General features: G+C 74.0%; 41 protein-coding genes (1 of these 41 only partly in view). 31 read left to right on the forward strand and 10 right to left on the reverse strand.

The window, feature by feature from the left end; all coding sequences use genetic code 11:
- Both WIS52_RS20965 and WIS52_RS20970 read left to right on the forward strand, forming a co-directional pair.
- Positions 1 to 1194 carry the 3' portion of an amidase gene (locus tag WIS52_RS20965; protein WP_349300015.1) on the forward strand. It extends 237 nt beyond the left edge of the window, so 1194 of the gene's 1431 nt are visible here — the last part of the coding sequence; its start codon lies beyond the left edge, outside the window; its stop codon occupies positions 1192 to 1194.
- A 16-nt stretch (positions 1195 to 1210) separates the two neighbouring features.
- Positions 1211 to 1960, forward strand: coding sequence for a FadR/GntR family transcriptional regulator (locus WIS52_RS20970; RefSeq protein WP_349300016.1), 750 nt, complete (start codon positions 1211 to 1213; stop codon positions 1958 to 1960).
- On the opposite strand, the gene WIS52_RS20975 is transcribed toward WIS52_RS20970, so the two are convergent.
- A complete protein-coding gene (locus WIS52_RS20975) occupies positions 1897 to 3483 on the reverse strand; it encodes a PucR family transcriptional regulator (RefSeq protein WP_349300017.1) in 1587 nt (528 codons plus the stop codon). The two genes, WIS52_RS20970 and WIS52_RS20975, sit on opposite strands and share 64 nt — an antisense overlap.
- Positions 3484 to 3572: 89 nt before the next feature.
- Between WIS52_RS20975 and WIS52_RS20980 the strand changes: the two genes are divergently transcribed.
- The 8 genes from WIS52_RS20980 (at position 3573) to WIS52_RS21015 (ending at position 12416) form a co-directional block, all read left to right on the forward strand.
- Positions 3573 to 5093, forward strand: coding sequence for a CoA-acylating methylmalonate-semialdehyde dehydrogenase (locus WIS52_RS20980; RefSeq protein WP_349300018.1), 1521 nt, complete (start codon positions 3573 to 3575; stop codon positions 5091 to 5093).
- A gap of 64 nt (positions 5094 to 5157) precedes the next feature.
- Entirely contained in the window at positions 5158 to 6519 is a 1362-nt protein-coding gene (locus tag WIS52_RS20985) for an aspartate aminotransferase family protein (RefSeq protein WP_349300271.1), read from the forward strand.
- Between the two features lie 163 nt (positions 6520 to 6682).
- A complete protein-coding gene (gene dhaK, locus WIS52_RS20990; protein ID WP_349300019.1) occupies positions 6683 to 7687 on the forward strand; it encodes a dihydroxyacetone kinase subunit DhaK in 1005 nt (334 codons plus the stop codon).
- Positions 7684 to 8340, forward strand: a complete 657-nt coding sequence (dhaL, locus tag WIS52_RS20995) for a dihydroxyacetone kinase subunit DhaL (RefSeq protein ID WP_349300020.1) — start codon at positions 7684 to 7686, stop codon at positions 8338 to 8340. The genes dhaK and dhaL overlap by 4 nt, the downstream gene beginning before the upstream one ends.
- Complete coding sequence (gene ptsP, locus WIS52_RS21000; protein WP_349300021.1) at positions 8337 to 10844, forward strand: phosphoenolpyruvate--protein phosphotransferase; 2508 nt, start codon at positions 8337 to 8339, stop codon at positions 10842 to 10844. Before dhaL ends, ptsP begins: the two co-directional genes overlap by 4 nt.
- 105 nt (positions 10845 to 10949) lie before the next feature.
- Positions 10950 to 11246 (forward strand): transcriptional regulator, encoded by a 297-nt coding sequence (locus WIS52_RS21005; RefSeq protein ID WP_349300022.1) that lies wholly within the window; start codon positions 10950 to 10952, stop codon positions 11244 to 11246.
- Complete coding sequence (locus WIS52_RS21010; protein ID WP_349300023.1) at positions 11243 to 11677, forward strand: type II toxin-antitoxin system VapC family toxin; 435 nt, start codon at positions 11243 to 11245, stop codon at positions 11675 to 11677. Before WIS52_RS21005 ends, WIS52_RS21010 begins: the two co-directional genes overlap by 4 nt.
- 97 nt (positions 11678 to 11774) lie before the next feature.
- Positions 11775 to 12416 (forward strand): stage II sporulation protein M, encoded by a 642-nt coding sequence (locus WIS52_RS21015; protein WP_349300024.1) that lies wholly within the window; start codon positions 11775 to 11777, stop codon positions 12414 to 12416.
- Here WIS52_RS21015 and WIS52_RS21020 read toward each other — a convergent pair.
- Positions 12386 to 13234 (reverse strand): SDR family NAD(P)-dependent oxidoreductase, encoded by an 849-nt coding sequence (locus WIS52_RS21020; protein ID WP_349300025.1) that lies wholly within the window; start codon positions 13232 to 13234, stop codon positions 12386 to 12388. The genes WIS52_RS21015 and WIS52_RS21020 overlap by 31 nt on opposite strands.
- Before the next feature lie 95 nt (positions 13235 to 13329).
- On the opposite strand from WIS52_RS21020, the gene WIS52_RS21025 reads away from it, so the two are divergent.
- From WIS52_RS21025 to WIS52_RS21060, 8 genes are all read left to right on the forward strand, one after another.
- The gene (locus WIS52_RS21025) at positions 13330 to 13770 is read left to right on the forward strand and encodes a MarR family winged helix-turn-helix transcriptional regulator (protein ID WP_349300026.1); all 441 of its coding nucleotides are present in this window, start codon (positions 13330 to 13332) and stop codon (positions 13768 to 13770) included.
- Positions 13771 to 14026: 256 nt separating this feature from the next.
- Positions 14027 to 15268, forward strand: a complete 1242-nt coding sequence (urtA, locus tag WIS52_RS21030; protein ID WP_349300027.1) for an urea ABC transporter substrate-binding protein — start codon at positions 14027 to 14029, stop codon at positions 15266 to 15268.
- 3 nt (positions 15269 to 15271) lie between these two features.
- Positions 15272 to 16156, forward strand: coding sequence for an urea ABC transporter permease subunit UrtB (urtB, locus tag WIS52_RS21035; RefSeq protein WP_349300028.1), 885 nt, complete (start codon positions 15272 to 15274; stop codon positions 16154 to 16156).
- Between the two features lie 32 nt (positions 16157 to 16188).
- Entirely contained in the window at positions 16189 to 17253 is a 1065-nt protein-coding gene (urtC, locus tag WIS52_RS21040) for an urea ABC transporter permease subunit UrtC (protein WP_349300029.1), read from the forward strand.
- Entirely contained in the window at positions 17250 to 18029 is a 780-nt protein-coding gene (gene urtD, locus WIS52_RS21045) for an urea ABC transporter ATP-binding protein UrtD (RefSeq protein WP_349300030.1), read from the forward strand. Before urtC ends, urtD begins: the two co-directional genes overlap by 4 nt.
- A complete protein-coding gene (urtE, locus tag WIS52_RS21050; protein WP_349300031.1) occupies positions 18026 to 18730 on the forward strand; it encodes an urea ABC transporter ATP-binding subunit UrtE in 705 nt (234 codons plus the stop codon). Before urtD ends, urtE begins: the two co-directional genes overlap by 4 nt.
- 103 nt (positions 18731 to 18833) lie before the next feature.
- The gene (locus tag WIS52_RS21055) at positions 18834 to 19775 is read left to right on the forward strand and encodes an ABC transporter substrate-binding protein (RefSeq protein WP_349300032.1); all 942 of its coding nucleotides are present in this window, start codon (positions 18834 to 18836) and stop codon (positions 19773 to 19775) included.
- A gap of 170 nt (positions 19776 to 19945) precedes the next feature.
- Positions 19946 to 21370, forward strand: coding sequence for a lysine N(6)-hydroxylase/L-ornithine N(5)-oxygenase family protein (locus tag WIS52_RS21060; RefSeq protein ID WP_349300033.1), 1425 nt, complete (start codon positions 19946 to 19948; stop codon positions 21368 to 21370).
- Positions 21371 to 21452: 82 nt separating this feature from the next.
- Here WIS52_RS21060 and WIS52_RS21065 read toward each other — a convergent pair whose 3' ends face one another.
- Together WIS52_RS21065 and WIS52_RS21070 are read right to left on the reverse strand one after the other, a co-directional pair.
- Entirely contained in the window at positions 21453 to 23243 is a 1791-nt protein-coding gene (locus WIS52_RS21065) for an ABC transporter ATP-binding protein (RefSeq protein WP_349300034.1), read from the reverse strand.
- Positions 23240 to 25036, reverse strand: a complete 1797-nt coding sequence (locus tag WIS52_RS21070) for an ABC transporter ATP-binding protein (protein WP_349300035.1) — start codon at positions 25034 to 25036, stop codon at positions 23240 to 23242. The genes WIS52_RS21065 and WIS52_RS21070 overlap by 4 nt, the downstream gene beginning before the upstream one ends.
- A 264-nt stretch (positions 25037 to 25300) precedes the next feature.
- Here WIS52_RS21070 and WIS52_RS21075 point away from each other — a divergent pair, with 264 nt between their 5' ends.
- The 5 genes from WIS52_RS21075 to WIS52_RS21095 are packed head-to-tail and all read left to right on the forward strand — an operon-like array spanning position 25301 to position 40974.
- On the forward strand, positions 25301 to 25564 hold the full coding sequence (locus tag WIS52_RS21075) for an MbtH family protein (RefSeq protein ID WP_349300036.1): 264 nt from the start codon (positions 25301 to 25303) through the stop codon (positions 25562 to 25564).
- A 24-nt stretch (positions 25565 to 25588) separates the two neighbouring features.
- Positions 25589 to 26002: an aspartate 1-decarboxylase gene (gene panD / locus WIS52_RS21080; RefSeq protein WP_349300037.1), complete on the forward strand. Its 414-nt coding sequence runs from the start codon at positions 25589 to 25591 to the stop codon at positions 26000 to 26002.
- Complete coding sequence (locus WIS52_RS21085; RefSeq protein WP_349300038.1) at positions 25999 to 27642, forward strand: (2,3-dihydroxybenzoyl)adenylate synthase; 1644 nt, start codon at positions 25999 to 26001, stop codon at positions 27640 to 27642. Before panD ends, WIS52_RS21085 begins: the two co-directional genes overlap by 4 nt.
- 1 nt (position 27643) lies before the next feature.
- Positions 27644 to 39874 (forward strand): amino acid adenylation domain-containing protein, encoded by a 12231-nt coding sequence (locus WIS52_RS21090; protein WP_349300039.1) that lies wholly within the window; start codon positions 27644 to 27646, stop codon positions 39872 to 39874.
- Positions 39871 to 40974, forward strand: coding sequence for a TIM barrel protein (locus WIS52_RS21095; protein ID WP_349300040.1), 1104 nt, complete (start codon positions 39871 to 39873; stop codon positions 40972 to 40974). Before WIS52_RS21090 ends, WIS52_RS21095 begins: the two co-directional genes overlap by 4 nt.
- A gap of 27 nt (positions 40975 to 41001) precedes the next feature.
- Here WIS52_RS21095 and WIS52_RS21100 read toward each other — a convergent pair whose 3' ends face one another.
- From WIS52_RS21100 to WIS52_RS21120, 5 genes are read right to left on the reverse strand one after another with little or no spacing between them, the layout of a single operon-like run.
- Entirely contained in the window at positions 41002 to 41826 is an 825-nt protein-coding gene (locus WIS52_RS21100) for a siderophore-interacting protein (RefSeq protein ID WP_349300041.1), read from the reverse strand.
- Between the two features lie 36 nt (positions 41827 to 41862).
- The gene (locus WIS52_RS21105) at positions 41863 to 42744 is read right to left on the reverse strand and encodes an ABC transporter ATP-binding protein (protein WP_349300042.1); all 882 of its coding nucleotides are present in this window, start codon (positions 42742 to 42744) and stop codon (positions 41863 to 41865) included.
- A 20-nt stretch (positions 42745 to 42764) separates the two neighbouring features.
- Positions 42765 to 43844: a FecCD family ABC transporter permease gene (locus WIS52_RS21110; protein WP_349300043.1), complete on the reverse strand. Its 1080-nt coding sequence runs from the start codon at positions 43842 to 43844 to the stop codon at positions 42765 to 42767.
- Entirely contained in the window at positions 43841 to 44896 is a 1056-nt protein-coding gene (locus WIS52_RS21115) for a FecCD family ABC transporter permease (RefSeq protein WP_349300044.1), read from the reverse strand. The genes WIS52_RS21110 and WIS52_RS21115 overlap by 4 nt, the downstream gene beginning before the upstream one ends.
- 43 nt (positions 44897 to 44939) lie before the next feature.
- Positions 44940 to 45989 (reverse strand): ABC transporter substrate-binding protein, encoded by a 1050-nt coding sequence (locus tag WIS52_RS21120; RefSeq protein WP_349300045.1) that lies wholly within the window; start codon positions 45987 to 45989, stop codon positions 44940 to 44942.
- Positions 45990 to 46165: 176 nt separating this feature from the next.
- On the opposite strand from WIS52_RS21120, the gene WIS52_RS21125 reads away from it, so the two are divergent.
- The 8 genes from WIS52_RS21125 to WIS52_RS21160 all read left to right on the forward strand — a co-directional run bounded on the left by WIS52_RS21125 (position 46166) and on the right by WIS52_RS21160 (position 54796).
- Entirely contained in the window at positions 46166 to 46933 is a 768-nt protein-coding gene (locus WIS52_RS21125; protein WP_349300046.1) for an AraC family transcriptional regulator, read from the forward strand.
- 102 nt (positions 46934 to 47035) lie between these two features.
- A complete protein-coding gene (locus tag WIS52_RS21130) occupies positions 47036 to 47449 on the forward strand; it encodes a hypothetical protein (protein ID WP_349300047.1) in 414 nt (137 codons plus the stop codon).
- Positions 47446 to 48588, forward strand: a complete 1143-nt coding sequence (locus WIS52_RS21135) for a sensor histidine kinase (protein WP_349300048.1) — start codon at positions 47446 to 47448, stop codon at positions 48586 to 48588. The genes WIS52_RS21130 and WIS52_RS21135 overlap by 4 nt, the downstream gene beginning before the upstream one ends.
- Positions 48585 to 49205 carry a response regulator transcription factor gene (locus WIS52_RS21140; protein WP_349300049.1) on the forward strand — a complete coding sequence of 207 codons (621 nt, stop codon included), beginning with the start codon at positions 48585 to 48587 and terminating at the stop codon, positions 49203 to 49205. Before WIS52_RS21135 ends, WIS52_RS21140 begins: the two co-directional genes overlap by 4 nt.
- 326 nt (positions 49206 to 49531) lie before the next feature.
- On the forward strand, positions 49532 to 50038 hold the full coding sequence (locus WIS52_RS21145) for a DUF4365 domain-containing protein (protein WP_349300050.1): 507 nt from the start codon (positions 49532 to 49534) through the stop codon (positions 50036 to 50038).
- Positions 50035 to 51084: a hypothetical protein gene (locus WIS52_RS21150; RefSeq protein WP_349300051.1), complete on the forward strand. Its 1050-nt coding sequence runs from the start codon at positions 50035 to 50037 to the stop codon at positions 51082 to 51084. The genes WIS52_RS21145 and WIS52_RS21150 overlap by 4 nt, the downstream gene beginning before the upstream one ends.
- Positions 51081 to 51701: a hypothetical protein gene (locus WIS52_RS21155; RefSeq protein ID WP_349300052.1), complete on the forward strand. Its 621-nt coding sequence runs from the start codon at positions 51081 to 51083 to the stop codon at positions 51699 to 51701. The genes WIS52_RS21150 and WIS52_RS21155 overlap by 4 nt, the downstream gene beginning before the upstream one ends.
- Positions 51698 to 54796 carry an ATP-binding protein gene (locus tag WIS52_RS21160; protein WP_349300053.1) on the forward strand — a complete coding sequence of 1033 codons (3099 nt, stop codon included), beginning with the start codon at positions 51698 to 51700 and terminating at the stop codon, positions 54794 to 54796. The genes WIS52_RS21155 and WIS52_RS21160 overlap by 4 nt, the downstream gene beginning before the upstream one ends.
- A gap of 94 nt (positions 54797 to 54890) precedes the next feature.
- Here the strand turns inward: WIS52_RS21160 and WIS52_RS21165 are convergent, their stop codons facing one another.
- Positions 54891 to 57464: an HAD-IC family P-type ATPase gene (locus tag WIS52_RS21165; RefSeq protein ID WP_349300054.1), complete on the reverse strand. Its 2574-nt coding sequence runs from the start codon at positions 57462 to 57464 to the stop codon at positions 54891 to 54893.
- Between the last annotated feature and the right edge of the window lie 207 nt (positions 57465 to 57671).

The raw sequence follows: 57671 nt of genomic DNA on the forward strand, positions 1-57671 counted from the left end.
GTCCCGCTGACGCTGAAGGAGAACATCGCCGTCGCCGGGCTGCCGGTCACCGCGGCCACCGCGGCGCAGCACGACGCACCGCCCCGCACCGTCGACGGCCCGGTCGCGCTGACCACCGCGGCCGCCGGCGCCGTGCGGCTCGGCACCACCGTCATGCCCGACTACGGGATGCTGTCGTCCGGGGTATCGAGCCTGCACGGCGTCACCCGCAGCCCGTGGAACCCGGCCTGGACCGTCGGCGGGTCCAGCGCCGGGGCGTCGGCCGCGGGGGCGGCCCGGTTCGGCCCGCTGCACGTGGGCAGCGACATCGGCGGCTCGATCCGGCTCCCCGCCGGCTGGACCGGGCTGGCCTCGCTCAAGCCCACCTACGGCACCGTCCCGGTCGACCCGCCGTACCTGGGCCGGGCGATCGGCCCGCTCGCCCGCAGCATCGACGACGTCGCGCTCGCGATGCGCGTCCTCACCCGCCCGGATCCGCTGGACCGCGACCACACCTGGATCGCCTCGAGCGCCCCCTGGGAGTCGGTCACGACCACCCCCCTGCGCGACGACGAGGTGGCCGGGATGCGGGTCGCGGTGCACGCCGACGCCGGGTCCGGCATCGGCACCGACCCCGAGGTCGCCGGAACCGTCCGTGCGGTCGCGGCCGTGTTCGAGCGGGCCGGGGCGGCGGTCGAGGAGCTGCCGCCGTTCGTGACCCCCGACCTGCTGGCCCGGCTCGACCTGTTCCTGCGCCTGCGGTCCCATGTGGACCTGAGCGCGCTGGCGGAGGACCGGCGCGAGCGGGTGCTGCCCTACATCCGTGAGTGGGCCGGCGCCGCGGCGGGCCTCGGTGGTGCCGAGGCGTTCGGCGCGTACTCCGGGGTGCAGGAGCTGCGGGCCACCACGGCGGCGGCCACCCGGCCCTACGACGTCGTGCTCTCCCCGGTGGCACCGGTCGCGGCGTTCCCGGCGGAGCAGCACGGCCCGACCGACGACCCGGTGACCGCGCTGGACCACATCGCCTTCACCGCCCCCTACAACGTGTCCGACCAGCCGGCGGCGACCGTGAACGCCGGGTTCACCGCCGACGGGCGTCCGGTGGGCGTGCAGCTCGCCGGCCGCCGGTTCGCCGACGTCGACGTCCTGCGCGTCGCCCGCTGGTACGAGCACGCCCGTCCCGGCGCCGCGCGGCCGACCTGGCCGCTCGGGTAGCGGGAGGATGGGGACCGTGCCGTTCTCGGAGATCACCAAGCGCAGCGCGTACGAGGCGATCGTCGCGCAGGTCGAGAGCGCGATCGACAGCGGCGAGCTGAAGCCCGGGGATCGGCTGCCCAGCGAGCGACGGCTGATGGAGCAGTTCGGGGTCAGCCGCCCCACCGTCCGGGAGGCCATGCGGGTGCTCCAGGCGACCGGGGTGCTGTCCTCCGAGGCGGGCGACCCGCGGGGCCCGCAGGTGCTCGCGTACTCGCCGGCGGTGTTCCGCAAGTCGCTGGGCCGGCTCGCCCGCACCGACGGCATGTCCCGGGTGGAGCTGCTGCAGTTCCGGCTGAGCCTCGAGTCGACCGGGTGCCTGCTCGCCGCGGCGAACCGCACCGCCGAGGACCTCGAACGGATGCACGTGGCCCGCTCGGCCATCCCGGCGCTGCTCGAGCGCGACGTGAGCGCGGGCCAGGTGATCGACGACTTCCAGGCGACGATCCGGCGGGCGTCCGGGAACCGGCTCGTGGAGATCACCGGTTCGGTGCTCGCGGGCGTCATGGGCGACCTGGTCGACGCGCGGATCCTGAGCGCGCCGGACGAGCGTGCCGAGCGGATCCGGTTGGCCGACCACTGGTCGTCGCGGGTGCTGGCGGCGATCGTCGACCGGGACGGGCCGGGCGCGGCAGGCGCGGTGAAGCAGGGGATCGTCGCCTACTACGGCGACGACCTGGACGCCGGGGAGCGGGCGGCCGTCGGCCTGGTCGCGCCGCCGTCCTGAGCTCGTCCCCCGTCGTACGCGAGCAGGGCCAGGTGGATCGAGGTCCGCTGGTAGGGATCGGTGAGGTCGCGGTCCAGCACGCCCGCGAGCTTCTCGAGCCGTCCGTAGGCGGTGGCGCGCCCGACGCCGATCCGCTCGGCGAACCCGGTCATCCGCCCGCCGCTGTCGAGGTAGGCCCGCAGGGTGGCCAGCAGCGGCTCGCGCCGCGGCGCGGCCATGCCCAGCAGCGGGCCGAGCTGGTCGTCCACGTAGCCCGCCAGGCGACGGTCGTCGCCGAGGTCGGCGGCCAGCCCGCGGGCGCCGAGGTCGCGCGGCCGCCAGACGAACGCACCCGGCTGCGGGAAGGCGAGCGCCACGTCGGCCGCCCGCAGGGCCTCGATCAGCAGCCCGGGGAGCCGGTCGAACGTCGGCGCGACCCGGGCCGCCGTGGCGAGCACCGGGACCCGGTCGTGGTCGAGGTGCGCGCGCAGGTGGGCAGGTGTCTCCGCGTCCGCGCCGGAGACCACGACGCCGACCCGGCCCGGTCGCAGCACCCCGACCAGTGCGGACAGCCGCAGGTCGCCGACCGCGTCCCGGACCACCCTGTCACCGGGAGCGGCCGTCGTCGCGACGAGCACCAGGAACGGCCCGGTGGGGTCGAACCCGAGGGCCTGCGCGCGGGCGCGTTCGTCGTCGTCGCCGGCCCGGCCGTCCAGCAGGTCCGCGAGGAGCCGTCCCTGCGGTTCGAGCGCGGTGGCCGGTGTCGCGGCGGCGATCCGGGTGAGGACGGTGACGGTCTCACCGGCCTGCCTGAGGACCAGCGAGGCCCGTCCGGGGTCGGTGACGCGGCGGGGGACCACCAGGCGCCCCCACCGTTCACCCGGTGGCCCGACGGGGACCTCGGGCCAGCCCGTGCCGGTCCCGGGTGCGGTCGCGTGCGCCTGCCGGGACCGCGCGCCCCAGTCCCGGAGCAGGCTGCGCGCGGGCTCCCCGGCGAAGCCGATCGCCCGGTGCGCGAGGTCCTCCAGGACCACCGGGGCGCCGAGCAGGCGCGCGGCGCGCTCGACCACCTCGTCGACGCCGGCGGCGGCGACCAGCAGCGAGCGGAACGTCTCGGTGACGGTCTGGGTGAACTGCAGGCGTGTGTACTGGTCGTTCAGCAGGCGGGCGTGGACGACCTCGGTGACCTCGATGAAGCGCACGGTGTCCCGCAGTTCGACCAGCGGGAACCGGAGCCGGCGGGCGGCCTGTACGAGCGTGCTCGGCAGGGTCGTGAGGTGCTGGCCGAGCTCGACGACGAGCGCGACCGCCCCGGCGTCGCGCAGCTCGGCGAGGTAGTCGGCGTGGTCGGTGGCGGGGTCGGCGATCGCGGCGCCGATCGACAGGACGAGGTCGCCGCCGCTCAGTGTGCCCGCGGGCCGGCGCTGCTCGCTGACGTGCACCCACCGGACCTCGGTCCCGAGCCCCGCGCGGCCGGCGCGGACGACCGGCCGGCCCACCGCGAGGGCCGGCACCTGCAGCACGTCCGACACGGTCAGCGGCACGAGCGGACCCTACACAGTGTCGGCCACAGGCCGCCGGGACGACGATCCGTCGGTGTCGTCTCCCGGCACGAACGCCGACACTGGGAACCATGGCCACACCCACGCGCGACGCCGTCGATGTCCGGACCCTGTCCCACTGGGCCGGCGGGAAGCCGGTCGAGGGGACCTCGGGGCGTGTCGCCGAGGTCACCGACCCCGCGACCGGCGCGGTCACCGCCCGGCTGCCGCTGGCCTCGGACTCCGAGGCCGCCGCGGTGGTCGCCGCGGCCGCGGCGGCGTTCCCCGCGTGGCGCGACACCAGCCTGGCCAAGCGCACCCAGATCCTGTTCCGGTTCCGGGAGCTGCTCAACGAACGCGCCGGGGAGCTCGCCGCGATCATCACCGCCGAGCACGGCAAGGTGCTCTCCGACGCCGCCGGCGAGGTCGCCCGCGGCCAGGAGGTCGTCGAGTTCGCCTGCGGGATGCCGCACCTGCTCAAGGGCTCGGCGACCGAGAACGCCTCCACCGGCGTCGACGTCCACTCCGTCCGCCAGCCGTTGGGCGTGGTCGGGATCATCTCGCCGTTCAACTTCCCGGCCATGGTCCCGATGTGGTTCTTCCCCGTCGCCATCGCCGCCGGGAACACCGTCGTGCTCAAGCCCTCGGAGAAGGTCCCCTCCGCCGCGCTGTGGCTCGCCGAACTGTGGCGCGAGGCCGGGCTGCCCGACGGCGTGTTCAACGTCCTGCACGGCGACAAGACCGCCGTCGATCACTTGCTGACCAGCCCCGACGTGAAGTCGATCAGCTTCGTCGGCTCCACCCCGATCGCCCGCTACGTCTACGAGACCGCCACCGCCCACGGCAAACGCGTCCAGGCCCTGGGTGGGGCGAAGAACCACATGGTCGTGCTGCCCGACGCCGACCTCGACCTGGCCGCCGACCAGGCCGTCAACGCCGGCTTCGGCTCCGCCGGGGAACGCTGCATGGCCGTCTCCGCGGTCGTGGCCGTCGGCGACATCGCCGACACCCTCGTCGCGCGCATCGCCGAACGGGCCCGCGCGCTGCGCACCGGCGACGGCCGCCGCGGCACCGACATGGGCCCCCTGGTCACCGCCGCCGCCCGCGACCGGGTGGCGGGCTACATCGATGCCGGCGAGGCCGCCGGCGCCACCGTGGTCGTCGACGGCCGCACCGGCGACTACGACGCCGACGGAGCGGGATTCTTCGTCGGCCCCACCCTGCTCGACCACGTCGGCACCGACATGAGTGTCTACACCGACGAGATCTTCGGCCCGGTGCTCTCCGTGCTCCGGGTCGAGAGCTACGCGCGCGCCGTCGACCTGATCAACGCCAACCCGTACGGCAACGGCACCGCGCTGTTCACCAACGACGGCGGCGCCGCCCGCCGGTTCCAGAACGAGGTCGAGGTCGGCATGATCGGCATCAACGTCCCGGTCCCGGTCCCGATGGCCTACTACAGCTTCGGCGGCTGGAAGAACTCGCTGTTCGGCGACACCCACGCCCACGGCACCGAGGGCGTGCACTTCTTCACCCGCGGCAAGGTCGTCACCACCCGCTGGCTCGACCCGTCGCACGCCGGCGTGAACCTCGGCTTCCCCACCAACTCCTGAGAGGACCCTCGTGACCGCACTCGACGCGCACACCGAGACCGGCGCCACCCCGGACGCTCCGGCCATGTCCCCGCACGCCGAGGCCGCCGGGAAGCACCTGTGGATGCACTTCGCCCGGATGCACGGCCGGGACGGCGCGAACCCGATCCCGGTGATCAGCAAGGGGGAGGGGGCCTACCTCTGGGACGACCGGGGCCGCCGGATCCTCGACGGGCTGGCCGGCCTGTTCGTCGTGCAGGCCGGGCACGGCCGCCGCGAGCTCGCCGAGGTCGCCGCGAAGCAGGCCTCCGAGCTCGCGTTCTTCCCGGTCTGGGGCTACACCACCCCACCGGCCGCCGAGCTGGCCGAGCGCCTCGCGCACCTGGCGCCCGGCGACCTGAACCGGGTGTTCTTCACCTCCGGCGGTGGCGAGGCCGTCGAGAGCGCCTGGAAGGTCGCCAAGCAGTACTTCAAGCTGCGCGGCAAGCCGCTGAAGCACAAGGTGATCAGCCGGATGACGGCGTACCACGGAACGCCGCACGGGGCGATGGCGATCACCGGGCTGCCGGCGATGAAGCAGGACTTCGAGCCGCTGGCCCCGGGCGGGTTCCGGGTGCCGAACACCAACCTCTACCGGCACCCCGAGTTCGCCGGCGACGCCGAGGCGCTGGGCCGCTGGGCGGCCGACCGGATCGAGGAGGCGATCCGGTTCGAGGGCCCGGACACCGTCGCGGCGGTGGTGCTGGAGCCGGTGCAGAACTCGGGCGGCTGCCTGACCGCGCCGGCGTCCTACTTCGCCCGGGTCCGCGAGATCTGCGACCGGTACGACGTGCTGCTGGTCTCCGACGAGGTGATCAACGCCTTCGGCCGGCACGGCGTCCCGTTCGCCTGCGCGAAGTTCGGGTTCACCCCGGACATCCTCACCTGCGCGAAGGGCATGACCTCCGGGTACGGCCCGCTCGGCGCGATGATCACCTCGGACAAGGTGATCGAGCCGTTCCTCGAGCCGGGGGTGACCTTCCCGCACGGTTACACCTGGGGCGGGCACCCCGTCTCGGCGGCCGTCGCGCTGGCCAACCTGGACCTGATGGAGCGCGAGGACCTCTACGGCCACGTGCTCTCTCATGCCGACGCCTTCGAGGCGACGCTGAAGAAGCTGACCGACCTGCCGATCGTCGGCGACGTCCGCGGGGACGGCTACTTCTGGGCGATCGAGCTGGTGCGCGACAAGGCGACCGGCGAGACGTTCGGCGCGGCCGAGCGGGAGCGGCTGGTCAAGCAGTTCCTGCCCGGCGCGCTGTTCGGCAACGGCCTGTACTGCCGTCCCGACGACCGCGGCGACGTCGTGATCCAGCTGGCCCCGCCGCTGATCGTCGGGCAGGCCGAGTTCGACGAGATGGAGCAGATCCTCCGCGCGACCCTCACCGAGGCCTGGTCGATGGTCTGAGCCCCGTGAGGGGTACACCAGCGCTTTTCGATCTTGCGCTGACAGCCCTCCTGTACCCCTCGAGCTCCCCGGGGTTCGGTGCCTGCTCGCTCGAAGTCGAAGAAGCGGCCGATTCGCGGCACCATGACGAGGAGTTCCTGGTGCTCACGAGGAGGAGCCTTCGATGAAGAAGCTCATCAACGACCCGGCAGACGTGGTGGGCGAGGCCCTCCAGGGCATGGCCAGGGCCCATCCCACCGAACTCCGGGTCGACATGACCAACCGGGTCGTCTTCCGCGCCGACGCGCCGGTCCGCGGCAAGGTCGGCATCCTCTCCGGCGGCGGGTCCGGCCACGAGCCGCTGCACGGCGGCTTCGTCGGCCACGGGATGCTCGACGCCGCGTGTGCGGGGGAGGTGTTCACCTCCCCGGTGCCCGACCAGATGCTCGCCGCGACGACCGGCGTGGACGGCGGCGCCGGCGTCCTGCACATCGTGAAGAACTACACCGGCGACGTCATGAACTTCGAGATGGCCGCCGAGCTCGCCGCGGCCGAGACCGGCGGCCCGGTGGAGTCGGTCGTGATCGACGACGACGTCGCGGTACAGGACAGCCTCTACACCGCCGGACGGCGCGGGGTCGGCGCCACGCTGTTCGTCGAGAAGATCGCGGGTGCCGCGGCCGAGCAGGGCCGCCCGCTCGGCGAGGTCGCCGACATCGCCCGCCGGGTCGACGACGGCGCCCGCAGCATGGGCATGGCGCTCACCTCCTGCACCGTGCCGGCCAAGGGCACCCCGACGTTCGACCTGCCCGACGACGAGATCGAGATCGGGATCGGCATCCATGGCGAGCCCGGACGGCGCCGGGTCCCGCTGGCCTCGGCCCACGACATCGCCGGGATGCTGGTCGAACCGGTGCTGGCCGACCGCGATTTCACCGCCGATGGCGGGGTGCTCGCCCTGGTCAACGGCATGGGCGGCACGCCGCTGATCGAGCTCTACCTGATGTACGGCGAGATCGCCGCGCTGCTCGACAAGGCCGGCGTCACCGTCGCCCGGTCGCTGGTCGGGTCCTACGTGACCAGCCTGGACATGGCCGGCTGCTCGCTGACCCTGCTCCAGCTCGACGACGAGCTGCTGCGGCTCTGGGACGCCCCGGTCTCGACCACCGGCCTGCGCTGGGGCATGTGAGCACCGTGTCCGGCACGGAGATCGACACCGCTGCCGTCGGCCGCTGGCTCCGGGCGTTCGCCGAGGCGATCGCGGAGAACCGGGAGGCGCTCACCGCGCTGGACGCCGAGATCGGCGACGCCGACCACGGCGTCAACATGGACCGGGGCATGAAGGCGGTCCTGGCCGCGGCCGGCGACGAGCCCGCCACGGATCCGGGCGCACTGCTCAAGCAGACCGGGATGACCCTGGTGCGCAGCGTCGGCGGGGCGAGCGGCCCGCTGTACGGCACCTTCTTCCTGCGGATGGCGACGGCCGCCGGGGACGCCCCGACGCTCGACGCCGCCGGGCTGGCGAAGAGCCTGCGCGCCGGCCTGGACGGGCTGACCGCGCGCGGCAAGGCCGAACGCGGCGACAAGACGATGATCGACGCCATGGCGCCCGCGCTGGACGCCCTGGACGAGGCCGTCGCCGCGGACGCGTCGCTCGCCGTGGCGTTGCGGGACGCGGCCGACGCCGCCGCGGCCGGCCGGGACGCGACCGTCCCGATGCTCGCCCGCAAGGGCCGGGCCAGCTACCTCGGTGAACGCAGCGTCGGCCACCAGGACCCGGGGGCGACGTCCGCGGCGCTGCTGGTGGAGGCGGCGGCCACCGCGCTGCCGCCGGCACCGTGACCGTCGGGATCGTCGTCGTCTCGCACAGCCGCCCGCTGGCCGACGCCGCCGTCGCGCTCGCGACGGAGATGGTGCGGGGCGACGCCGGGTTCATCGTGTCCGCGTCCGGTGTGGACGACGGCGGGTTCGGCACCGACGCCGTCGCCATCGGTGAGGCGATCACCCGGGTCGACACCGGCGACGGCGTGGTCGTCCTGATGGACCTGGGCAGTGCCGTGCTGTCCGCCGAGACGGCGCTGGAGTTCGTCGACGACGCCACCCGGGAGCGGACCCTGCTGTGCCCGGCGCCGCTGGTGGAGGGGCTCGTCGCCGCCGCCGTGGCGGCGGGCTCCGGAGCGCCGGCCGCCGAGGTCGCCGCGGAGGCCGGTGGCGCGCTGGACGGCAAGCTGTCGCACCTCGACGCCCCGGCCGGCGCCGAGGCTCCCGCAGCAGTGGAGTCGGCGCAGCCGGGGCCGGACGCCGCAGCCGCCGGGCCGGTGCCGCCGGTCCCGGCCGGCACGTCCGCCGACGGTGTCCACACCGGACGGTTCACGGTGTCGCTGCCGCACGGCCTGCACGCGCGGCCCGCCGCCGTCGTCGTGCAGGCCGTGCGCGGTCTCGACGCCCGGGTGAGCCTGCGCAACGCCACCCTCGACACCGCGCCGGTCGACGCGGCCGGCCTCTCCCGGGTGGCCACGCTCGGCGCCCTGAAAGGCCACGAGGTCGAGGTCTCCGCCACCGGCCCCGACGCCGGGGCGGCCGTCGACGCGCTCCTGACGCTCGCCCGGGACGGGTTCGGTGAGTCCGCTCCGGCGCCGCCGACGGTGTCCGACGTGCCGGCGGGCCGTCCGGTCCCCGCCGCGCCGGGCATCGGCATCGGCCCCGCCCGCCCGCGGACCGCTGCCGAGGTGGTCCCGCCGGGCCCACGTCCCGGCCCGCCCGGGGACCACTGGAAGCGCGTGGAGCGGGCCCGCGAGCGGGTGCGCGGCGATCTCACGCGGGTCCGGGACCGGGCCGCCCGGGAGATCGGTGCCGCCGAGGCCGGGATCTTCGACGCGCAGCTGGCGATGCTGGACGACCCCGAGCTCGTCGAGGCGATCCGATCCGATGTGGACCGGGGTACCGACGCCGCCCGCGCGTGGATCGACGCGATCGGCGCCGTCGAGCGGCAGTTCGCGGCGGTCGAGGACGAGTACCTGGCGGCCCGGGTCGCCGACGTCCGTGACCTGCGCGACCGGGTGCTGCGCGCGCTCGGCGGGACGGTCTCGGCGGGGCCGGCCGCCGACGGCGTCCTGGTCGCCGACGACCTCACCCTCACCGAGGCCACCGAGCTCGACCCGGCCCGGACGGCCGCGGTGCTGCTGGCGCACGGCAGCCCCACTGCGCACAGCGTGATCCTGCTGCGGGCCCGCGGGATCCCCGCCGTCGTCGGTGCGGCGTCCCTGGTCGAGCGGGCCCGCGAGGGCACCACGGTGGTGCTCGACGGCAGCACCGGCGAGGTCGTCCTCGATCCCGATCCGCCGACCCTGGCGGACTTCCGGGACCGTGCCCGGGCGCTCGCCCGCCGTCGTGCCGACGCCCTGTCCCACGCCGACGAGCCCGCCGTGACCACGGACGGCACCACCGTCCTGGTCGGCGCGAATCTCGGGTCCACTCAGGACGCCCGGGACGCGACCGGCGCCGACCTCGCCGGACTGGTCCGCACCGAGTTCTGCTTCCTCGGCCGCCGCGAGGCGCCGACCGTCGACGAGCAGGAGGCCGACTACCGGGCGATCGCCGAGGCCATGGCCGGACGGTGCGTCACGCTGCGTACCCTCGACGTCGGCGGCGACAAACCGCTGGGCTACCTGCCACAGTCCGCCGAGGCCAACCCGTTCCTGGGGGTCCGCGGTCTGCGACTCGCGCTCGCCCGCCCGGAGCTGCTCGCCGACCAGCTCGAGGCCATCGTGCGGGTCGCCCACGACCATCCGGCCGACGTCATGTTCCCGATGGTCGCCACCCTCGACGAGCTGACCGCCGCCCGCGGGATGCTCCGGCAGGCGGTCGCGCGGGTCGGGCGCGGCGAGCCCGACCTGCGGGTGGGGATCATGGTCGAGGTCCCGGCCGCCGCGCTGAAGGCGCCGGTGTTCGCCCCGCACGTCGACTTCCTGTCGATCGGCACCAACGACCTGACCCAGTACGCGCTGGCCGCCGAGCGCGGCAACGAGGCCCTGGCCGCGCTCGCCGACCCGCTGGATCCGGGCGTGCTCGCCCTGATCGCCGCGGCCGGTGCGGTGGCCGGGCCGGACCTGCTCGTCGCGGTGTGCGGAGAGATGGCCGCCGACGAGGCCGCGGTGCCGCTGCTGCTGGGGCTCGGGGTGCGGGAGCTGAGCGTCGCGCCGGCGGCCGTCGCGGGGGTCAAGAAGGCGGTGCGCGGAGTGGACGTCGCCACTGCGCGCGACCTGGCCGCACGTGCTCTCGCGGCCCCCGACGCTGCGGCGGTCCGCGCGCTCCTCGGGCAGAACGGTGCCGGCGGCCGCGCGTGATCGGGGGCGAGGTCCCGGTCAGCCGTGCGGAACCTCCGACCGGTCGAGGTGGCCGGGCGACGCCGAATCGTCATCCCGCGCCGGCGTGCCTGCTAGCATGCAGGCATGAGTCAGGTCACCTGGCGAGCGCCGGACGAGCTGGTGGAACGGCTGCGACAGGTCGCGTCGGGCGAAGGCCGGAGCCTGAACGAGTACCTGACGCGCCTGGTGCGAGCCGCCGTCGATCCGGACACCGCGGAGGACGGGCTGGAGCGGATCAGGGAGCGGTTGGCGCGTGCCGGCGTGTTGGCGCCCGCCGGTGTGCCGCACGTCCGTCCGGACGCGGACGCCGTGGCCGAGGCCCGGCGCGCCGCCGGGCGAGGAACCCCGCTGTCCGACCTGGTGTCCGACGGGCGTCGGTGACCGCGTTCGCCGACTCCTCCGCGCTGGTGAAGCTGTACGCCGACGAGGAGGGGTGCGAGGACGTCCGGGCGCTGACCCACCTCGTCGTCGCCCAGATCGCGCGGGTCGAGGTGCCGGCCGCGTTGTGGCGCAAGACCCGGGTTGGCGAGTTGCCGCCGGGCCCGGCGGCGGTACTGGTCGCCGCTTTCGAGGCCGACCTGTTCGGCACGGCGGACGAGGCGGCCAGGTTCGCCGTGGTCGGGCTGTCCCCGGCGGTCCTCGATGACGCGGCACGTCTGGCCGGGACACACGCTCTGCGGGCCTACGATGCCGTGCAGCTCGCCTCGGCCCGAGCAGCCGCCGCGGCTGATCCCGGCCTGCGTCGCTTCGCCGCGTTCGACCCCGCGCTCTGCCGTGCCGCTGCCGCCGAGGGCTTCACTCTGGTGATTTGATCGCGACCGACGGTCCACCCCCGATCCGACTTCGGTTCCGCAGGGCTGGCCGGTCGACCGATTCGGGCAGCCGGTCGGCCTCCCTAACTTCCGTGTCATGACACAGCACGACGTGGTCTCGACCCGCCCCCTCGCCCGGTCCCTCCGCCTGGTCCGCGCGAACCTCGGCGCCTACCTGGTCCTCAACGCGCTGATGTACGGCGCGGTGCTCGCGGGGATGGTGGCCGGCCTGCTGTTCCCCGAGCTGACCGCCGCCCGGGCGTCCGGACTGGACGACGACGGGACGACGGACCTGGTCGTGTCCCTGATGAGCAACGTCCCGCTGTTCGCCCTGACGATCTTCGCGGTCAACGTCTTCACGGTCGCCATCGCGGCGATCCTGCTGCCGTCGTTGGTCGTGCCCTTCGCCGGCGTCGCCATCGGCGTCTACCACGCGGCGACGTTCGGGGTGACCCTCGCGCCGGTCGACGACACCATCGCGGTGCTGCTGATCCCGCACTCGCTGACGATCCTGATCGAGGTCCAGGCCTACGTGCTGGTGATGCTGGGCGCCTACCTGCTGGGGCGGGCGTGGCTGCGCCCGGCGAGCGTCGGGGCGGACACCCGTCGTCAGGGCTACCTCGCCGGCCTGCGGCAGGTCGGCCTGCTGAGCCTGCCGGCACTGGCGCTGTTCGTCGTCGGCGCGGTCTACGAGGCCCTCTCGCTCCGCTACATCCTGCCGCTGCTGGTCGGGGTGTGACCCGCGGCTCCGGGAGCGTTGGTCGCGCGGTCGACTCCCGACCGCCGGTTGAACCCGCCGGCCAGCCGCGCGGCGAGGCGCCGGGAGACGAGCCGCGGCAGCCAGGTCATCGCCCGGAACGCGGGACGCCCCGGGTAGGACGCGGGGCGTCCCCGCGCGAAGTCGTCGAGGGTGCGGGCGGCCACCCGGTCCGCCGGGTCCGCGGCCGCGGCGTCCATCGTGTGCGACGTCCGGTCGAAGAAGCCCGTCGCCGTCGCACCCGGATGCGCGGCCATGACCCGGACGGGGCCGCCGCGCAGTTCCTCGGCCAGCGCTTCGGTGAAGGACAGCACGAAGGCCTTGCCCGCACCGTAGGTGGCCTGGAACGGCATCGGCTGGAAGGCAGCGGTGGACGCCACGTTGATGATGCCGCCCCGGCCGCGGGCGGCCATCCGCCGGCCGAACCCGTGGGTCAGGGTCACCAGCGCCGTGACGTTCAGCGCGATCGAGTCGAGATCCCGGTCGGGGCGCCCGTCCAGGAACGGGCCGACCGCGCTCATCCCGGCATTGTTGACGACCAGGTCCACCGGACGGTCCCGCCGGTCGATCTCCTCGAGCAGCGCGGTGACGTCCTCCGGACGACCGAGGTCGGCCGGAAGGGTCGTGACCTGCACGCCGTGCCGGACGCGGATCCGGGCCGCGACCTCGTCGAGCGCGGCGGCCCGCCGGGCGACGAGCACCAGCGCCGACCCCCGCCGGGCCAGCTCGTCCGCGTAGGCGGCGCCCAGGCCCGTGGACGCCCCGGTGACGAGACTGACGGTTCCTCGGTAGTCGTACACGAGCGACTCCTTTTCGATAGTTCGATACTCGAACCGTAGGGGAAGCGTCCGGCATGGTTCAAGTATCGAAGTATCGGCCCGGCTAGGCTGGTGCCATGGCCGCTCCCGAGCTCACCGCGGTGGTCGCCGCGACGCACGAGATCTGGATGCGGACCAACGACCTCATCACGACGGCGCTCGCCCGGTACCGCCTCACCCCGGCCACCTTCCAGGCGTTGTGGGCCGTCGACCCGGACGAGGCGCCGCCGTCGATGAAGGTGATGGCCGAGCGGCTGTACTGCAACGCACCGAACCTGACCTTCATCACGAACCAGCTCGCCGACCGGGGCCTGGTGGAGCGGGTCGTGGATCCGGCCAACCGTCGATCGCGGCTCCTGGTGCTGACCGACGAGGGGCGCCGGGTCCGGGAGGACCTGGTCCGGACGGCCATGGAGAAGACCCCGTTCGCGTCGCTGACCGGGGCCGAGCTCCGGCAGCTGTCCGCGTTGCTCGACCGCGTGGTCCGGTCCGACGAGGCGGCGGCCGAGCACGGCTGACGCTGCCGGCCGGACCCTCGGAACCGGTCCGGCCGCGGGATCCCGCTTCCCACCCCCGGCCGCGACACCGTGCCCGGATGTCCGGTGTGTGTCGCCGACCCCGGTGAACCCGATCCGGTGAAACCTCACCGACACGGGACGAACCGGTCGGCGGCAACACGGCGTACCTACCGTCTCCACGCCGGATCCCTCGACGGGGTCCGGACGGTGATCGACGGACGGCGGAGGCGACGTGGTGGGTAGTGGTGCGCAGCGGATGCGTCGGGCTCTGGCGGGGCTCGCGGTGCTGTCGCTGAGCCTCGGGATCGCCGGCTGCGGCGCCCGGGTCGACGACGCCGGCGGCTCCGGTGACACCGCGGCGTCCTGTGTGGACACCAGCGGGGACTCGGTGAAGGTCGGCCTGCTGAACTCCCGCTCGGGCACCATGGCGATCAGCGAGAACACCGTCTACAACAGCCTCGCGCTGGCCGCCGAGCAGATCAACGCCGACGGCGGGGTGCTCGGCAAGCAGCTCGAGATCGTCGCCGAGGACGGCGCGTCCGAGCCCACCGTGTTCGCCGAGAAGGCGCAGAAGCTGATCCAGTCCGACTGTGTCGCGGCCGTCTTCGGCGGGTGGACGTCGTCGTCGCGCAAGGCGATGCTGCCGGTGTTCGAGTCGAACGACGCGCTGCTGTTCTACCCGGTCCAGTACGAGGGCCTGGAGTCCTCGGAGAACATCTTCTACTCCGGCGCGACGACCAACCAGCAGATCATCCCGGCGCTGGACTACCTCAAGGAGCAGGGCGCCACCAGCCTGTTCCTGGTCGGCTCGGACTACGTCTTCCCGCAGACCGCCAACAAGATCATCAAGGCGTACGCCGAGGACGCCGGCATCGAGATCCTCGGCGAGGAGTACGCCCCGCTCGGGCACACCGACTTCTCGACGATCACGGCGAAGGTCCGCGACGCGGGCGCCGACGCGGTGTTCAACACCCTCAACGGCGACTCGAACGTCGCGTTCTTCAAGGAGTACCGCGCGCTCGGGCTGACCGCCGAGACCATGCCGGTGATGAGCGTGTCGATCGCCGAGGAGGAGGTCGGCGGCATCGGCGTCGACAACATCGTCGGCCAGCCGGTGGCCTGGAACTACTACCAGACCATCGACACCCCGGAGAACCAGAAGTTCGTGGCCGACTTCAAGGCGCGCTACGGCGACGACAAGGTCACCTCCGACCCGATGGAGGCCGCCTACACCTCGATGTTCCTGTGGAAGGCGATGGTAGAGAAGGCCGACTCGTTCGCGGTGCCGGACGTCCAGGCCGCCGCCGACAGCGTCAGCTTCGACGCCCCCGAGGGCACCGTCACGGTGAACGGCGACAACCACCACCTCGCGAAGACCTCGTTGGTCGGCAAGATCGGCCCGGACGGCCTGATCTACACCGAGTGGTCCTCGGGCGAGCCGATCGAGCCGGACCCCTACCTGGAGTCCTACCCCTGGGCGAGCGGTCTCACCGGCTGATCCGTGGACACCCTCGTCACGCAGATCTTCAACGGCCTGTCGGTCGGCTCGATCCTGCTGCTCGCGGCACTCGGGCTGGCCCTGACCTTCGGGCAGATGGGCGTCATCAACATGGCGCACGGCGAGTTCATCATGGCGGGCGCCTACACCGCGTTCGTCGTGCAGCAGGCGCTCGGCGCGGCCGGGCTCTCGCTGCTGGTCTCGCTGCCGCTGGCGTTCGCGGTCGGCGGGCTGCTCGGGGTCGTGCTGGAGGCGACCCTGCTGCGGCGGATGTACCACCGCCCGCTGGACACCCTGCTCGTCACCTGGGGTGTCTCGCTGGTGCTGCAGCAGCTGGCCCGGGACGTGTTCGGCACCGCGGGGGTCGACGTCCCGTCCCCGGCCTGGCTGTCCGGCCCGGTCGAGATCCTCGGCTTCACGTTCTCCCGGTCGCGGATGTTCATCCTGCTGCTGGCGGTCGCCGCGGTGACGACGGTGGTCCTCGCGCTCAGGTACACCTCCCTGGGGCGCCGGATCCGGGCCACGGTGCAGAACCGGCAGCTCGCCGAGTCGTCCGGGATCTCCACCCGGCGCACCGACATGCTGACCTTCTTCATCGGGTCCGGCCTGGCCGGCGTCGCCGGGGTGGCGCTGACGCTGATGGGGTCGATCTCGCCGAACCTGGGCACCAGCTACATCGTCGACGCGTTCCTCGTCGTCATCGTCGGCGGCCTGGGCCAGCTGCGCGGGGCGATCATCGCCGCGTTCGCGCTCGGCGTCGCGCAGTCGTGGCTGGAGTACTCCACGACCGCGTCGATCGCGAAGGTGCTGGTGCTCGCCGCCGTCGTCGCGTTCCTGCAGTTCCGCCCGCAGGGCATCTTCCGACTCCGGACGAGGAGCCTGGTGTGACCGCAGCGACTCGTGTGACCGCAGCGACTCGTGTGACCGCACTGCTCAGGAGCCGCTACGCGGTCGGCCTCGGGTTCCTCGCCGCGGCCGTCCTGCTGTTCGCCGTCGCCCCGCTGCTGCTGAGCGGGTTCCGGCTGGGCCAGCTGGGGCGCTACCTGTGCCTGGCGATGGTCGCGGTCGGGATCGGGCTGGCCTGGGGCCGCGGCGGCATGCTGACGCTCGGACAGGGGGTGTTCTTCGGGATCGGCGCCTACCTGATGGCCATGCACCTGTCACTGGCCGATGCCGGCCCCGGTGGGACCCCGGCGTTCATGACCCTGATCTCCTCGGACGGTGTGCCCTGGTGGTGGGAGCCGTTCCGGTCCGGCACCGTCACGGTGCTCGCGATCCTGGTGCTCCCGGCGCTGCTGGCGACGGTGCTCGGGCTGGCGACGTTCCGGCGACGGGTCCGCGGCGCCTACTTCGCGATCCTGTCCCAGGCGCTCGCGGCGGCGTTCGCGATCCTGCTCGTCGGCAACCCGGCCACCACCGGCGGCTCGACCGGGCTGAACAACTTCGTCGGCTTCTTCGGGTTCGCGCTGCGTGACCCCGTCAACCGGCAGATGCTCTACTTCATCGCCGCCGGGGTGCTGCTGCTGATGCTCGTCGTCGCCCGCCAGCTGATGGTCAGCCGCTACGGCGAGCTGCTCGTGGCCTGCCGCGACTCCGAGGAACGGGTCCGGTTCCTCGGCTACGACCCGGCCACGGTCAAGACGGTCGCGTTCGCGGTCGCCGCGCTCATGGCCGGCGTCGGCGGGGCGCTGTTCGTGCCGATCGTCGGCATCATCTCGCCGAACGACGTCGGCGTCGTCCCGTCCATCGCGCTGCTGATCGGCGTCGCGATCGGCGGGCGCACCACGCTGGCCGGACCGGTGCTCGGGGCGATCGTGGTGGCCTGGGCGGCGACGACGCTGTCCGAGCAGTTCCCGTCCGGATGGACCTACGCGCAGGGGCTGATGTTCATGCTGGTCGTCGCGTTCCTGCCCGGCGGCATCGCGTCGCTGGTGACACTGCGCCGGCGCCGGTCCGCGACACCCGCGGTGGGGAGGACGGCATGACCGACGACCTCGTGCTGGCCGGTCTGACCGTGCGCTTCGACGGGTTCACCGCCGTCGACCATGTCGACCTCACCGTCGCCGCCGGCGACCTGCGCTTCCTCATCGGACCGAACGGGGCCGGCAAGACCACGCTGATCGACGCCGTGTCCGGGCTGGTCCCGGCCGAGGGCTCGGCGCTGTTCCGCGGCGAGGAGCTGCTCGGCCGCGCGGTGCACCGGATCGCCCGGGCCGGGGTCGGCCGGACCTTCCAGACCGCGACGGTGTTCGAGGAGCTCACCGTCCTGCAGAACCTCGACATCGCCGCCGGCGCCGGACGCTCGGCGTGGACCCTGCTGCGCCGTCGCCGCGAGACCCCGCCGGCGGTCGTCGAGGCCATGGCGACGGTTGGGCTCACCGAGCTCGCCGACACACCCGCCGGGACGCTCGCGCACGGCCAGAAGCAGTGGCTGGAGATCGGGATGCTGCTCGTGCAGGACGCGCACCTGCTCATGCTCGACGAGCCGGTCGCCGGGATGAGCGCCGAGGAGAAGGACGAGACCGGCCGGCTGCTGCAGCGGATCAGCGGGGACCGGACCGTGCTGGTCGTCGAGCACGACATGGACTTCATGCGGTCCTTCGCGCGCTCGGTGACGGTCCTGCACGCCGGACGGATCCTGTCGCAGGGCTCCGTCGCCGACGTCCAGGGCGACCCGAAGGTCCAGGAGGTCTACCTCGGACCCGGGCAGCACACCGCCGAGGAGGCCGCGATCGTGCTGGGAGAGGACGTGGCGTCGTGACCGGACCCGCGCTCGTCCTCGACGGCGTCGACGTCGGCTACGGCCGGACCACCGTCGTGCACGGGGTGTCGGTCGAGGTCGCCGCCGACGGCGTGACCTCGGTACTCGGCAACAACGGTGCCGGCAAGACGACGCTGCTGCGCGCCGCCGCGGGCCTGCTGCCGGTCACCGCCGGACGGGTCCTGCTCGACGGCGAGGACGTCACCCGGCTGCCGCCGAACCGCCGCGTCGCGCGCGGGCTGGCCTACGTGCCGCAGGGCCAGCAGTCCTTCGGGCAGCTGACCACGAGGGAGAACCTGCAGGTCGTCGCGGACGGCCGCCGCCGGGGCACGGAGCTGATCGACGAGTCGCTCGACCTGTTCCCGGCCCTGCGCGAGCTGCTCGGCCGCCCGGCCGGCCTGCTGTCCGGCGGGCAGCGCCAGCAGCTCGCGATCGCCCGGGCGCTGATCACCGAGCCGCGGATGCTGATCCTCGACGAGCCCACCGAGGGCATCCAGCCCACCGTGGTGGCCGAGATCGAGCGCACGATCACCGGGCTGACCCGCCGCGGCGGGCTCTCGGTGCTGCTGGTCGAGCAGCACGTCGGGTTCGCGCTCGACGTCGCGGGCCGGTACTACGTGCTGGCGTCGGGACGGGTGACCGCACAGGGGGCCGGCGGGGTCGAGGCCGCTGTGGACGTCCGGTCGGCGATGGCGATCTGAGGAACCGGGGCCGATCTTCCCTGGTGGACACGGTCTGCGTAGGTTATGAGGCATGCCTAACTTAACTCGTCGAGGTCTCTCCGTCGTCGCACTCTGCAGCGCGGTGGTGATAGGGGCCGTCGGCTGCGGCAGCGGGGCCCCGGCCGAGACCGGACAGGACGCCGGAACCGTGGAGATCACCCACGCGCTCGGCACCACGACCGTCCCCGCGGACGTGCAGCGGATCGTCGCCCTCGGCCCGACCGGCTTCGACGTCGCCCTGGCCCTGGACGCCCCGGTGGTCGGCGCGTCCTCCAGTGGCAGCGAGTCCGGCCTGTCGCCGTGGACCTCCGAGGCCGAGGGGGTGTCCGATGTCGAGGTGCTGCCCGTCCAGGGCGAGGCGACCGAGGTGGACCTCGAGCAGGTCGCCGCGCTGAACCCCGACCTGATCTTCGCGCCGGGCTACTTCGCCCTCGAGAACGCCTACCCGCAGCTCAGCGCGATCGCCCCGACGATCGGCTACCAGGAGGGCCCGGCCCAGGACACCTGGCAGCAGATGACGACCCAGCTCGCCACCGCGCTCGGGCGGCCCGACGACGCCCAGCGGGTGGTCGACGAGGTCGAGTCGACGCTGACCGACACCCGCACCGAGCACCCCGAGCTGGACGGTGCCGGCTACACGTTCGGCTTCGTCCAGCCCGGCGTCGTCACAGCTCTGCGCGACCCCGACGACGCGATGAACTCGGTGCCCGCGGCCATCGGCATGACGCTCTCGCCGCAGATCCTGGCGCTGCCGCAGGGCGAGTCGTTCGGTGTGGACATCAGCCCGGAGGAGGTCTCCTCGCTCGACGCCGACGTCCTGGTCCTGTTCGACGGCGGCGACGCCGCGGCCCGGTCCGCACTGGAGCAGAACGCGCTGTTCGCCCAGCTGCCGGTCGTGCAGCGGGACGCCGTCGTGACCTACGACTACGACGAGTTCATCGGGCTCCGCAACCCGTCCCCGCTGTCCGTGCCGTGGGTCCTCGACCGGATCGCGCCGCGACTGTCCGAGGCCGCCCAGCGCTGACCCCTCCCTGTAGCGCCGGGTGACGTCGCCCTCACCGAGCCGCACCGACCAGGGGTTTCGGCGGATGCGGTGCGTCTGAATGCGATCACCCACTAGGCGGGACGGCCGTTCGCGTGTTGAAGTTAGCCTGCCCTTAGATGAATTCAGCCAAGCGTAAGGAAGGGTTCGTGATGGCGATCCCCGCGGACGGGCGACCCGACGACGGCCGGCAGTTCTACGACGTCGTGGGGGTCGGGTTCGGGCCGTCGAACCTCGGTCTGGCGGTCGCGCTGCTCGAGCACAACGCGACGGTCGCCGCGGCGGACCGGGTGACCGGCTGTTTCATGGAGCGCCAGGAACGGTTCGGCTGGCACCGCGGGATGCTCCTCGAGGACGCCACGATGCAGGTGTCCTACCTCAAGGACCTGGTCACGCTGCGCAACCCGCGCAGCGCCTTCTCGTTCCTGTCCTACCTGCACGACCGGGAGCGGCTGGCCGACTTCATCAACTACGGCAGCAGTTTCCCGACCCGACGGGAGTTCCACGACTACCTGGAGTGGGCCGCGTCGCGGGTGGAGGGGAGTGCCCCGGAGGTCTTGGTGGAGTACGGGACCGACGTGCTCGAGATCCTCCCGGTGCGCGACGGCGACGGCCCGGTCGAGCTCCTGGACGTCACGGTCCGCACCGGCGACGGCGCGATCCGCCGGCTGCGGACCCGCAACGTGGCGGTGGCCTGCGGCCTGTCGCCGGCACTGCCGCGGGGGATCCGGACGAGCACGCGGATCTGGCACAACCGCGAGCTGCTGTTCCGCACCCGCGAGCTCGAGGGCACCGAGCCCGGCCGGTTCGCCGTCATCGGGGCGGGGCAGAGCGCCGCCGAGACCGTGGAGCACCTGCACCGCACCTTCCCGACCGCCGAGGTGCACGCGGTGTTCGCCCGCTACGGCTACAGCCCGGCCGACGACTCCTCGTTCGCCAACCGCATCTTCGACCCGTCCGCGGTGGACGACTTCTACACCGCTCCGGACGGGGTCAAGGAGATGCTGCTGGGCTACCACGCGAACACGAACTACTCGGTCGTCGACCCGGATCTCATCGAGGGTCTGTACCGGACGCATTACCACGAGCGGGTGGCCGGCACCGAGCGGCTGAAGTTCCGCAACGTCTCGCGGGTGGCCGACGTCGTCGAGCTCGACGACCAGGTCGAGGTCGCGGTCGAGTCCCTGCTGGACGGTTCGCGCGAGGTGCTCACGGCCGACGCCGTCGTCTACGCCACGGGGTACCGCGCCAGCGATCCGCTGGAGCTGCTCGGCGGGGGGCTGCCCGAGGCGTGCGGGAAGGACTCGGCGGGGCGGCTGGACGTCCTGCGGGACTACCGCATCGGCACCACCGAGCTCGCCGACGGCACGCCCGTGCACGCGGGCATCTACGTGCAGGGCCCCACCGAGCACACGCACGGGATCACCTCCAGCCTGCTGTCGAACATCGCCGTGCGGTCCGGTGAGATCGTCGGCTCGCTGGTCGGGGCGGAGCCGGACGGGACGGCCGGCCGGGCCGGCGCCTCCTCGCCGGAGGCCGGGCACCCCGACCCGCTCCCGGCCGTCCGCGGTCACTGACCGCACCCGGCCGCGCCGACCGCACCCGGGACCGCACGGACGGCCCGGACCCGGCACCCACCGGATCCGGGCCGTCCGTCGCTCAGGCGCGGGACGCGTCCGTGTGGGACGTGTCGGTGTGGGACGTGTCGGTGCGGGACGGCTCGTCGTCGGAGGCGACCCGCCAGGACCGCCAGAGCCGTGCGTAGGGCCCGTCCGCCCCGACCAGCTCGGTGTGGCTGCCGACCTCGATGACGCGACCACCCGCCATGACGACGACGCGGTCGCAGGCGGCGGCCTGGGACAACCGGTGCGCGATCACCAGACCGGCCCGCCCGGCGAGAGCGGCCTCGGCGGCGCGGTCCAGCTGCTCGGCGTAGCCGGAACCGGCCTCCGCCGTCGCCTCGTCGAAGATCGCGAGCTCGGGGTCGGCGAGCACGACGCGGGCCAGGGCGACCTGCTGGGCCTGGGCCGCGGTCAGCGGCAGCCCGGCGGCGCCGACGAGGGTGTCGAGCCCGTCCGGGAGCAGCTCGAGCAGCTCCGCGGCACCGGTCGAGACGAGCGCCTCCCCGATCTCGGTGTCGGTCGCGGCGGGAGCGGCCAGGGTGAGGTTGTCCCGCAGCGTGCCGGCGAAGACGTGTACGTCCTGGGTGATCATCAGGGTGCTCGCCGCCCGGCCGACGGTCCCGCTGTCCGGGGTGTGTACCCCGGCGAGCACGCCGGCGAGGGTGGTCTTCCCGGCGCCGGACGCACCGACGACCGCGACGCGCTCGCCCGGGCCGATCGTGAGGTCGACGTCGTGCAGCACCCGCGGGCCCCCGGGATAACCGAACCCCACCCCGCTCAGCCGGCCGGCGGCGCCGCCCGGCGGCGGCGTCGCGGCGGCGTCGGCTCCCGACGCCGGCATCGTGATGACGCCGACGATGCGGTTCAGCGAGGCGAGGGCGGACTGCAGGACGTCGATCACCAGCAGCAGCTGGGTGATCGGTCCGGACAACCGCAGGAACACCAGCATGGCCGTGGTCGCCGCGCCGACGGTCGACTGCCCCGCGCCGATGAGCAGGCAGCCGGTGACCAGGATGCCGGCCAGCCCGAGGAACTCGGCGAGGTGCAGCCGTCCGACGAACATGTTCTGCACGGTCCGGGCCCGCAGGGTGTGCCGCACGACCTGCCAGGACGCCCCGATCACCCGCCGGTGCCGGTGGTCACCGAGGCCGTAGGCCTGCACGGTGTCGAACCCGCGCAGCGACTCCAGGATCTGCTGGGCGCGGCCGCCGGTCGCGGCCCGTTGCGCCCGGTAGACCTGCGGTGCCGTCGCGAGGTACCAGCGCAGGGCGAGCACGTACACCGGCAGCGTCGCGGCCAGCGTGAGCCCGTACCGCCAGTCCAGCGCGGTCATCCCGGCGACCGAGACGACGATCGCGAAGGACGCCGAGGTGAGCGCCGGGACCACCCGGTGCGCGGCCTCGGCGATCTGGGCGACGTCGTCGCTCGCGCGGGCGACGAGATCCCCGGTGCCGGACCGTTCCACGACGGCCCGCGGCAGCACCATCGCGTTCGCCACCAGCCGTTCGCGCAGCTCCGCGAGGATCGTCTGGTAGATCCGGCCGGCCAGCACGGCGGTCAGTGCGGTGCCGATCGCGCCGGCCGTCGTCGCGGCGAGCATGACGGCGACGGTCGCCCCGACCGTCGCGGCGTCGGCGGTGCCGGTGTCGACCGCGTTGATCAGGCGGCCGAGCGCGACGGGCATGACCAGCGCGAGGGAGGCGCCGGACAGCCCGAGCAGGGCGACGGCGAGGATCTTGGCGCGGTGCCCGCGGCTGGCCCGCCACAGTTCGCGCCGGGTCTCCCGGCCGGTCGCGACCGGTAGGCCGGCGGCGGTCGGTGCGGTCATGCGGGCCCCCCGGGCGCGTCCACGGTGGACACCGGCTCCAGGTCGACGACCCGGTCGCAGCGATCCAGCAGCGTCGCGGACGTGGTGATCACCAATGTGGACCGGTCGTCGCGGGCCCGGCGCAGCCGGTCGGCGATGGCGGCCCCGGTGACCGAGTCGACGGCCGTCGTGGGCTCGTGCAGGACCAGGACGGGGGCGTCGACGGCGTAGGCCCGCGCCAGCGCGAGCCGCTGGCGCTGTCCACCGGAGAGCCGGTTGCCGTTCTCGCCGACCTCGGTGGCCAGGCCGTCGGGCGAGGTGGTCACGAAGTCCTCGCACGCGGCGGCCCACAGCGCCGTGTCGCGCCGCCCGGGCACGGCACCGGGAAGGTCCAGGTTGGTGGCGACGGTGCCGCTGAACAGGCTCGCCTCGTGCGGCGCGACGAGCACCGCCGATCGGTAGTCGGCCGGACCGAGCCGGCCGGCCGGGACCCCGTCGACGAGGATCTCGGCGAGGTGGTCGCCGCCGCCGGGGGAGAGCAGCGCCGCGACGATGTCCATCGCCGTGCGGTCGTCGGTGCGCAGCCCGACCAGGTCGCCGGGATCCAGCCGCACCGGATGGTGCCCGGCGACGGCGACCTCGAGCACCGGACGTGCGGCGACGGCCGGCGCGGCCCCGTCCGGCGCTCCGTCCGGTGCGGGGGAGGTGAGCAGGTCCAGGACCCGGCTGCCGGAGCCGACCGCGGCCGCCCAGACGGCGCCGGCGTTGACCGTCAGCAGGTTCAGCGGCGTGAGCAGGGCCTGGGTCAGGCCGGCCACCGCGATGAGCTCACCGATGCTGATCTCGCCACGCACGGCGAACCACCCGGCCAGCCCGGCGACGCCGGCGACGAAGATCCCGGCGACGGTGTTGCTGCCGGCGAGGTAGCGGCCGAGGGCGCCGACGTTGCGGTGCGCCCCGGCCAGCGCGGCCCGGCTCTCCCGCCGGTAGCGCCGGGTGGCCTCCGCCTCGGCCCGCAGGCCCCGGATCACCCGGTAGCCGGTGACCAGGTCGGTGGCCCGGCCGACCGCGTCGGCGAGCAGTGACTGGGCGTGCCGTGCGCTGCGCGAGAACGGCGCGCTGAGCGCACCCATCAGCCAGACCATGACGGGCGCGCCGAGCAGCACGGTCACCCCGAGCGGCCAGTGGATCACCAGCAGGGACGTCGCGACGAACGCGATCCCGGCCAGCTCGCCTACCGGGTACACGCCGAGGTTCACCGCCGTCGACAGCCGGGTGAGGTCGTTCGTCGTGGTCGAGAGGAGCACACCGTTCGGCTGCCGGACCCGCCCGTCGGCGGGGTGCAGGACCCGCGCGGACAGCGTGCTGCGCAGCCGGTGCTCGACGAGCTGGACCCCGCGCGCCGCGAGATGGGCGCTGAACCGGAAGGCCAGGGTCAGGCAGCCGAAGGTGACGGCCAGCAGCACCAGCCAGCCGGCCAGGCGGGAGATCTCGCCGGTCTGCAGTGCACGGTCGATCGCCAGCCCCATGACCACCGGGACCGCTGCGGTCGCGACGTTCTGGACGACCGCGAGCCCCGCGGCCGGGACGGTCAGCCGCGGCGCCGAGAGGGCCACCCGGGCCGTGAAGCGGCGCGCTCCCTCCCCGGGGCGCACGGCGACGTGCTCCACCACCGGCGGCTCGGGCCCGGCCTGCCAGAGAACCGGCAGGCGGCGGGTGAGCCGGCCGCGGCCGAGTTCCTGCGGGTCGGGGGGCAGTGAACGGCTCACCGGCCGCCCGACCGGCGGCGCCGCCGGAGGTGCGTCGATGGTCATCTCGCTCCTTCCGATGGGCGCCGGCCAGGCGACCGGCGCCCCGTGCGCCGTTCGCCCGAAAAGGTTAGGCTAACCGCACTTCTCGATCGTGACGGCCTGTCACTCCGTGTGGCCGTATCCACAAGATTCAGGCTAGCCTCACCTAACAACGGGAGCTAGTTTCGGCGTCGAAGATCCCACATTCACGCCCACAGTGGATGGCCGACGCCGGTGCCCGCGGGGTGCCCGTACCCCGGCCCACATGCGACGAAGAGGACGGACGCGATGGCCACGAACCCGTTCGACGACGAGGACGGCACGTTCTACGCCCTGGTCAACACCGAGCAGCAGTACTCGTTGTGGCCGACCTTCCAGGCCGTCCCGGGTGGATGGACGGTTGCCTTCGGTGGCCCCGACGGGAAACCCCGCCAGGAGGTCCTCGACTGGATCGAGGAGACCTGGACCGATCTGCGCCCGCAGTCGCTGCGCGACCACATCGCGCGGCACGCCGGCACCACGAGCACCGCACAGGGCGCGCCCGCGCGCTGACCGCCCGACCCGAGAGGACCCCCGATGTTCCGCACCGTCCTCGGTGGAAAGATCCACCGCGCGACCGTGACCCAGGCCGACCTGCACTACGTCGGCTCGCTGACGCTGGACTCGACGCTGGCGGACGCCGCCGGGCTCGTCGAGGGCGAGAAGGTCCAGGTCGTCGACATCACCAACGGTGCCCGGCTCGAGACGTACATCATCCTCGGGGAGCCCGACTCCGGTGTGGTGTGCATCAACGGGGCCGCGGCGCACCTCGTCCACCCCGGCGACCTCGTGATCATCATCTCCTACCTGCTCGCCGACGACGCGGAACTCGCCGGCCGGGACCCGCGCGTCGTGCACGTCGACGCGGACAACCGGATCGTCGAGCTCGGCGTGGACCCGGGGGAGCCGGTGCCCGGCGCGACCGACCAGTTCGACTCGCGGGTCGGGTGAGCGCGGCCGTGCCGGAGCTGGAACCGCTCGTCCTCGACGGCGTCGTCGGACACCCCGCGGAGTTCGCCGACCGCTACCGCCGGGAGGGCTACTGGACCGACCAGACCTTCCCCGAGATGCTGTTCGAGACGATCGGGCGGGTGCCGGACGACACCGCGCTGATCGCCGACGGGCGGCGGATCAGCTACGCCGAGCTCGGCGAGCGGGTGCTGCGCCTGGCCGGTGGGTTCCGCGCGCGGGGGATCGGGCGCGGCGACCGCGTCGTCGTCCAGCTCCCGAACGTCGCCGACTACGTCCCGCTGGTGTTCGCGCTCTTCGAGCTCGGCGCGATACCGGTCCTCGCCCTCGCCGCCCACGACCGCAACGAGATCGCGCACTTCGTCGACCTCGCCGAGGCACGGGCCTACGTCACCGTGGAGTCGCACGACGGGACCGACCTGGCCGCGCTCGCCGCCGAGATCGGCGCGTCGTCGCCGAGCGTGGCGCACACCGTCGTCCTGTCGCGGGCCGGCGGGGGAGCCGACCTCGAGGAGCTGCTGGCCCACGAGCCGCTGGCCCACGAGCGCCGGAGCCTGCCGTCCGACGTGGCGTTCCTGCAGCTCTCCGGCGGCACCACCGGCACCTCCAAGCTCATCCCGCACACCCACGAGGGCTACCTCGGCTCGATGCGCGAGGCGGTCCGGGTCGGCGGAACCACCGCGTCGTCGGTGCAGCTGGTGGTGCTGCCGATGCCGCACAGCTTCGCGATGCGCTCGCCGGGGTTCCTGGGCGCGCTGCACGTCGGGGCCACCGTCGTGCTGGCCCCGGACCCGAGCCCGGACACCGCGTTCGCGCTGATCGAGCGCCACCGGGTCACCGAGACCGCGCTGGTCCCGCCACTGGCGCTGCTGTGGCTCAACTCGTCGCTGCGGGCCGAGACGGACCTGAGCAGCCTGGCGGTGGTGCGGGTCGGCGGCGCGAAGTTCGGTGTGGAGGCCGCCCGGCGGATCCGCACCGAGCTGGGGGCCACGCTGCAGCAGAGCTACGGCATGGCCGAGGGCCTCCACACGTTCACCGGGCTCGACGAGGACGAGGAGACGGTCACGACCCGGCAGGGCCGGCCCACCTCGGCGGCCGACGAGATCCTGATCGTCGACGAGGCGGACCGGCCGGTGCCGCCGGGCAGCCCGGGACACCTGCTGACCCGGGGGCCGGCCACCGTGCGTGGCTACTACCGGACGCCGGAGCACGACGCGACGGTGTTCACCGAGGACGGCTACTACCGGGTCGGGGACCTCGTCCAGCAGGACGAGCGCGGCTACCTGACGGTCGTCGGGCGGGCGAAGGACCAGATCAACCGGGGCGGCGAGAAGATCGCGCCCGAGGAGGTCGAGAACCACCTGCTGGCCCACCCGGCGGTGCACGACGCCTCGGTCGTCGGCGTCCCGGACGACGCGCTCGGCGAGCGCACCAAGGCCTACGTGGTGCCCCGTCCGGCGGCCGACCCGGCGACGCTCACCCTCGCCGGCACCCGCTCGTTCCTGCGGGAACGCGGGCTGGCCGCGTACAAGCTGCCCGATCTCGTCGAGGTCGTCGAGCAGTTCCCGAGCACCGTCGCCGGCAAGGTCAGCAAGCGGGCCCAGCGAGCGAAGAAGGACTGACGTGTCATCTCCGGTACGCCTCCCGATGTCCGTGGCGCAGCGCGGTGTCTGGTCCGCCCAGCAGCTGTTCCCGGCCTCGACCGTCTACCGCGTCGGCCAGGTCGTACGGCTGTCCGGTGAGATCGACCCGGACGCGTTCGTCGCCGCGGTCGACGCGGCCGTCGCGGAGACCGAGGCGCTGCGCGTCCGGTTCGACGAGGTCGACGGCGCGCCGGTGCAGTGGGTCGACGAGGCGGCCGGGGTGCGCACCGAGGTGATCGCGGACCCGCTCGACGACGACGCGATCGTCGAGCGGGCCCGGGTCGACTACCGCGCCGACGCCGTGCCGGCGCAGCTGTACACGTCCGAGTCGCTGCTCGTGCGGCGTTCCGCCGGGGGCTGGGCCTGGGCGTTCACCCATCACCACCTGCTGCTCGACGCCTACGGCGTCTCGCTGTTCGTCCGCCGGGTCGCCGAGCTGTACACCGCGCGGACGACCGGCACCCCGGCGCCGGACCGGTGGTTCGGCAGTCTGGCGGACGCCGTCGGCACCGGCGCCACGGATCCCGACGGCGGGAGCGAGGCGTACTGGCGGGAGATCCTCGACGTCGAGACCGATTCCGGTGACGACGCGCCCGACCTGGCCGAGGCGTTCGCGTTCCGGCCGCACACCACCCGGGTACCGCTCGCACCGGAGGTCCGGGACCGGCTCGGGACCTTCGCCCGTGCCGCCCGGCTCTCCTGGCCCGACGCGCTGGTGACGATGTGGGGGCTCTACACCGCGCGGAGCCGGCACAGCGACCGGATCGCGGTCCGCATGCCGTTCATGCTCCGCGACGGCGCGGCGCTGCTGCGCACCCCGTCGATGGCCTCACGGATCTTCCCGGTGGTGGTCGGCATCGGGCCACGGACGCCGCTGACCGAGGTCCTGCGGGCGGTGTCGGCCCAGATCCGCGGGGTCGCGACGCACGCCGGCATCGAGGACTCCCGGCTGGCCCGGCTCTGGCCCGGCGGCGAGGCGGCCTACTTCGCGCTGCCGGTGGTCAACGTCAAGATGCTCGACTACTCGGCCGACTTCGGCGGCACCGCCGGGGTCGAGCAGACGGTCAACCCCGGCCCGGTCGGGCGGCTCGACCTGTCGGTCTACGACGACCCCGTGCACGGCTTCCGGCTGGACCTGCGCGGGCGCGACGCGGAGGTCGACGGCATTCCGCTGCCGGAGCACGCCGCCCGGTTCGCCGCGTTCCTCGACGCCGCGCTCGGCCTCGGGCCGGAGGTCACCCTGTCCGAGCTGGACAGGGCCGCCGCCCCCGCGGGGGCCGTCCACACCGGATCCGACGGCGCGCGGCTGGAGCTGCCCGCCGGCACCGTCGACGAGCTCGTGCGGCGGCAGGCGGCACGCTCGGCCGACCGGGTCGCGGTGATCGGCGACTCCGACGGCGTCCGCTGGACCTTCGCCGAGCTCGACGCCCGGGTCAACGCGCTCGCCGCGCTGCTGATCGGGCGCGGCGTCGAGCCGGGCGACCGGGTCGGCGTGCTGCTGCCCCGCAGTCCCGACCTGGTCGTGGTGCTCGCCGCGGTCCTGCGCGCCGGTGCCGGCTACCTGCCGGTCGACCCCGGGCTGCCGGACGGCCGGGTCGCCGCGATCGTGACCGACGGCCGCCCCCGGCTGGTCGTCACCGACACCGCCGGAGCCGGCCGGGCGGGCCCGGACGTGCTGCTCCTCGACGACGCCGAGGTCGTCGCGGAGCTGGAGCGCGGGCGGACCGATCCGCCGGCGACGTCCCGGGCGGCGGCCGCGGACGATCCCGTCTACGTCATCTTCACCTCGGGCACGACCGGACGGCCCAAGGGCGTCGAGGTGCCGAACCGTGCGCTGGTGAACCGGCTGGCATGGGGCCGGTCGCGCTACCCGCTGGGCGAGGGCGGGATCGTGCTGATGAAGACGCCGGTGTCGTTCGACGTGTCGGCGCCGGAGGTCTTCACTGCGCTCACCGAGGGCGGGACGCTGGTCGTCGCCGCCGACGGGCGGCACGGCGACCCCGACTACCTGCACGAGGTCGTCCGGCGCCACGCGGTGCACCGGACCAACTTCGTCCCGTCGATGGGCGAGGAGTTCGTCCGGGCCGGGACCGGGGCCCTGCCGTCGCCGACCGTGACCATGGTCGCCGGCGAGGGGTTCCCGACCGGCCTCGCCGAATCGCTGTCGACCCTGACCGGCGGCGCCGTCCTCAACATCTACGGACCGACCGAGACCGGCGAGATCACCCACCACGAGTACGACCCGGCGGTGCCGGGCGCGGGTGCGCTGGTGCCGATCGGGGTCCCGATGGCCAACACGGTGACCCGGGTGCTCGACCCGTGGCTGCGCCCGGTCCCGCCGGGCGTGACCGGGGAGCTCTACCTCGGCGGGAACCAGCTCGCCACCGGCTACGTCGGCCGCGCCGGGCTCACCGCCGAACGGTTCGTCGCCGACCCCTGCTCGGACGGCGGGGAGCGGCTCTACCGCACCGGCGACCTCGTGCTGCGCAACGCCGACGGCACCCTGGAGTACCTCGGCCGCGCCGACGACCAGATCAAGATCCGCGGGCACCGGGTGGAGCCCGGCGAGGTCACCGCCGTGCTCGAGCGCCACCCGTCGGTGTCGCGGGCGCTCGTGGTGGCCCACGACCACCCGGCGGCCGGCACCCTGCTGGTCGCCTACGTGACGACGTCCGGCGACGAGGAAGGCGACCTCACCGCGGCGCTGCGCGCGCACCTGGACGCCCGGCTGCCCGAGCACATGGTCCCCGCCGCGTTCGTCGCCCTCGACGGCTTCCCGGTGACACCGAACGGGAAGATCGACCGCCGGGCGCTGCCCGAGCCCGGCCCCCTCGCGACCCCGACGGCGACCGGCCGCCCGCCCCGCACCGCCGTCGAGCTCGCCCTCGCCACGGCGTTCCGCGACGTCCTGGCGCTGCCCGACGACGCCGCGCTCGGCGTCGACGACGACTTCTTCGGACTGGGTGGCCACTCGCTGCTGGCGACCCGCCTGGTCGCGCGGGTCAACCGCACAGGCGGCACCCGGCTCACGCTGCGCGACGTGTTCGACCGGCCCACCGTCGCCGGGCTCGCCGGGCTGCTCACCGAGGCGCCCGGCTCCGATCCGGACCGGTCGGCCGATCCGGACCCCGGCCCGGCGGAGCGTCCCGCGGAGGTCCCGGCCTCTCCCGGCCAGCAGGCGCTGTGGTTCGCCGAGCAGATGGGCGGTCCCGGCGGGCGCTACGTGGTGCCGACCGTCGTGCGGCTGTCCGGCGCGCTCGACGAGGCCGCGCTCGTCGCCGCCGTGCGCGACGTCGTCGTCCGGCACGAACCGCTGCGCACCCTGCTGGCCGACCACGACGGACGGCTGCGGCAGCTCGTCGTCGACCCGGCGGAGGCCGCGGCCCGGGTTCCGGTCGGCACCGAGGACCACACGGACGCGACCGCGGAAGCCGTCGAGGCCCGGGTCGCGGAGCTGGTGCGGGCGCGGTTCGACCTCGCCGCCGACCTGCCCGTCCGGGCGGCCCTGCTGCGCACCGGCGCCCGGGAGTGGCGGTTCGTGCTGGCCGTGCACCACTCGGCCGTCGACGAGTGGTCGCTGCCGTCGCTCCTGGGCGACCTGTCGGAGGCCTACCGGGCCCGCGCCGCGGGTGCCGAGCCGGGCTGGACCCCGCTGCCCGTGCAGTACGCCGACCACACGCTGCGGCAGCGCGCGCACCTCGGCCGTCCCGACGACCCGGACTCGGTGCTGGCCGGGCACCTGCGCCACTGGCGCGACGCGCTGGCCGGCGCGCCCGACGAGTCCACCATCAGCGCAGACCGCCCCCGGCCGGCCGAGCCGACCCACCGCGGTGCCGACGTCGCGTTCGCGCTGCCCCCCGACGCCGTCACCGGGCTGCACGCGGTGGCCCTGCAGCGGGGCGTGACCTCGTTCATGATCGCCCAGGCCGCGGTCGCACTGACCGTGTCCGCCCTCGGCGGCGGCGACGACGTGGTGATCGGCTCGCCGGTCGGCGGCCGGACCGAGGACGGCGTGGCCGACGCCGTCGGCTACTTCGCGAACACCCTGCCGCTGCGGCACCGGATCGGTCCCGGCGACACCCTCGCCGGCGTCGTCGCCCGCGCCCGCGAGACCGTGCTGGACGGGTTCACCCACCAGGCCGCGCCGTTCGACCGGATCGTCACCGCGGCCGGGGCCGAGCGCGACGCCGTCCGCCACCCCGTCTACCAGGTCATGCTCACCCACCAGCAGCAGACCGGCGAGCCGTACCCGCTGGTGCTGCCCGGCGTCGACGCCCGGCCGGACACCGCCGGCATCGGCGCGGTGAAGACCGACCTCGACGTCTACCTCACCGACGCCCCGGACGCGGTCGGCGGGTTCGTCAGCGCGGCGACCGACCTGTTCGACCCGGCCACCGCCGAGCGGTTCGCCGCGGCGCTGACCAGGGTGCTGACCGTGATCGCGACCGACCCCGACCGGCCGGTGGCGCAGCTGGACGTGCGCGGGGGCGAGGAGGACCGGCGCACGTCGGGGTGGTCCCGCGGCCCGGCCGTCGTGGCCCCCGCCGGCACGGTCGACGGGCTGCTCCGCGACCGGGCCCGGTCCACACCGGACGCTCCGGCGGTGCTCGGCGACGACGGCCTGCGATGGTCCTTCGCCGAGCTCGATGCGCGGGTGGAGGCCTTCGCCGCGCGGCTCGCCGACCACGGCGTCGAGGTGGGCGACCGGGTCGGGGTGCTGCTGCCGCGCAGCGCCGACCTCGTCGTCGTCCTCGCCGGGGTGCTGCGCGCGGGCGCCGCGTACGTGCCGCTGGACCCGGCCCACCCGCCGGCGTTCGTCGCCCGCGTCGTCGAGGCCTGCGCGCCCCGGCTGGTCGTCAGCGACGCGGCCACCGCCGCCGGGCACCGGCCGGTCGCCGACGACGACCGGCTGCTGCTGCTCGGGAGCACCGATACCGCCGGTGCGCCCGCGGCGCCGCGACGGCCGACGACGCCACAGGACGCGGCGCAGGTCATCTTCACCTCCGGCACGACCGGGGAACCGAAGGGCGTGCAGCTCTCGCACGGGGCGGTGGTGAACCGGCTCGGCTGGGGCAACGAGCTGCTGCAGCTCGACGGCGCCGCCCTCGGCCTGGCCAAGAGCGGAGTCGGGTTCGTGGACGCGGTGACCGAGCTGTTCGGGCCGCTCACCGCGGGCGCCGCGGTGGTCGTGGTGTCCGACGAGACGGCCCGGGACGCCGCCGAGCTGGCGCGGACCATGCGCGAGCACCGGGTCACCCACCTGCTGACGGTGCCCGGCCTCGCCGACACCCTCACCGACGCCGGCGGCGGCATCGAGGGCACCGACGGCGCGACCTTCCCCTCGCTGCGGCACTGGGTGTCCTCCGGCGAGGCGCTCACCCCCGGCACCCGCGACACCATGCGCCGCGCCGCCCCGGCCGGTGCCCTGCACAACTTCTACGGCTCCACCGAGGTGACCGGCGACGCGACCGCGGTGCGCGTCGACCGGAACGGCGGGGACGGCGGGGCGGACACCGGCGCGCGGGTGCCGATCGGCCGCCCGCAGCCGGGCACCACGACCCGGGTGCTCGACCGCTGGTTGCGGCCGGTCGCCGTCGGCGTCGTCGGTGAGCTCTACGTCGGCGGCGCGCAGCTGGCCGACGGCTACCTGGGCCGCCCGGCGCTGTCCGCCGAGCGCTTCGTCGCCGACCCGTTCGGCTCCGACCCGTCCGGCACCGGCCGGCTCTACCGCACCGGCGACCTGGTGCGCTGGAACACCCACGGCGAACTGGAGTACCTCGGCCGGGCCGACGACCAGATCAAGATCCGCGGGCACCGGGTCGAACCGGACCGGACCCGCGCCGTGCTGCGGGACCACCCGGCCGTCTCGGGCGCGGTCGTGATCGCGGCGGACCGCCCCGCGGGCGGGAAGATGCTCCTCGGCTACGTCACCGTCGCCCCCGGCGGAACGGAGAACGGGACCGGCGATCTCGCCGGCACGCTGCGCGCGCACGTCGCGGCCCGGCTGCCCGACCACATGGTCCCGACGTCCATCGTGGCGCTGGACGCGTTCCCGCTCACCCCCAACGGCAAGATCGACAAGCGGGCGCTGCCCGTCCCGGACCCCGCCGCGGCCGGCGGGCGGCGCGCGGACTCCGGCACCGAACGGGCGCTGGTCGCGCACATCCGCGCCGTCCTGCGCCTCGGCGACGACCTCGAGCTGGGTGCCGACGACGACTTCTTCCGCCTCGGCGGGGACTCGCTGCTCGCGGCCCGGCTGCTCACCCGGATCAACGCCGACCTCGGGTCCACACTGCGGATGCGCGACCTGTTCGCCGGCCCGACGATCGCCGGCCTGGCCGCCGCCGTCGACGGCGGTCCTGGTCCTGGTGGTGGTGCCGGGCGGCCGGACACCGCTCCGTTGCCGCCGATCACCGGGGTGGTGCGCCCCGATCCGGTCCCGGCGTCCTTCGGCCAGCAGGCGCTGTGGCTGCTCGACGAGATGGGGATGGGGCCCGCCTACCAGGTCGCGATCGTGCTGCGGATCCCCGGCGGTGCGGACACCGACGCCCTGCGCGCCGCCGTCGGTGGGGTCACCGCGCGGCACGAGATCCTGCGGACGACGTTCGCCGCGGACGCCGAGGGCGGGCTCACCCAGGTCGTCCGGGACCCGTCGGAGGCGCCGGTGTTGACCGTCGAGGACGTCGGGGGCTCCGCCGTGGCGCGGATCGCCGAGCTGCGCGCGCAGCGGCGGGACCTGGCCACCGACGGCGGTGCCGGCTTCACCCTGCTGCGCACCGACACCGGCGACGACCTGCTGGTCGTGCACGGCCACCACATCGTGCTCGACGAGGGATCGGTCCGGCCCCTGGTGCGGGACCTGAACGTGCTCTACGACGCCGAGCTCACCGGCTCGGACGGGGCGCCCGGTCCGCTCGAGGTCCAGTTCGCGGACTTCGCGGTGTGGCAGCGCCGCACGCTCGGCGAGCGCGACGACCCGGGTTCCCGCTTCGCCGCCGAGCTGCGGTACTGGGAGAAGACCCTGGCCGATCTGCCGGCGGAGACACCGCTGCCCGTCGACCGGCCCCGCTCGGAGAGCACGACGCGGACCATCACCGGTGTCCGGACCACACTGGACACCGCGGAGAGCGCGGGCGTCGAGGAGATGCTGGCCGAGCACCGGGCCACCCCGCTGCAGGGGCTGGTCGCGGCGCTCGCGCTGGGGCTGTGGACCGAGGGCGCCGGTCACACGGTGCCGGTCGGCACCCCGGCAGGGCTACGCGACCGGCCCGAGCTGGAGGGGGCCGTCGGGTACTTCGTCAACACCGTCGTGGTGCGCGCCGACATCGACGAGACCGCGGGCTTCGCCGCCCTGCTCGCCGGTGTGCGCGAGCGCGTGATCGATGCCGGCGAGCACCGGACCGCACCGTTCGACAGCGTGGTCGAGGCGCTCGGCCCGCCGCGGATACCGGGCGTCAGCCCGCTGTTCCAGGTGATGGCGGCATCGGTGGACGACGCCGCCGACGCGGGGCCCGATCCGGCCCGGCTGGTCCCGGACGTCTCGATGTCGGTCGACGCCGACACCGAGCAGGCCCGCGCCGCGCTGTTCGACCTGGTCTACGCGATCGCCCGCGGCCCCGGCGGCACGGTCGAGCTGCGGCTCAACGCCGCCCGGGAGCTGTTCTCCACCGGCACCGCCGAGCGGCTGCTCACCCGCGCGCGGCTCTTCCTGGTCCTCGGCACGCGGTACCCGCAGCTGCCGGTCCGGCACCTGGCCCAGCTCGTCCGGGCGCTGCCGGACACCCCGCCGTCGCCGGTCGCGACCGCCGGGCCCGCCGGGACCGCAGCGCGCGTGCCGCTCCCGGCGTTCACCCCGGAGGAGTCCGGCTCCTGGCGGGCGGCGGTCGAGTACCTGACCCACACGGTGCCCGGGGCGGAGGCGCTCGCGCTGCACGTTCGCGACGACGGGACCGGCGAGCTCTCGGCCGGCGTCGACGACACCGCGCCTCTCGAGATCCTGCGCGACCTGGCCGGCGAGCTCGTCACCTCCTACCGGTCCGGCGTCGCGATGACCATCCGGTGGCCGGGGGACGGGGCACCGCAGAGCGTGCGGGACGGGCACGTCCCGCGGCTGCGCAGGGCCGACCGGGCCCGGGTGTCCGAGGCCGACGCGGCCCGGCTGCGGTCGGTGCACGGCGAGGACAGCCGGCTGCTGCCGCTGTCGGCGCTGCAGAGCGGCCTGCTCTACCACATGGTGCGGGCCCGCGAGACCGGCGACCACCACGCCTACGTCTCCCAGGTCCTCCGGGAGATCACCGGCGAGATCGACACCGCGCACCTGGCCCGCACCACCGAGCGGGTGCTCGCGCGGTACCCGAACCTGCGGGCGGTGTTCGTGCCGCTGCCCGACACCGACGTGCAGGTGATCCCGGGCCGGGCCGACGTCCCGTTCCGGGTCGTCCGGCTCGCCGAGTGGACCGCGCTGGAGACCACGACCGGGGACTTCCTGGCCCGCGAACGGGAGGAGCCCTTCGACGTCGCGGCCGCGCCGCTGATCAGGTTCACGCTGATCGAGCACGCGGAGCGGGCCTGGACGCTCGCGATGACCTTCGAGCACATCCTGCTCGACGGGTGGTCGATCAACGCGCTGCTCGCCGAGATCGTCGACGCCTACGCCGACCCCGGCCTGCTCGACCGGGTCCGCCCCGCGTCGTTCGAGTCCTACCTGGACTGGCTCGACTCCCGGGACACCGCCGCCGCGCACCGCGCCTGGGGCGACCACCTCGCCGAGGTCACCGAACCGACGCTGCTCTGGCCCGAGGGCGGCGACCTCGGCCTGACCCGGGTCGAGACCGGCGACGTCCACCGGGACCTGAGCCCGGACCGGGCGGCGGCGGTGTTCGCCGCGGCGCGCACCGCCGGGGTCAGCGTCGGCACGCTCCTGCAGACCGCGTGGGCGATCACCCTCGGCCGGGTCACCGGCCGCAGCGACGTCGTGTTCGGCAACACCGTCTCCGGGCGGCCCCCGGAGCTGCCGGACTCCGACCGGATGATCGGGCTGATGTTCAACACCCTGCCGATGCGGGTCGCCGCCCGTCCGGCCGAGACGGTCACCGAGCTCCTGCTCCGGGTCCGGGCCGAGCGGGCCGCGGTGGTCGACCACCCCTATGTGTCGCTGACCCGGATCCAGGACGACGCCGGCCTGGGCGCCCTGTTCGACACCCTGTTCGTGGTGCAGAACCTGCCCTTCGACCCGTTCGGATCGGCCGGCCCCGACGCCGGGATGCGGGTGACGGGCGGGACGGTGAACGACGCCACCCACTACCCGGTCACCTTCGCGGTGAACCCGTGGGAGTCCGACGGCGCGGCCTCGGTCCACGTCCGGCTGTCCCACCGGCGCGACGCCCTCGACGAGCCCGCCGCGACCCGGCTGGCCGAGCGCTACACCCACGTTCTGGGAGAGCTGGTCGCCCACCTCGACGCACCGGTGGGCCGGATCCGGGCCCACTTGCCCGGGGAGCGGGCGGCGGACCCCGCCGGCGTGACGCGCGCGGTGCCCGAGGTGACGGTGGCCGACCTGCTGCGCGAGCAGGTGGCCGCCTCGCCGGGGGCGACCGCACTCGTCGCGGGGGAGCGGAGCTTCACCTTCGCGGAGTTCTCCGCGGAGCTGAACCGGTACGCGCGGGTCCTGCTGGACGCCGGCGTGCGGCCCGAGCACCGGGTGGCGTTGCTGCTGCCGCGCGACGAGCGGATGGTGATCGCGATGTTCGCGGTCTTCGCCGTCGGCGCGGCCTACGTCCCGATCGACGCCGAGCACCCGGACGAGCGGATCGCGACCATGCTCGACATCGCCCGCCCGACCGTGACCCTGGTGACCGCCCGGGACTCCGCCCGGCTGCCCGGCACCGGGGCCGGGCAGGTGCTCGACCTCGACGACGACGCCGTCCGCGAGCGGATCGCCGCGGCCGACCCGGCGCCGGTCACCGACGACGACCGCGGCGCCCCGGTCCACCAGGACGATCTCGCCTACATCATCTTCACCTCGGGGTCGACGGGCCTGCCCAAGGGCGTCGCCGTCGGCTACCGCGGCCTGACCAACATGTACGCCAACCACGTCGAGGAGATCTTCGACCGGGTCGTCGCGCACCAGGGCGGCCGGCGCATGAAGATCGCCCACACGACGTCGTTCTCCTTCGACGCCTCCTGGGAGCAGTTGTTCTGGCTGCTCAACGGGCACGAGGTGCACGTGATCGACGAGGAGCTGCGGCGCGAGCCGCAGCGGCTGCTCGAGCACTACGACGCCGCCCGGATCGACGGGTTCGACGTGACCCCCTCCTACGGGCAGGTGCTCGTCGACTCCGGCCTGCTCGAGCGGGACCGGCCGGCGGGACGCTCGGTCGACGCGGACGCGCCCGGTGTGGTGTTCGTGTCGCTGGGTGGCGAGGCGGTGCCGGACGCGCTGTGGACGCAGCTGCGCGACGCGCCCGGGGTGGAGTCCTACAACCTGTACGGGCCGACCGAGTACACGATCAACGCGCTGGGGGCGGACCTCGCCGACACCGCCACGTCCAGTGTCGGGCGGCCGATCTTCAACACCCGCGCGCACATCCTGGACGCGAACCTCGAGCCGGTCCTGCCGGGCGTTCCCGGCGAGCTGTACCTGTCCGGCGCGGGCACCGCCCGCGGGTACTGGTCGGAGCCGGCCCGCACCGCCGAGCGGTTCGTCGCCTGCCCGTGGGAGCCCGGGGCCCGGATGTACCGCACCGGGGACCTGGCCCGCTGGGCCCCCGGCGGCACGATCGACTACCTGGGCCGGGCCGACGACCAGGTGAAGATCCGCGGGTACCGGATCGAGCCGGGCGAGGTCGCCGACACCCTCGCCGCCGACCCGCAGGTCGCGCGGGCCGCGGTGCTCGCCCGCCCGGACGCCCGGGGAACGCTGCAGCTCTACGGATACCTGGTGCCGGTGGCCGGGGCGACCGGGGCGGTGGACCTCGACGCCGTGCGGACCCGGGCCCGGGCCGTCCTGCCCGACTACATGGTCCCGGCCGGTCTGGCCGTCCTCGACGACCTGCCGCTGACGGTGAACGGCAAGATCGACACCAAGGCGTTGCCGGTGGTCGAGTCGGCGGCCGCGGAGTTCGTGGCCCCGCGGACCGACACCGAGGCCGTGGTCGCCGCGACGGTCGCGGAGCTGCTGGGCTCGCCCGAGGTGTCGGCGGGCGCGAACTTCTTCGACGTCGGCGGCAACTCGCTGCTGGCGATGCGCCTGGTCGCCCGGCTGAACGAACGGCTCGGATCGTCGTTGCTGGTCAAGGACGTGTTCGCCGCGCAGGAGCTCAGCGCGCTGGCCGAGCTGACCGACGGCGGCGCGGCGCGGGAGGCGGCGACCGGGGCGGGTGACGTCGCCGATGCGGTGCTGGTGCCGCTGGCCCCCGCCGACGCCGGCCGGTACCTGTTCTGCGCGCACGCCCGCTTCGGGCACGCGTCGCTGTACTCGGCGCTGGCCGCGCACGTGCCCGCCGGCGTCGGCGTCGTCGGGCTGCAGGACCCGGCGCACGCCGGGCTGGGCACCGAGTTCGCCTCGCTCGCCGAGCTGGCCGCGGTCTACGCCGACGCGGTCCAGCGGGTCCAGCCCGGCGGGCCCTATGACCTGCTGGGTTGGTCGTTCGGCGGGCACATCGTCTTCGCCGTCGGCCGGGAGCTCGTCGCGCGCGGCGAGACGATCGGCTCGGTGACGATCGTCGACACCACCCCGACCGGTCCCGACCACATCCCGGACCCCGGCGACGTCCAGCCCCGCCCGGGCGTGCCGGTCGCCGAGGACCCGCTGCGCCAGCGCGAGTTCATCGAGGCCGCCGGTCACGAGCTGCGGGAGAGCCTCGGCGCGGCGGCGAGCGCCGAGGTCTTCGCCGACCGGGCGCAGCTCACCGCGGCCGCGGTGTCCGGGCTGCGCTGCGAGCGGCTGATGGCCGAGCCCACCGCCGGTGAGCTCGGCTGCCCGGCCCTCGTCGTCGCGGCGGGCGCACCCGTCGAGGCCGACGTCGCCGACGGCACCGGGGTGCACGCGTGGACCGCGCACCTGCCACGGGCCCGGACCGTGCACCTCGAGGGCGAGGACCACCACTCGATCGTCCGCCCGGACCGCGGCCTGCCGCGCTGGGCACACCACCTGGCCGGGCTGCTCGAACGGGGCGCCGCGGTCACCGACACCCGGGAGGACCCCCGATGAGCCTGACCGCCGAGCAGCTCGCCGCCGACGTCGCGGAGGTGCTGTTCCTCGAGCCCGCCGAGCTCGACCACCGGCTCGACCTGCGTGAGCAGGGCATGGACTCGGTGCGCACGATGGAGCTGGTCGACCGGTGGCGCCGGGCCGGCGTGCCGGGGATCAGCTACATCGCGCTGGCCGAGGACCGCCGGCTGGAGCGGTGGATCGAGGTCGTGCGCGAGCTGCAGCCCGGCGCCGATCCGGCCGCGACCGACCTGCGGATCCGGACCTGCATCGCCACGGTGTCACTCGGCGGCGCACTCACCGACAAGCTCGACGCGGTCGCCGCGGCCGGCTTCGACGCCGTCGAGCTGCTCGACGCAGACCTGGCCGACTCGGGGCTGTCCGCGGCCGAGGTCGCCGCCCGGTGCGCCGACCTGGGCGTGACGATCGACCACTACCAGCCGTTCCGGCGGGCCGAGGGCGTGAGCGCGGCCGAGTTCGACCGGGTGCTGGACCGCTTCCGGGGCGAGCTCGACGTGATGGCCGGCCTCGGCACCACGTCGATCCTGGTGGTGTCCAACACCGACGACGACGCCGACCCGGACCGGGACCGCTCGGCCGCGCAGCTCCGCACGCTCGCCGAGACCGCCGCCGAGCGCGGCATGACCGTGACCTACGAGGCGCTGGCCTGGGGCACCCGGATCGGTCGGTTCGCCGAGGCCTGGGACGTGGTGCGCCGCGCGGACCACCCCGGGCTGTCGGTGACCGTCGACACCTTCCACCTGATCAGCCGCGGGGAGGGCGCCGACGCCCTGGACGGGATCCCCGCGGAGAAGATCGGCCTGGCCCAGGTGGCCGACGCACCGATGCTCTCGACCGGCCTCGAGCAGACCGACCTCAAGCAGTGGAGCCGCAACCACCGTTGCCTGCCCGGCGAGGGGGAGTTCGACCTGCACACGCCCCTGAGGGCGCTGCTCGCCACCGGGTACCGGGGCCCGCTCTCGCTGGAGATCTTCAACCCCGAGCTCCGGGCGCAGCCGCCGCGCGAGGTCGCGGCCCGTGGTGCCGCGGCGCTGACCGGGCTGATGGACGACCTGGCGGCGGTCGCGGAGCCGGTGTAGGCGCTCCGGCCGCCGCCGGGCCCGGCGTCAGATCTGCCCGACCGGCTCGCGCTTCTCGGACTGGAAGACGTCCTCGCCGCGGCCGTGGGCCCAGTAGGCGGACAGCGAGAACGCGGACCGGTCGAGGCCGCGCTCGTCGGTGAGGTGCGGGCGGAGCGCCTTCATGGCACTCCGCTCGCCGTGCGCGAACACCTGGACCCGGCCGGCGGGCCAGTCCAGCGCCCGGACGGCGTCGACGAGCACGGTCGTCGTGCCCGCCTCGGCGCCGTCGCGGTGCAGCCACCGGACCTCGACGCCGTCCGGTGCGACCAGGTCGAGCCGGTCGGCCGCGGAGTCCACTTCGAGCAGTGCGACCCCGCGGGCGTCGGCGGGCATCGCCTCCAGCGCGGCCGCGATCGCCGGCAGGGCCGCCTCGTCACCGGCGAGCAGGTGCCAGTCGGCCTGCGGGTCGGGGGCGTAGCCGCCGCCGATCCCGGTCAGTACCACCGGATCGCCGGGCTCGGCCGTCGCCGCCCACGGGCCCGCGACGCCGGTCGTGCCGTGCACGACGAAGTCGATCCAGACCCGCTGGTTCGCCAGGTCGAACCGGCGGATCGTGTAGGTGCGCGTCGAGGGGAGCGCCTCGACCGGCAGCTGCTCGCGCAGCGCGGCGAGGTCGTAGGGCGGGGTCAGCTCGGATCCCGGGGGCAGGAAGAGCATCTTGGTGTAGGAGTCGGTGTGGCCCTTGTCCTCGACGTCGGCGAGCGCGGGGCCACCGGCGACGATCCGCACCATGTGCGGGGTGAGCTGCACCCGCTCGATCACCTCCAGCACGATCTGCGGCCGTCGCGTGCGGGTTCCGGGTGCGGTCATCGGTGTCCTTCGGGTGTCAGGGCGTTCTTTCGGGTGTCACGGTGCGGGTGTCACGGTGCGGGGGTCCAGCGGCACCACGGTAGGGGTGCCGGTGACCGGGTCGGGTACCACGAGCGAGCGGAGTCCGAACACCTCGTCGATCAGCTCGGCGGTGATCACCGACTCCGGCGGGCCGGTGGTGACCACCCGCCCGTCGTGCATGACGATCAGGTGGTCGGCGTAGCGGGCGGCCTGGTTGAGGTCGTGCAGGACCGCGACGATGGTCCGGCCCTGCTCGTGCAGGGTGCGGAACAGCTCCATCAGCTCGTACTGGTGGGCGATGTCGAGGAACGTCGTCGGCTCGTCCAGCAGCATGATCGGGGTGTCCTGGGCCAGCAGCATCGCCGCCCAGACCCGCTGCCGCTGGCCGCCGGACAGCTCGGCGACCAGCCGCCCGGACAGCTCGGTCAGCCGGGTGGCCTCCAGGGCCGCCCGGACGGCGTCCTCGTCGGAGGGCCGCCACTGGTGGATGAGGTTCTGGTAGGGCGCCCGGCCCCGCGCGACCAGGTCGGCGACCCGGATCCCGTCGGGAGCCAGCGAGCTCTGCGGCAGCAGCCCGAGCCGGCGGGCGGCCTCCTTGGGCGGGTAGCTGCCGACGGCCTTGCCGTCGAGCAGGATCCGGCCCGCCGAGGCGGGCAGGACCCGGGACAGCGCACGTAGCACGGTGGACTTTCCGCATCCGTTGGGGCCGATGATCGCGGTGAAGGACCCGTCGGGGACCGCCACCGAGAGGTGCTCGGCGACGACGCGCCCGTGGTAGCCGATCGTGGCGTCCTCGGTGACGATCCGCGGCGCGGTCTCCCCGGGTGGCGCGGCCGGTGCTGTCCCCGCGTCCGACTCGGGCGCCGGGGCGCCGGGGCGTGCGGTCTCGGTGTACATCGGGGTTCTCCCGGTTCCGTTCATGCAGGTGTCCCGTACTGCCGGCGGGCCTCGCGCACGAGGAGCCAGATCAGGTAGAGGCCGCCGAGGCAGACCGTGATCAGGCCGACCGGGATGACCCGGTACACCTCGGCGATCGCCAGGGTCAGCAGGTGTGCCGACGCCAGGAGCATCGCGCCCATCGCGGCGGAGGAGAGCACGCTGATCCCCGGCGAGCGGGTCAGCCGGCGGGCGAGCTGGGGGGCGGCCAGGGCGACGAACGTGATCGGGCCCGCCGCCGCGGTCACCAGGGCCGTCGTCGCGACCCCGACGACCAGCAGCGCGAGCCGCGCCGCGCCGACCCGGGTGCCCTGGGTGACCGCGGCGTCGTCGCCGAGCTCCAGGCGGCGCAGGGCGGGCGACAGCAGGACCGCGGCGACCACGATCACGGCCGCGAACCCCAGCGAGGGCAGCATCGGCGTCCACGTGACGTTCGCGATCGACCCCGCGTGCCAGAGGCCGACGGTCATGGCGTCGTCGATGTCGGCCCGGGTGATGAGGTAGGCGTTGGCGGAGTTCAGCATCGCGGCGATCCCGATCCCGACGATGATCAGCCGGAAGCCCGTGATCCCGCGGCGGTAGGCGAGCGCGTAGACCACGAACGCGGTGAGCAGCCCCCCGGTCAGTGCGGCGACGGCGATGTTCCAGTAGCTGCCGGCGCCGAGCACCAGCAGCGTGACCGCCACGCCGGTGTAGGAGCCGGCGTCGAACCCGATCACGTCCGGCGAGCCCAGCGGGTTGCGGGTCAGCGACTGGAAGATCGCCCCGCCGATCCCCAGCAACGCGCCGAACACGATCGCGGCCAGGGCGACCGGCAGCCGCCACTCGGTCACGATGATCCGGTGGAAGGACTCCCCGCCGCCGAGCAGCGCCCGGGTGACCTCGAGGGCGCCGAGCCGGAAGTCGCCGAGCCCGAGCGCGAGGACCGAGACGACCAGCGCGGCCAGCAGCAGGGCCGCCGACACCACGGCGAGCCGGACGCCGACGCGGCCGGAGAACAGCGGCGAGCGGACGGTACGGACGGCGTAGCCGAAGTCCACCCGGGGCCGGGTCGTGGTCACAGGCCGCTCGCCTCCCTCCGGCGGACGAGCGCGATGAGCACCGGCGCCCCGATGATCGCGGTGATGATGCCGACCTCGATCTCACCGGGGCGGGCGATGATCCGGCCGAGGATGTCGGCGACCAGGATGAGTACCGGGGCGGCGAGCGCGGAGTAGGCGATGATCCACCTCTGGTCGGGTCCGACGAACCACCGGACGACGTGCGGCACCATCAGCCCGACGAAGGCGATCCCGCCGGTCAGGGCGGTGGCGCCGCCGGCCAGCAGGGTGATGACCAGCACGCCGATCACGCGGGTGCGGGCCACCCGGGTTCCGAGCGAGGCGGCCAGGTCGTCGCCCAGGGCGATGGAGTTCAGCGACCCGGCCAGCGCGACGGCACCGAGCAGTCCGGCGACCAGGAACGGTGCGACCAGCAGCGTGTCCTCGAGGCCGGTGCGCGAGATCGACCCGAGGCCCCAGTTGCGGAACGCGCGGAACGTCTCGGGGTCGATCAGGGTGAGGAAGGTCGAGAACCCGTTGAGCACCGCCCAGAGCGCGACGCCCGCGAGGACCAGGGTGACCGGCGAGGCGGTACCCCCGCCGGCCGAGCCGATCACGAACACGATGATCGTGGTCAGCGCGGCGCCGAGGAACGCGAACCACACGTACTGGGTGATGCCGGTGAGCCCCAGCAGACCGGCCCCGAGGGTGACCGCGAAGCCGGCGCCCGCGTTGACCCCCAGGATCCCGGGCTCGGCGAGCGGGTTGCGGGTCAGCGCCTGGATCACCGCCCCGGCGACGCCGAGCGCGGCACCGACGCCGAGGGCGACGAGTGTCCGGGGCCACCGTTCGGTCCACACGATGATGGCGGCCTGCGAACCGTCGTCGCGGTTCCACAGGGCCGACCAGACCTGGTCGTAGCCGAGCGGGTTGGCGCCGTGCGCCAGGCTCAGGAGCATCGCCACGAGCAGCGCGGCGAGGATCGCCACCAGCCCGACGGCGCGTCGTCGGTACAGCGACGACCGGGCGGGGGTGTCCCCCCGCCCGGCGCGTCGCCGGAAGGCGATCGTCATCGCGTGACCTCGAGCATGCCGTGCCGTTCCGCCGGTGCGGCGATCAGGCGAGCTCCAGCCCGCTGATCCGGTCGGCCAGCGCGTCGACGGTCCAGGGGAGGCTCGTCGCGCTGGCGCCGCGGCGCAGCACCCAGGTCATCGAGCTGTCCGGGTCGTCGATGGTGACGCCGATGTAGCGGCCCTCGGCGACCGGGGGCAGCGCCTGGAACAGCGGGGCGGCCTCGCGCGCGTCCTTCGCCGCAGGATCGGTGTAGAACACGACCAGGACGTCCGCGTCGAGCTGGCCGATCTGCTCGTCGGCGACGCCCGCCTCGGAGGTGAAGTTCTCGGCCAGCGGGTTCGGGGTGAAGCCCATCCGGGTCACGACGCCCTCGGCGGTACCGCCGGCGACGGTGTAGTAGTCGATGCCGCTCTGGGTGTAGTCCGTGGCGATCGTGATGGTGCGGTCGGCGTACTCCGGGTGCTCCTGCGCGACCCGGTCGATGGCCTGCTCGGCCTCGGTGATCGCGGTGTCGGAGGCAGCGCTCAGGTCCAGCGCCTCGCCGATCATGCGCTGGGTGTCCTGCCAGGAGATCTGGTCGCCCTGCACCTGGGTGGGGTTCTCCAGCACCGGGGCGATGGAGCTCAGCCGCTCGAAGTCGACCTCGTCCTGGACGTAGTTCGTCGCGATGATCAGGTCGGGGTTGGTCGAGGCGATCCCCTCGAAGTTGATCGGGTCCCGCCGGGTGGCGGTGTCCACGAGCTCGATCTGCGACATCCACGCCTGGTCACGCCAGGGCCACTCGCTCTCCTCGCCCATCGTGTAGACCGGGGTCGCCTCGAGGGCCTCGACCGCGTCCAGGTTCGGGGAGAAGCCGACGACGGCGATCCGCTCGGGCCGCTGCTCCAGGACCGACTCGCCGGCCCAGGTCGTCAGGGTCAGCGGGTACTGGGTGGTGCCCTCGGCGGCGGGGAGCAGCCCGGATCCCGGCTCGGCCGCGTCGCCGGAGTCGCCGGTGTCCCCGGCGGCACATCCGGTGAGTGCGAGCAGTGCCGCCAGCGCGACGGCGGGCACGACGTGCCACCGGCCGCGGCGGGGCGTAGTGAGGGGCATGACCGACCTTCCGTGAGAACGAGAGGTGCCCCGATCGGGTCCGCGATTCGGACCCACCGGACACCCCGGGTTAGGTTAGGCAAGACTTCCTCTCGCAGCATGCAGATTCCGACACGGTGCGCGCAGTTGGCGGCATGATCGGAATCCGGCCCCACTCACCGACGGAGGCTGGAACGATGTCGGACCCCGAGACCGCCGAACCGGGATCGGCGCTCTCGCCCTGGCGTGTCCACGTGCCGCCGGTGTCGATCGAGGGCCGGGTCGAGCCCGACCAGCACGTCCTGCTCTGGCAGGTGCGCGGACGGTCCGACTTCGTCGTCGGGTCCGAACGCCTCGGTCTCCAGGTGGGCCTGGCCATGTGGATCCCGGCCGGGGCCCGGCACTCGTTCACCACGCACGAGAACTCGGTCCTGCTGCCGATGTTCTTCGAGGTCGCGGCGACGGCCACGACACTGCGTGCGCCGACCGTCATCACGGTCGACCGCGATCTGCGCACGCTGTTCCTGGCCTTCATCCAGTCGACCTACAGCATCATCCGGCCCGGCGTGAACATCGCCCGGCAGATCCTGGCCCTGATCGAGGAGCGGCCGGTGCTGGCCGTGGCCCTGCCGATGCCGACCACCGACGCCGCGCTGAGCGTGGCCGAGTCGCTGCGGTTCAACCCGGGCGACGACCGCAGTGTCGACGAGCTGGCGAGATCCGCGCACACCTCCGTCCGCACGATCGAACGGGCCTTCCTGGCCGAGACCGGCATGACGCTGCGCCGGTGGCGGATCTGCAACCGGATGGAGGCGGCGGGGATCCTGCTCCGCTCCCGGACGACGGCCGACGCGGTGGCCCGCCGGGTCGGCTACGCGAACACCAGCGCGTTCCGCCGGGTGTTCAAGGGGCACTTCGGGATGACGCCGAGCCAGTACATCGAGCGCTTCCGCGTGGAGCGCTGACGCTCACGGCCGGATCGTGCGATCCGCATGTCCCGGCGTGCGCGGGCCCGCGCCAGCGTCGTTCCCGTCCGCGAGAACACCGGGGAACGGGAGACGAGAGCGATGGAACCCACGACGACCGACCGGCCGCTGCGACACGCGGTGCGGCACTATCTCGAGATGGTCCTGGCGATGTGCGTCGGCATGATCGTGCTCGGCGGCGTCGGCGTCGGGCTGGCCGTGCTGCTGGGCCTGCCCGCGACCTACGGCGCCGAGATCGACGCGCTGCTGATGGCCACCACGATGGCGGCGGGGATGGCGGTGTGGATGCGCCACCGCGGCCACTCCTGGATCCCCGTGGCGCAGATGAGCGGGTCGATGTACGTCGCGTTCGGCATCCTCTTCGTTCCACTGTGGATGTCGCTGATCACCCCGTCCGACCTGATGCTGTGGGGCCACGTGCTGATGCTGCCCGCGATGGCCGGTGCCATGCTCCTGCGTCCGGGCGAGTACACCCGCCCGCACCGGCACGCATGACCGGCGGGCGGACCCGGCCGGACCGGGAACGGGTGTGGCTGGTGACGGCCGTGGTCGCGGCGTCGGTGCTGACCACGGCGGTGGCCGGGGTGGGTCCGTTCCTGGAACCCGGCACCGGACGCCGGCTGGCAGGCGGCGCGGTCCTGCTGGTGGTGCTGGCCGCGCAGGCCCTCGCCCTGGCCGGCCGGATCCCGGGCGGAACGGGAGCCGGCCGCCGGGCGGCGCCGCTGGTCGCGCTGGTCCTGGCCACCGCCGTCTCGGTGCCGGTGCTCGCCCCGGCCGGGACCGGGCAGGGCTGGGAGACCTGGGCCTGGGTCGCGGCCGGTGTGGCCGGGTCGGCCCCGTTCCTCATCGGGTGGCGAGCGGGCGCGGTGGCGGCCGTCGTGCTCACGGCGGTCTCGGCCGTCGTCGGACGGTGGGTCGCGGGCGATCCGGTGGAGTACGGGGTGCTGACGGGCTGCACGGCCGCGGGCCTGATGGTGATCCACCTGTTGCCGCTGCGGCTGTGGGAGCTGGTCACCGAGGCCCGAGCGGGTCGGGACGCCGCCGCCCGGCTGGCCGCCGCCGAGGAGCGGCTGCGGTTCGCCGCCGACGTGCACGACCTGCTCGGCCACCACCTCACCGTGATCGCCCTGCAGGCCGAGCTCGCCGCGCGCACCGTCCACACGGCACCGGACACCGCGGCCGGCCACGCCGAACGGGCCCGCTCGCTCGCCGCGACGGCGCTGGCCGAGATGCGCCGGGTCGTACACGGCTACCGCGCGGTCGACCTGGACGCCCAGCTCGCCGCCGTCGCCGAGGTGCTGCGCGCGTCCGGGGTGCGGTGCACCCTCGACACCGCGGTCCCCGCGACGCTCCCGGCGCCGGTCGCCGAGGCGCTCGCCGCGACCGCCCGGGAGGCCGGGACCAACGTGCTGCGGCACAGCCGGGCCCGGTGGTGCACGATCCGGCTCGTGCAGGACACCGACGGCACCGAGCTCACGATCGTCAACGACGGTGTCACCCGCGGCGCCCCGGCCGACGAGCACAGCTCCGGCCTGCGCGGGCTCGCCGACCGGCTGGCCGCAGCAGCCGGCTCCCTCGACACGACCGTCGACGACGGCGTGTTCACCCTGCGCGCCACGGTGCCCGTCCTGTGAGCGGCGGAGATCGGATCCGGGTGCTGCTGGCCGACGACGAGGAGCTGATCCGGGCCGGCGTCGCCGCGCTGCTGGAGCTCGAGGACGACATCACCGTCGTCGCTCAGGCCGGTGACGGCCGCACCGCCGTCGACGCGGCGCGGGCGCACCGGCCCGACGTCGCCGTCGTCGACCTGGAGATGCCCGGCGCCGACGGCATGGCCGTCACCCGGGAGCTCGCCGCCGCGCTCCCGGGCTGCGCCGTCGTGATCCTCACCGGGCACGGCCGGCCCCCGCACCTGCGCGAGGCGCTCGCCGCCGGAGCCGGCGGGTTCGTGCCGAAGGGCTCGCCGGGGGCGGTGCTCGCCGACGTCGTGCGCCGGGTGCACGGCGGCGGCCGCTACGTCGACCCCGCGCTGGCCGCCGACGCCCTCGCGGCACCCACCTGCCCGCTCAGCGAGCGGGAGCTGGAGGTGCTGCGTGCCGCCGGTCCGGACACGCCGGTCGCGGTGGTCGCGCGGCGGCTGCACCTGTCGGCGGGGACGGTGCGCAACCACCTGGCCGCGATCACCCGGAAGCTGGGCGCGGGGTCGCGGGTCGAGGCGCACCGGATCGCGGTCGGCGAGGGCTGGCTCTAGAACGGCGTGCTGGCCCGGGAAGAGTGAGACCCCGGTCGCGTCCCGGTAGCCGGCGCCCACGGGACCGCCCGATGATGCAGTCCCGCAGGGCCGGCCGTGGAGCCGGCGTCGGGCGCGTCGCCATTCACGACGTGTGACCCAGCTCGCTTCACCGGCCGGCCGCGCTACGTGCCGACACAGCTCGATGCGCCTGCCGGTGCAGCCTCCGTGACCAGGGCCCGCGTGCATGCCTGCCGAACGCGCCGTGCCATACACCCGACCGGCTCTCGCGAACCCTGATCGATCACTCATAGGGTCTGTCCGGCGACGGCGTGTGGAAGGCGTGAATGCTCGACCCGAACAACCATCGCGGTGCCTTCGGTGAGGCGTACGTCCAGGTTCTCGCCGCCGCCGCGGGATTGACCGTGTACACCGACAACGTCGATCGCGACGGGATCGACCTGGGCATCCGGATGCCGAGTCCCGGCCGCGGCTTCGCCCGGGCGATCGAGGCCCAGGTGAAGACGACGGCGTCGCCGCGCTGGCGGAACGGACACCTGCTCTTCGGTGGTCTCGACCGCCGGCAGTTCAATCGCCTCGCAGGCGAAGGCTTCCAGGTCGAGCGCTACCTCATCGTGGTGGTCGTCCCGAAGGACAGCGACCGGTACGCCGACATCTTCACCTCCGGCCTGTTGCTGCGCACGATCGCCTACTTCCACTCCCTGCGGGACCGGCGCCCGTTCGAGGACGACGCGACCCGCGGCAGCGTCCAGGTGACCGTGCCGACCGCGAACGTCCTCACCGCCGAGTCGCTGCGCGGACTCGTGTTGCGCGATCCGGTGGTGACCGCATGAGGGACACGGCGGTGGTCACGGATCTCGTGGGATATCTGGGTCGGACGGGCTGGCAGGACACCGGCCGGACGTGGCGAGGCGGGGGCATCTGGTCGCTGGCCGGGACGGAGGTGCTGGTACCTGTCGACTCCGACGTCCGCGACTACCCCGAGCGCGTCGCGGATCTCGTCCGCGTGGTCGCCGATGTCGAGGAACGTCCGGCCGACGACGTGCTGCGCAGCCTGCGCCGCCCGGCCGACGACCAAGTGACCCTCGAGCCAGGGGCCGAGCTGACCCTGGACTCCGGCGTGCAGACGCTCGACGGGGTCCGGCGGCTGGTCCGGGAGTCCGCCCGGACGGTCTCGGAGGGCCCGCACGTGCGCTTTCGTGGCCGTGAGACCGGCACCGTGACCGAGCTGCTCGCCTCGACCGCCATCGGTCCGGTCATGTCCGGCAAATCCGGGTTCTCGCTGTTCCTGCCGTCCGACGGGGACGGCGAGCTCCGTGGGCGAGAGGTGACGCGCCAGTTGCACGACATGCTGACGACGGCGTCCCGCGCCGTCCGGTCCGGTCGTCCCGCTGCGCTCGAGGACACGGTCCTGCTCGGGGTCACGGTGGAGTGCTGTCGCGTCCTGGCCCATCTCGGCGGCTCCGACGACGAGGGCTTCGAGTTCGGGTTCCGGTGGGCGGCCGACGGGACGGGGCCCGTCCGCGGCCCGGCGCGTGTCGGGTTCCCGGCCGGATCCGGCTCCGTCCTCCGGAGTGCCGGGCGCCGGATCGTGCGGAACGCGCTGCGGGGAGGAGCGTCCGCGGCCGGGCTAGTCGACGGTCTGCACGACGAGCCCGGATCGGAAGACCGATGGCGGGCGCGGGTCAGCGGCGAGGTCCTGCCCCATGCCGGTGAGGTGCGGGGCCGGACGATCTGGCTGCGGTTCCGGGGGCAGGAGACCTACGACCGGACCGTCGAGCGGTACCACCACGGACTGCCGATCCGGGTCGAGGGCGAGCTGACCAGCCGCGACGGCCGGATCGAGCTGATGGTCGATGAGGACGGATGGACGACATGAGCACCAGCGGAGGGAGCACGGTGGCGGGCGAGGAGCTCAACCAGCAGGAGCGGGCGGTGTTGTTCACCCTCCTCGCGGAGGGGCGCGAACTGACCAACGCGCAGCTCCACGACGCGGGCGGTGTCCGCCTCGACGGCGCACCGCGACGCCGGCTCAACGACCGGAAGCTGGTGGAATCGACCAGGGTGGGACGGGCATACGTCCACGAGCTCACCGACGACGGTGCGGCGTGGTGCACCGCCGAGCTGAGCGCTGAGCGCCCGGCCCGGGCGGGCTACCTGGGAGGTGCCTTCTACGCGGTGCTCCGTGGACTCGGTCGGAGCGGCGTCCCGCTCGCCGAGCTGTTCCCCTACCGGCCCGATGTCGAGCGGGAGATCCGACACGCCTACGGACGCCTCGCGGGTCCGGGCGAATGGGTCGGTCTCCCGCGGCTGCGGGACGAGATCGGCACCGGATCCCGCTCGGACATCGATGCGGCGCTCGGCACGCTCGCCGTCGCGCCCGGCGTGCACCTCCAGGCCGAACCGAATCGTCGTGCGCTCACCGACCGGGATCGCGAGGCCGCGATCGTCGTCGGTGGCGAGGAGCGGCACATGATCATGATTGAGAACGGATGATCGACGAAGAACTCGCTGCGCTCGAAGCGGTCCAGTTCAACTGGGCCGTGACGCCCGAAGACGTGTGGAGCCCGGTCGAGCACCACGTCGACGGCCTCCACGAGCGTGCCGCGCGGGCACTGTGGACCGCGGTGCCCAAGGGAGCCACCACGCGGTCGAGCCCGGTCGGCGTCGTGCTGCAGGGGGAGAAGGGCGTCGGCAAGACCCACATGCTGCGCTGGCTGCGGCACCGGACGCAGGAGATCGACGGATACTTCTTCCTGCTCCGGCTCATGGAGGGTGACGACTTCTGGCGCAACGCCGTGCACGGGGTGCTGGACGGTTTCCAGGGCGGCCAGCTCGATCAGCTGAGTCCGCTGCTGCGTCGGCTGGCGACACTGGCCGGGCTGGCTCCGCTGGAGCAGTCCCGGATCTCCGGCACGATCCCGGTGTCCCGGGACGACCTCGACGCGCTCGTCGCAGGCATCCGCAAGGTCGACGCCCAGGTGTGGAGCGACTGCCAGGACACGCTGCGGGCGCTCGTGCTCTTCCGCGCCGACCGGCCCGAGGTGCACGAGATCGGCAACGGCTATCTGAGCAACGACGGCGACGTCGAGGACGGCGCCCGCGTCGCCTGGGGGTTCCGGCCCGGCCCCGCACGATCCCGGCAGCTCGTGCTCCGTGACCTCTCCCGGCTGCTGGCGCTCACCGGCCCGACCGTCCTCGCCGTCGACCAGATCGATCCGTTCATCAGCCACTCGGGCTCGGCGCTGCACGACGGCGCAGGTCGTTCCGAGACGATCGGCACCGTGGCCGACGGCCTCATGGAGCTGCGCGAGATCACCCGGCGGACACTCACAGTCGTCGCCTGCCTGCCGGCGTCGTGGGCGATGCTGACCCGGAACGCGGTCGCCTCGGCGGAGGACAGGTTCCGGGTGCTGAGCCTGCAGGGGGTGATGCCGAACGGGGACGTGCCGCGCGCGATCGTCGGGCAGCACCTCGGCGGCCTCTACGCCGAAGCCGGGTTCACTCCGCCGTACCCGACATGGCCGGTCCGGCCGGAGGCGTTCGACGCGGTCGGCGCCTACACCCCACGCCGGCTGCTCCAGGCCGTCAGCCTGCACGTCCGGGGCTGTATCGATGCCGACCGCGTGCACGAACTCACCGATCTCGCCGACTCCGCACGGCAGGTCGAGCCGGCCGTGGCCGCCGATCCGCAGCGTCTGCGCGAGCTGGACCGGACCTTCGACGAGTTGCGCGCGGCCGCCGACGTCACGGTGCCGTTGGACCAGGACCGTGAGGACCAGCGTGTCCCGTCGCTGCTCGCCGCAGGCCTGCGGGCGTGGGTCGCGGAGCGCGGCGACGCGGGTCAGCCGTTCACCGTCGACCCGGTCCGGGCTCGACGGCCCCCGGTCCACGCCCGGCTCCGGCACACGCTGGACGAGACCACTGAGGCCGAGGCGCACTACGCCTTCCGGGCCATCGCGCACTCCCACCACCGTGCCGTCCAGAGTCGGCTCGCGGCGGCGCGGACCGAAGCCGGGCTGGGCGGAGGGTCGACCTCGCGACGGCTCGTGCTCCTGCGCAACCGTGACTGGCCGAGCGGCAAGGTGACCGCGCAGGCGGTGAACGACATCGAGGCGCACGGCGGCATCGCTGTTCCGGTCGGGGAGGCGGACCTCCGCACCCTGTCCGCGCTGGAGGTCATGCAGCACCCGCTGCGCCCGGGCTGGCACGACTGGCTGGTCAGCCGCCGCCCGGCCGCCTCGGTCGAGATCTTCCGCCGTTTCCTGCCCGCGCCGGTCGGGCCGCCGGACGGCGAGCCCGCACCTGCTCCGAGCGGGACCGGGCAGGACACCGGGTCCGCGGATCCGGAACACCGGGACGACGAGCGACCCGCAGCGCTCGTCGGCGTCACGGACGACGACCGCCCGGTCACCATCCCGATCGAAGCCCTCCGCAAGCACACGGCGGTGTTCGCCGGCTCCGGCTCCGGGAAGACCGTCCTGCTGCGACGGCTGATCGAGGAATCCGCCCTGCAGGGCGTCTCCTCGATCGTGCTGGACATCAACAACGACCTGTCCCGGCTCGGCGACGCGTGGCCGGAGCCGCCACCGCACTGGATCGCCGGCGACGCGGAACGGGCGTCGCGCTACCTGGACGGCACCGATGTCGTGATCTGGACGCCGGGGCGGACCCGCGGCCGGCCCCTGTCGTTCCGTCCCCTGCCCGACTTCGCCGCCGTACTCGACGACGAGGACGAGTTCCGGATGGCAGTCGACGCCGCCGTGTCGAGCCTGGCCCCGCACACGGGCCTGACCGGCCGCAAGGTCGCGCAGGGCGAGGCGGTGCTGCGCGAGACGGTGGGGTACTTCGCACGTCAGGGCGGGACCTCGCTCGGTGGCCTGATCGCGTTGCTCGAGGAACTGCCGGACGGGCTGACCAGCCTGCGGAACGGTCCGCGACTGGCGTCCGAGATGTCGGATGCCCTTCGCGCGGCGACGATCAACGATCCGCTGCTCGGCGGGGCCGGCGAGCCGCTCGACCCGGGGGTGCTGCTCACCCCCGCCGACGGAGCTCGGGCCCGGGTCTCGGTGATCAGTTTCGTCGGGCTCCCGACGGCGGCACAGCGGGAGAGCTTCGTCAACCAGCTCCAGATGGCCCTGTTCTCGTGGATCAAGGCGAACCCGGCGGGGCCGAGACCACTGGGCGGGCTGTTCGTGATGGACGAGGCGCAGAACTTCGCGTCCTCCGGTGCGTTCACCGCCTGCACCGCCAGCACCATCGCGCTCGCGTCGCAGGCGCGGAAGTACGGACTCGGCCTGGTCTTCGCGACCCAGGCGCCGAAGGGCTTGCACAATCACGTGTCGGGTAACTCGGCGACCCAGTTCTTCGGGTTTCTCAACGCGCCGGCCCAGATCGCCGCGGCGAAGGATCTCGCCCGGGCGAAGAGCGGCAACGTCGACGACATCTCGCGTCTCGGGGTCGGTCAGTTCTACCTGGCGACCGCGGGAGGCGGATTCTCGTTCCTCCGCGTACCGCAGTGCCTGAGCCACCATCCGCCGAGCCCGCCCAACGAGGAGGAGGTCCTGCGCCGCGCGTGCGGGGAGCGGTGAGCGCCAGGTCGGACAGCGGGCCGCCGATCACTCTGTGACAGTGCCGCCGAAGGGTGACCGGAAGGGTTGACGCATCCCGCGACCGGCGCGCATATCATCGCCCGGGGCCCGGGGTGTCACGACGACCGGAACCCAGCCGGCGATCGCCCGGAGAAGGCTGTGGGGAGTCCTCCACCCCGAGCATTCGGTCGAGCACCCGGAACCGGAACACCACCGACAGCAGCACGAACCACCCCACCAGCGCCGGCACCACCACCGCGAACACCGGCCGCGCCGCGCCGGTGAGCCCGAAGTACGACGACAGCACCGGCGTGAACACCACCACCGCGAACGCCGCGGTCAGCCCCAGTACCAGCCAGGCCGGTCGCCGGTCGCCGACCACGGGGGTCCAGGACGCGAACACCCGGTGCGGCGGCAGCAGGAAGAGGATCAGCACGAACGATGCCAGTGAGACGAAGGTGGACAGCCCGGTCTGGGCGCCGATGGTGGCTGCGGCCTCGGTGAAGTCGGTGTCCCGGCCGTAGACGAGCCCGGTGTAGCTCTCGAACTCGTCGATCACCTGGTCCGGTGTCCGTCCGCTGCCGAAGCCCTGCTGGATGGCGCGGTACAGCAGCGTGTAGACGGCGGTCCCGACGCCCGCGGTGACGACCGCGGCCGGGACGACGAAGCGTCCGAGGTTCGCCAGCAGACGGTCGTCGGGTGTGCGGGGTGTCGCCCAGATGGTCAGGAAGAAGGTCGGGATCCCGACGGTCAGCAGGGTCAGGCCGACCTGGGTGGGGGAGTAGGGGAACCCCAGCCCGAGCAGGGTGACCGCGAGGATGACCAGCGCCTGGGTGGCGACCCGGGTGAGGAAGACGTACATCGACGTCGCGAGCCCGTCGATGATCCGGCGGCCCTCGTCGCGGGCGGGCAGCAGTGCGGCGAAGGAGTCGTCGACGAGCACGACGTCGGCGACGTCGCGGGTCACGCTGCTGCCACTGCGCATCGCGACGCCGACGTGCGCCGCCTTGAGCGCGCGGGCGTCGTTGACACCGTCGCCGAGCATCGCGACGTGCGCGCCGCGCCGGCGCAGCGCGGCGACGACCCGTTCCTTCTGCTCCGGCGCGACCCGGCCGAAGACCGTCGTGCGGGCGACGAGCCGGTCGAGCGCGTCGTCGTCGAGATCGTCCAGGTCGGGGCCGGCGACCGGCTCCCCGGCATCGAGCCCGGCGCGGGTGGCCAGCGCGGCGACCGTGCGCGGGTCGTCCCCGGACAGCACGGTGATCGCGACGCCGTCCGCCCGGAACCGGGCGATCGCGTCGGTGACCTCGGGGCGCAGCTCGTCGGCGAACACGACCAGCGCGACCGGGTCGAGCTCGGGCAGCGCGGGCCGGCCGGCGGCGTCGCGTAGGACGGCGGCGGGGTCGGCCGGGCGGACGAGCAGCAGCACCCGCAGCCCGCGGGCGGTCCGGTCCTCGACCGCGCCGGCGGCGAGCGCGGTGCGCAGGTGCGGGGCCAGCGCGTCGGGCGCGCCCAGTACCCAGGTCCCCGTCCCGGTGACCTGGCCGGACCAGCGCAGCGACGACGCGAACGGAACCTCGTCGGACAGCGGCCCCGCCGGTCCTGGCAGGGCGGACGCGAGCGCGGCCGAGGTGAGGTTCGGGTCGGTGACCGAGGCGGCGTAGCGGGCGAGGACGTCGCGGACCTCGACCGCCGGGTCGAGGGGCAGGATCTCGTCGAGGGTGAGCCGGCCGGTGGTCAGCGTGCCGGTCTTGTCGGTGCAGACCACGTCGACGTGGGTGACCGCCTCGACGGCGTTGACCTGCTGCACCAGCGCCCCCCGCCGCGCGATGCGGGCCGCGCCGCGGGTGTAGGCGACGGCGATGAGGAAGAACAGTCCATAGGGGACCAGCCCGGACAGCACCGCGGTGATCTGGACGACCCGCAGTAGCGAGAAGCCCTCCAGCAGCGCCTGGGCGAGGATGGCCCCGCTCATCAGCACGACCAGCGCCATCGTCAGGCGGACGACGAAGTCGATCCGCCGCTGCAGCGGTGTCCGGTCGGTGCTCACCCGGCGGGCGTCGAGGGTGAGCCGGCCCGCGTAGCTGTCCGCGCCGACGTCCTCGGCGCGTTGCCGGCCCGCACCGGCGACGCAGTGGCTGCCGGAGCGCAGCGTGTCGCCGAGCCCCTTCACGACCGGGTCGGACTCACCGGTCAGCAGCGACTCGTCGACCTCGACCCGCCCGGCCACGACCGGACCGTCGACGACGATCTGCCCGCCCGGCCGCACCTGCACCAGGTCGCCGCGCACCACCTGCACCGCCGGGATCACGGTCTCGGCGCCGTCCCGGACGACGGTCACGTCCGCCTCGTCGAGCAGCTGGAGGTCGTCGAGCTTGCGCTTGGCCCGGATCTCCTGCACCGCGCCGACGACGGCGTTGACCAGGCCGAGTCCGACGCTGGTCAGCGCGTCGTTGTAGCGGCCCAGCACCAGCAGCACGACGCCGATCGCGAACAGGATCGTGTTGTAGAAGGAGAAGACGTTGGTGCGCAGGATCGTGGCGTAGGTGCGGGAGGTCCCGCGGACCGGCGCGTTGACCGCGCCGGCACGGCGTTGCTCGGCGACCTGCGCGGCGGTCAGGCCCGCGTCCGGTGGGCCGTCGGTCACGTCGACGGTCGGGGACCCCATGCCGACCTCCCCGTGGACTCCGCGCTCACCGGACATCGGCATGATCGTTGCAGAGGACACCGGAGAACGTGCTGTGCGCCCGCTGTGAACCGCCTGTCAGAGCCCGGGCCGGATCCCACCGCCCAGGGCACCGGCCGCTCCCGCGTAACGCCGACCGCGGCCTCGTGCGAGTCCCGCACGTGCTCAGACACGTTCCGGCCGGCGAGT

The organism is Pseudonocardia nematodicida, assembly GCF_040105385.1.
Taxonomy (GTDB): domain Bacteria; phylum Actinomycetota; class Actinomycetes; order Mycobacteriales; family Pseudonocardiaceae; genus Pseudonocardia; species Pseudonocardia nematodicida.

Coding starts and splice junctions, on each gene's coding strand:
- WIS52_RS21115 (WP_349300044.1), bottom strand. CDS start 44,896: ATGACGATCGCCTTCCGGCGACGCGCCGGGCGGGGGGACACCCCCGCC.
- WIS52_RS20980 (WP_349300018.1), top strand. CDS start 3,573: ATGGCCACACCCACGCGCGACGCCGTCGATGTCCGGACCCTGTCCCAC.
- urtD (WP_349300030.1), top strand. CDS start 17,250: ATGACCGACGACCTCGTGCTGGCCGGTCTGACCGTGCGCTTCGACGGG.
- WIS52_RS21070 (WP_349300035.1), bottom strand. CDS start 25,036: ATGACCATCGACGCACCTCCGGCGGCGCCGCCGGTCGGGCGGCCGGTG.
- WIS52_RS21160 (WP_349300053.1), top strand. CDS start 51,698: ATGATCGACGAAGAACTCGCTGCGCTCGAAGCGGTCCAGTTCAACTGG.
- WIS52_RS21015 (WP_349300024.1), top strand. CDS start 11,775: ATGACACAGCACGACGTGGTCTCGACCCGCCCCCTCGCCCGGTCCCTC.
- WIS52_RS21130 (WP_349300047.1), top strand. CDS start 47,036: ATGGAACCCACGACGACCGACCGGCCGCTGCGACACGCGGTGCGGCAC.
- WIS52_RS21100 (WP_349300041.1), bottom strand. CDS start 41,826: ATGACCGCACCCGGAACCCGCACGCGACGGCCGCAGATCGTGCTGGAG.
- WIS52_RS21135 (WP_349300048.1), top strand. CDS start 47,446: ATGACCGGCGGGCGGACCCGGCCGGACCGGGAACGGGTGTGGCTGGTG.
- WIS52_RS21095 (WP_349300040.1), top strand. CDS start 39,871: ATGAGCCTGACCGCCGAGCAGCTCGCCGCCGACGTCGCGGAGGTGCTG.
- WIS52_RS21120 (WP_349300045.1), bottom strand. CDS start 45,989: ATGCCCCTCACTACGCCCCGCCGCGGCCGGTGGCACGTCGTGCCCGCC.
- WIS52_RS21150 (WP_349300051.1), top strand. CDS start 50,035: ATGAGGGACACGGCGGTGGTCACGGATCTCGTGGGATATCTGGGTCGG.
- WIS52_RS21075 (WP_349300036.1), top strand. CDS start 25,301: ATGGCCACGAACCCGTTCGACGACGAGGACGGCACGTTCTACGCCCTG.
- urtA (WP_349300027.1), top strand. CDS start 14,027: ATGCGTCGGGCTCTGGCGGGGCTCGCGGTGCTGTCGCTGAGCCTCGGG.
- WIS52_RS21105 (WP_349300042.1), bottom strand. CDS start 42,744: ATGTACACCGAGACCGCACGCCCCGGCGCCCCGGCGCCCGAGTCGGAC.
- dhaK (WP_349300019.1), top strand. CDS start 6,683: ATGAAGAAGCTCATCAACGACCCGGCAGACGTGGTGGGCGAGGCCCTC.
- WIS52_RS21145 (WP_349300050.1), top strand. CDS start 49,532: ATGCTCGACCCGAACAACCATCGCGGTGCCTTCGGTGAGGCGTACGTC.
- WIS52_RS21025 (WP_349300026.1), top strand. CDS start 13,330: ATGGCCGCTCCCGAGCTCACCGCGGTGGTCGCCGCGACGCACGAGATC.
- WIS52_RS21165 (WP_349300054.1), bottom strand. CDS start 57,464: ATGGGGTCCCCGACCGTCGACGTGACCGACGGCCCACCGGACGCGGGC.
- WIS52_RS21065 (WP_349300034.1), bottom strand. CDS start 23,243: ATGACCGCACCGACCGCCGCCGGCCTACCGGTCGCGACCGGCCGGGAG.
- WIS52_RS21155 (WP_349300052.1), top strand. CDS start 51,081: ATGAGCACCAGCGGAGGGAGCACGGTGGCGGGCGAGGAGCTCAACCAG.
- WIS52_RS21060 (WP_349300033.1), top strand. CDS start 19,946: ATGGCGATCCCCGCGGACGGGCGACCCGACGACGGCCGGCAGTTCTAC.
- WIS52_RS21125 (WP_349300046.1), top strand. CDS start 46,166: ATGTCGGACCCCGAGACCGCCGAACCGGGATCGGCGCTCTCGCCCTGG.
- WIS52_RS21005 (WP_349300022.1), top strand. CDS start 10,950: ATGAGTCAGGTCACCTGGCGAGCGCCGGACGAGCTGGTGGAACGGCTG.
- WIS52_RS20985 (WP_349300271.1), top strand. CDS start 5,158: ATGTCCCCGCACGCCGAGGCCGCCGGGAAGCACCTGTGGATGCACTTC.
- panD (WP_349300037.1), top strand. CDS start 25,589: ATGTTCCGCACCGTCCTCGGTGGAAAGATCCACCGCGCGACCGTGACC.